The sequence below is a fragment of the Mesorhizobium sp. CNPSo 4684 genome (assembly GCF_057784315.1).
Genome location: NZ_JBWLUX010000051.1, coordinates 1 through 54,901, shown reverse-complemented (window position 1 = coordinate 54,901; position 54,901 = coordinate 1). Strand labels below are relative to the sequence as shown.

55 protein-coding genes and 3 tRNA genes are annotated in these 54,901 nt (G+C 61.9%); 33 read left to right on the top strand and 25 right to left on the bottom strand.

The features are described from left to right. Window positions 1-102: 102 nt before the first annotated feature. The 5 genes from AC04SG_RS31035 to AC04SG_RS31015 form a co-directional block, all read right to left on the bottom strand. A complete protein-coding gene (locus AC04SG_RS31035) occupies window positions 103-711 on the bottom strand; it encodes a transglutaminase-like cysteine peptidase (RefSeq protein ID WP_488554137.1) in 609 nt (202 codons plus the stop codon). Between the two features lie 301 nt (window positions 712-1,012). Beyond that, window positions 1,013-1,630, bottom strand: coding sequence for a PilZ domain-containing protein (locus tag AC04SG_RS31030; protein WP_192251586.1), 618 nt, complete (start codon window positions 1,628-1,630; stop codon window positions 1,013-1,015). Between the two features lie 168 nt (window positions 1,631-1,798). Then, window positions 1,799-2,437 (bottom strand): PAS domain-containing protein, encoded by a 639-nt coding sequence (locus AC04SG_RS31025; protein ID WP_488554136.1) that lies wholly within the window; start codon window positions 2,435-2,437, stop codon window positions 1,799-1,801. 474 nt (window positions 2,438-2,911) lie between these two features. Continuing rightward, window positions 2,912-3,205 (bottom strand): MoaD/ThiS family protein, encoded by a 294-nt coding sequence (locus AC04SG_RS31020; protein ID WP_352560926.1) that lies wholly within the window; start codon window positions 3,203-3,205, stop codon window positions 2,912-2,914. 5 nt (window positions 3,206-3,210) lie between these two features. Then, window positions 3,211-4,293: a WD40/YVTN/BNR-like repeat-containing protein gene (locus tag AC04SG_RS31015; protein ID WP_488554135.1), complete on the bottom strand. Its 1,083-nt coding sequence runs from the start codon at window positions 4,291-4,293 to the stop codon at window positions 3,211-3,213. A gap of 258 nt (window positions 4,294-4,551) precedes the next feature. On the opposite strand from AC04SG_RS31015, the gene AC04SG_RS31010 reads away from it, so the two are divergent. Then, window positions 4,552-5,319: a rhomboid family intramembrane serine protease gene (locus AC04SG_RS31010; protein ID WP_488554134.1), complete on the top strand. Its 768-nt coding sequence runs from the start codon at window positions 4,552-4,554 to the stop codon at window positions 5,317-5,319. A 111-nt stretch (window positions 5,320-5,430) separates the two neighbouring features. Then, window positions 5,431-5,862 carry a CBS domain-containing protein gene (locus AC04SG_RS31005; protein WP_192251597.1) on the top strand — a complete coding sequence of 144 codons (432 nt, stop codon included), beginning with the start codon at window positions 5,431-5,433 and terminating at the stop codon, window positions 5,860-5,862. Between the two features lie 48 nt (window positions 5,863-5,910). Here AC04SG_RS31005 and AC04SG_RS31000 read toward each other — a convergent pair whose 3' ends face one another. Further along, entirely contained in the window at window positions 5,911-6,213 is a 303-nt protein-coding gene (locus AC04SG_RS31000) for a YjhX family toxin (protein ID WP_488554133.1), read from the bottom strand. A gap of 342 nt (window positions 6,214-6,555) precedes the next feature. On the opposite strand from AC04SG_RS31000, the gene gatB reads away from it, so the two are divergent. Both gatB and AC04SG_RS30990 read left to right on the top strand, forming a co-directional pair. Beyond that, window positions 6,556-8,055 carry an Asp-tRNA(Asn)/Glu-tRNA(Gln) amidotransferase subunit GatB gene (gene gatB / locus AC04SG_RS30995; protein ID WP_488554132.1) on the top strand — a complete coding sequence of 500 codons (1,500 nt, stop codon included), beginning with the start codon at window positions 6,556-6,558 and terminating at the stop codon, window positions 8,053-8,055. Window positions 8,056-8,059: 4 nt separating this feature from the next. Then, window positions 8,060-8,548: a GNAT family N-acetyltransferase gene (locus AC04SG_RS30990; protein WP_488554131.1), complete on the top strand. Its 489-nt coding sequence runs from the start codon at window positions 8,060-8,062 to the stop codon at window positions 8,546-8,548. 17 nt (window positions 8,549-8,565) lie between these two features. Here the strand turns inward: AC04SG_RS30990 and AC04SG_RS30985 are convergent, their stop codons facing one another. The 3 genes from AC04SG_RS30985 to panB all read right to left on the bottom strand — a co-directional run bounded on the left by AC04SG_RS30985 (window position 8,566) and on the right by panB (window position 11,630). Beyond that, on the bottom strand, window positions 8,566-9,726 hold the full coding sequence (locus tag AC04SG_RS30985; protein WP_488554130.1) for a helix-turn-helix transcriptional regulator: 1,161 nt from the start codon (window positions 9,724-9,726) through the stop codon (window positions 8,566-8,568). A gap of 219 nt (window positions 9,727-9,945) precedes the next feature. Next, on the bottom strand, window positions 9,946-10,803 hold the full coding sequence (gene panC, locus AC04SG_RS30980) for a pantoate--beta-alanine ligase (protein ID WP_488554129.1): 858 nt from the start codon (window positions 10,801-10,803) through the stop codon (window positions 9,946-9,948). After that, on the bottom strand, window positions 10,800-11,630 hold the full coding sequence (panB, locus tag AC04SG_RS30975) for a 3-methyl-2-oxobutanoate hydroxymethyltransferase (protein WP_488554128.1): 831 nt from the start codon (window positions 11,628-11,630) through the stop codon (window positions 10,800-10,802). The genes panC and panB overlap by 4 nt, the downstream gene beginning before the upstream one ends. A 227-nt stretch (window positions 11,631-11,857) precedes the next feature. Between panB and AC04SG_RS30970 the strand changes: the two genes are divergently transcribed. The 3 genes from AC04SG_RS30970 (at window position 11,858) to AC04SG_RS30960 (ending at window position 13,385) form a co-directional block, all read left to right on the top strand. Further along, window positions 11,858-12,256 carry an NADH:ubiquinone oxidoreductase subunit NDUFA12 gene (locus AC04SG_RS30970; RefSeq protein ID WP_488554127.1) on the top strand — a complete coding sequence of 133 codons (399 nt, stop codon included), beginning with the start codon at window positions 11,858-11,860 and terminating at the stop codon, window positions 12,254-12,256. 115 nt (window positions 12,257-12,371) lie between these two features. Beyond that, window positions 12,372-12,923 carry a DUF2155 domain-containing protein gene (locus tag AC04SG_RS30965; protein ID WP_352585943.1) on the top strand — a complete coding sequence of 184 codons (552 nt, stop codon included), beginning with the start codon at window positions 12,372-12,374 and terminating at the stop codon, window positions 12,921-12,923. Window positions 12,924-12,998: 75 nt separating this feature from the next. Then, window positions 12,999-13,385, top strand: coding sequence for a hypothetical protein (locus AC04SG_RS30960; protein WP_192251617.1), 387 nt, complete (start codon window positions 12,999-13,001; stop codon window positions 13,383-13,385). Between the two features lie 46 nt (window positions 13,386-13,431). Here the strand turns inward: AC04SG_RS30960 and aat are convergent, their stop codons facing one another. The 6 genes from aat to AC04SG_RS30930 all read right to left on the bottom strand — a co-directional run bounded on the left by aat (window position 13,432) and on the right by AC04SG_RS30930 (window position 18,781). Next, window positions 13,432-14,049, bottom strand: coding sequence for a leucyl/phenylalanyl-tRNA--protein transferase (gene aat / locus AC04SG_RS30955; RefSeq protein ID WP_192251621.1), 618 nt, complete (start codon window positions 14,047-14,049; stop codon window positions 13,432-13,434). 27 nt (window positions 14,050-14,076) lie between these two features. Next, window positions 14,077-15,420, bottom strand: coding sequence for an acetyl-CoA carboxylase biotin carboxylase subunit (accC, locus tag AC04SG_RS30950; protein WP_112564333.1), 1,344 nt, complete (start codon window positions 15,418-15,420; stop codon window positions 14,077-14,079). A 10-nt stretch (window positions 15,421-15,430) separates the two neighbouring features. Continuing rightward, the gene (accB, locus tag AC04SG_RS30945; RefSeq protein ID WP_488554126.1) at window positions 15,431-15,895 is read right to left on the bottom strand and encodes an acetyl-CoA carboxylase biotin carboxyl carrier protein; all 465 of its coding nucleotides are present in this window, start codon (window positions 15,893-15,895) and stop codon (window positions 15,431-15,433) included. A gap of 26 nt (window positions 15,896-15,921) precedes the next feature. Beyond that, complete coding sequence (gene aroQ / locus AC04SG_RS30940; RefSeq protein ID WP_112564337.1) at window positions 15,922-16,356, bottom strand: type II 3-dehydroquinate dehydratase; 435 nt, start codon at window positions 16,354-16,356, stop codon at window positions 15,922-15,924. A gap of 151 nt (window positions 16,357-16,507) precedes the next feature. Further along, window positions 16,508-17,311: a DsbA family protein gene (locus tag AC04SG_RS30935; RefSeq protein ID WP_192251637.1), complete on the bottom strand. Its 804-nt coding sequence runs from the start codon at window positions 17,309-17,311 to the stop codon at window positions 16,508-16,510. Between the two features lie 57 nt (window positions 17,312-17,368). After that, the gene (locus AC04SG_RS30930) at window positions 17,369-18,781 is read right to left on the bottom strand and encodes a M48 family metalloprotease (protein WP_488554125.1); all 1,413 of its coding nucleotides are present in this window, start codon (window positions 18,779-18,781) and stop codon (window positions 17,369-17,371) included. 154 nt (window positions 18,782-18,935) lie between these two features. On the opposite strand from AC04SG_RS30930, the gene AC04SG_RS30925 reads away from it, so the two are divergent. Then, window positions 18,936-20,084, top strand: coding sequence for a pyridoxal phosphate-dependent aminotransferase (locus tag AC04SG_RS30925; RefSeq protein WP_488554124.1), 1,149 nt, complete (start codon window positions 18,936-18,938; stop codon window positions 20,082-20,084). Window positions 20,085-20,095: 11 nt separating this feature from the next. After that, entirely contained in the window at window positions 20,096-21,025 is a 930-nt protein-coding gene (locus AC04SG_RS30920) for a glutaminase (protein WP_488554123.1), read from the top strand. Window positions 21,026-21,256: 231 nt separating this feature from the next. On the opposite strand, the gene AC04SG_RS30915 is transcribed toward AC04SG_RS30920, so the two are convergent. Then, window positions 21,257-24,202 (bottom strand): Rne/Rng family ribonuclease, encoded by a 2,946-nt coding sequence (locus AC04SG_RS30915; protein WP_488554122.1) that lies wholly within the window; start codon window positions 24,200-24,202, stop codon window positions 21,257-21,259. A gap of 673 nt (window positions 24,203-24,875) precedes the next feature. Between AC04SG_RS30915 and AC04SG_RS30910 the strand changes: the two genes are divergently transcribed. The 5 genes from AC04SG_RS30910 (at window position 24,876) to AC04SG_RS30890 (ending at window position 31,160) form a co-directional block, all read left to right on the top strand. Then, complete coding sequence (locus AC04SG_RS30910; RefSeq protein ID WP_488554121.1) at window positions 24,876-26,135, top strand: N-acetylmuramoyl-L-alanine amidase; 1,260 nt, start codon at window positions 24,876-24,878, stop codon at window positions 26,133-26,135. A 213-nt stretch (window positions 26,136-26,348) separates the two neighbouring features. Then, window positions 26,349-28,805, top strand: coding sequence for a penicillin-binding protein 1A (locus AC04SG_RS30905; RefSeq protein ID WP_488554120.1), 2,457 nt, complete (start codon window positions 26,349-26,351; stop codon window positions 28,803-28,805). Between the two features lie 130 nt (window positions 28,806-28,935). Continuing rightward, window positions 28,936-30,067, top strand: a protein-coding gene (gene prfB, locus AC04SG_RS30900; protein WP_112564354.1) for a peptide chain release factor 2 whose coding sequence is annotated in 2 segments (ribosomal slippage) — window positions 28,936-29,001 and window positions 29,003-30,067 — 1,131 coding nt in all. Because the reading frame shifts where the segments join, the coding sequence is not laid out codon by codon here. Between the two features lie 41 nt (window positions 30,068-30,108). Next, on the top strand, window positions 30,109-30,516 hold the full coding sequence (locus AC04SG_RS30895; protein ID WP_454588567.1) for a GFA family protein: 408 nt from the start codon (window positions 30,109-30,111) through the stop codon (window positions 30,514-30,516). A gap of 266 nt (window positions 30,517-30,782) precedes the next feature. After that, window positions 30,783-31,160 (top strand): hypothetical protein, encoded by a 378-nt coding sequence (locus tag AC04SG_RS30890; RefSeq protein WP_488554119.1) that lies wholly within the window; start codon window positions 30,783-30,785, stop codon window positions 31,158-31,160. Between the two features lie 132 nt (window positions 31,161-31,292). Here the strand turns inward: AC04SG_RS30890 and AC04SG_RS30885 are convergent, their stop codons facing one another. Then, on the bottom strand, window positions 31,293-32,162 hold the full coding sequence (locus AC04SG_RS30885) for an SDR family oxidoreductase (protein WP_488554118.1): 870 nt from the start codon (window positions 32,160-32,162) through the stop codon (window positions 31,293-31,295). Window positions 32,163-32,266: 104 nt separating this feature from the next. On the opposite strand from AC04SG_RS30885, the gene AC04SG_RS30880 reads away from it, so the two are divergent. The 4 genes from AC04SG_RS30880 to AC04SG_RS30865 all read left to right on the top strand — a co-directional run bounded on the left by AC04SG_RS30880 (window position 32,267) and on the right by AC04SG_RS30865 (window position 35,306). After that, window positions 32,267-33,154, top strand: a complete 888-nt coding sequence (locus tag AC04SG_RS30880) for a LysR family transcriptional regulator (protein WP_488554117.1) — start codon at window positions 32,267-32,269, stop codon at window positions 33,152-33,154. A gap of 128 nt (window positions 33,155-33,282) precedes the next feature. Further along, on the top strand, window positions 33,283-33,651 hold the full coding sequence (locus tag AC04SG_RS30875; RefSeq protein ID WP_142864880.1) for a GFA family protein: 369 nt from the start codon (window positions 33,283-33,285) through the stop codon (window positions 33,649-33,651). Between the two features lie 154 nt (window positions 33,652-33,805). After that, window positions 33,806-34,456, top strand: a complete 651-nt coding sequence (locus tag AC04SG_RS30870) for a YiaD family glycine zipper/OmpA-like lipoprotein (RefSeq protein WP_112564362.1) — start codon at window positions 33,806-33,808, stop codon at window positions 34,454-34,456. 241 nt (window positions 34,457-34,697) lie between these two features. Beyond that, window positions 34,698-35,306 carry a hypothetical protein gene (locus AC04SG_RS30865; protein WP_488554116.1) on the top strand — a complete coding sequence of 203 codons (609 nt, stop codon included), beginning with the start codon at window positions 34,698-34,700 and terminating at the stop codon, window positions 35,304-35,306. Between the two features lie 68 nt (window positions 35,307-35,374). Here AC04SG_RS30865 and AC04SG_RS30860 read toward each other — a convergent pair whose 3' ends face one another. Beyond that, window positions 35,375-36,970, bottom strand: a complete 1,596-nt coding sequence (locus AC04SG_RS30860; RefSeq protein ID WP_488554115.1) for a DEAD/DEAH box helicase — start codon at window positions 36,968-36,970, stop codon at window positions 35,375-35,377. A gap of 191 nt (window positions 36,971-37,161) precedes the next feature. Continuing rightward, complete coding sequence (locus AC04SG_RS30855) at window positions 37,162-37,929, bottom strand: NAD kinase (RefSeq protein WP_352585960.1); 768 nt, start codon at window positions 37,927-37,929, stop codon at window positions 37,162-37,164. Window positions 37,930-38,612: 683 nt separating this feature from the next. Between AC04SG_RS30855 and AC04SG_RS30850 the strand changes: the two genes are divergently transcribed. The 5 genes from AC04SG_RS30850 to AC04SG_RS30830 all read left to right on the top strand — a co-directional run bounded on the left by AC04SG_RS30850 (window position 38,613) and on the right by AC04SG_RS30830 (window position 44,431). Then, window positions 38,613-39,647 carry an extracellular solute-binding protein gene (locus tag AC04SG_RS30850; RefSeq protein WP_488554114.1) on the top strand — a complete coding sequence of 345 codons (1,035 nt, stop codon included), beginning with the start codon at window positions 38,613-38,615 and terminating at the stop codon, window positions 39,645-39,647. 101 nt (window positions 39,648-39,748) lie between these two features. Continuing rightward, a complete protein-coding gene (locus AC04SG_RS30845) occupies window positions 39,749-41,176 on the top strand; it encodes an amidase (RefSeq protein ID WP_488554113.1) in 1,428 nt (475 codons plus the stop codon). Between the two features lie 66 nt (window positions 41,177-41,242). Then, window positions 41,243-41,935, top strand: a complete 693-nt coding sequence (locus AC04SG_RS30840) for a TetR/AcrR family transcriptional regulator (protein WP_488554112.1) — start codon at window positions 41,243-41,245, stop codon at window positions 41,933-41,935. A gap of 972 nt (window positions 41,936-42,907) precedes the next feature. After that, complete coding sequence (locus AC04SG_RS30835) at window positions 42,908-43,663, top strand: hypothetical protein (protein ID WP_488554111.1); 756 nt, start codon at window positions 42,908-42,910, stop codon at window positions 43,661-43,663. A gap of 198 nt (window positions 43,664-43,861) precedes the next feature. Continuing rightward, window positions 43,862-44,431, top strand: coding sequence for a DUF2569 family protein (locus AC04SG_RS30830; RefSeq protein ID WP_488554110.1), 570 nt, complete (start codon window positions 43,862-43,864; stop codon window positions 44,429-44,431). Between the two features lie 107 nt (window positions 44,432-44,538). Here AC04SG_RS30830 and AC04SG_RS30825 read toward each other — a convergent pair. Next, a tRNA-Thr gene (locus AC04SG_RS30825) sits at window positions 44,539-44,614 on the bottom strand. Window positions 44,615-44,772: 158 nt separating this feature from the next. Between AC04SG_RS30825 and AC04SG_RS30820 the strand changes: the two genes are divergently transcribed. Both AC04SG_RS30820 and AC04SG_RS30815 read left to right on the top strand, forming a co-directional pair. Then, entirely contained in the window at window positions 44,773-44,940 is a 168-nt protein-coding gene (locus tag AC04SG_RS30820; protein WP_488554109.1) for a hypothetical protein, read from the top strand. A gap of 280 nt (window positions 44,941-45,220) precedes the next feature. Next, on the top strand, window positions 45,221-45,529 hold the full coding sequence (locus AC04SG_RS30815) for a BA14K family protein (protein ID WP_488554108.1): 309 nt from the start codon (window positions 45,221-45,223) through the stop codon (window positions 45,527-45,529). 55 nt (window positions 45,530-45,584) lie between these two features. On the opposite strand, the gene AC04SG_RS30810 is transcribed toward AC04SG_RS30815, so the two are convergent. Beyond that, on the bottom strand, window positions 45,585-46,019 hold the full coding sequence (locus tag AC04SG_RS30810; protein ID WP_488554107.1) for a hypothetical protein: 435 nt from the start codon (window positions 46,017-46,019) through the stop codon (window positions 45,585-45,587). Window positions 46,020-46,127: 108 nt separating this feature from the next. Between AC04SG_RS30810 and AC04SG_RS30805 the strand changes: the two genes are divergently transcribed. Then, window positions 46,128-46,484 (top strand): hypothetical protein, encoded by a 357-nt coding sequence (locus AC04SG_RS30805; RefSeq protein ID WP_192252385.1) that lies wholly within the window; start codon window positions 46,128-46,130, stop codon window positions 46,482-46,484. On the opposite strand, the gene bhcR is transcribed toward AC04SG_RS30805, so the two are convergent. Then, window positions 46,485-47,306 carry an HTH-type transcriptional regulator BhcR gene (gene bhcR / locus AC04SG_RS30800; RefSeq protein WP_192252388.1) on the bottom strand — a complete coding sequence of 274 codons (822 nt, stop codon included), beginning with the start codon at window positions 47,304-47,306 and terminating at the stop codon, window positions 46,485-46,487. Between the two features lie 204 nt (window positions 47,307-47,510). Between bhcR and gcl the strand changes: the two genes are divergently transcribed. The 3 genes from gcl (at window position 47,511) to AC04SG_RS30785 (ending at window position 51,202) form a co-directional block, all read left to right on the top strand. Then, the gene (gene gcl, locus AC04SG_RS30795) at window positions 47,511-49,292 is read left to right on the top strand and encodes a glyoxylate carboligase (RefSeq protein WP_488554106.1); all 1,782 of its coding nucleotides are present in this window, start codon (window positions 47,511-47,513) and stop codon (window positions 49,290-49,292) included. Between the two features lie 26 nt (window positions 49,293-49,318). Further along, the gene (otnI, locus tag AC04SG_RS30790; RefSeq protein ID WP_488554105.1) at window positions 49,319-50,116 is read left to right on the top strand and encodes a 2-oxo-tetronate isomerase; all 798 of its coding nucleotides are present in this window, start codon (window positions 49,319-49,321) and stop codon (window positions 50,114-50,116) included. Between the two features lie 195 nt (window positions 50,117-50,311). Beyond that, a complete protein-coding gene (locus AC04SG_RS30785) occupies window positions 50,312-51,202 on the top strand; it encodes a 2-hydroxy-3-oxopropionate reductase (protein ID WP_488554104.1) in 891 nt (296 codons plus the stop codon). Between the two features lie 34 nt (window positions 51,203-51,236). On the opposite strand, the gene AC04SG_RS30780 is transcribed toward AC04SG_RS30785, so the two are convergent. After that, the gene (locus AC04SG_RS30780) at window positions 51,237-52,088 is read right to left on the bottom strand and encodes a TrmH family RNA methyltransferase (RefSeq protein WP_488554103.1); all 852 of its coding nucleotides are present in this window, start codon (window positions 52,086-52,088) and stop codon (window positions 51,237-51,239) included. A 210-nt stretch (window positions 52,089-52,298) separates the two neighbouring features. On the opposite strand from AC04SG_RS30780, the gene AC04SG_RS30775 reads away from it, so the two are divergent. Further along, a tRNA-Tyr gene (locus AC04SG_RS30775) sits at window positions 52,299-52,383 on the top strand. Window positions 52,384-52,410: 27 nt separating this feature from the next. Further along, window positions 52,411-52,484: transfer RNA gene (locus tag AC04SG_RS30770), tRNA-Gly, on the top strand. A gap of 187 nt (window positions 52,485-52,671) precedes the next feature. Here AC04SG_RS30770 and AC04SG_RS30765 read toward each other — a convergent pair. Then, a complete protein-coding gene (locus AC04SG_RS30765) occupies window positions 52,672-53,133 on the bottom strand; it encodes a YidB family protein (protein ID WP_488554102.1) in 462 nt (153 codons plus the stop codon). A gap of 131 nt (window positions 53,134-53,264) precedes the next feature. On the opposite strand from AC04SG_RS30765, the gene AC04SG_RS30760 reads away from it, so the two are divergent. Next, window positions 53,265-53,522 carry a GlsB/YeaQ/YmgE family stress response membrane protein gene (locus AC04SG_RS30760; protein WP_142864859.1) on the top strand — a complete coding sequence of 86 codons (258 nt, stop codon included), beginning with the start codon at window positions 53,265-53,267 and terminating at the stop codon, window positions 53,520-53,522. A 48-nt stretch (window positions 53,523-53,570) separates the two neighbouring features. Here AC04SG_RS30760 and AC04SG_RS30755 read toward each other — a convergent pair whose 3' ends face one another. Beyond that, window positions 53,571-54,458: a DMT family transporter gene (locus tag AC04SG_RS30755; RefSeq protein ID WP_488554101.1), complete on the bottom strand. Its 888-nt coding sequence runs from the start codon at window positions 54,456-54,458 to the stop codon at window positions 53,571-53,573. A 294-nt stretch (window positions 54,459-54,752) separates the two neighbouring features. Between AC04SG_RS30755 and AC04SG_RS30750 the strand changes: the two genes are divergently transcribed. Beyond that, the coding region (locus AC04SG_RS30750) for a GTP-binding protein (RefSeq protein ID WP_232375805.1) at window positions 54,753-54,901 on the top strand (149 nt) is incomplete at its 3' end.

Sequence of the window (54,901 nt, the reverse complement as noted above, 5' to 3'; positions counted from 1 at the left end):
GGGAGGGTGGGGACTCGACCGGGTTTTCTCGTTACGCCCTGAGCGGGCGGATCTCTTGTTTGCGCTGCCTTTTTAGCGGACGCGTTTTATCGTTTCCGCGTCCTAGCGGACGCTGGCAACCGCGTCGGCGCGGCCGTCATTGATCGTCACCCATACGCCGGAATTCGTGTCGGACTGGCGCTTCAGATAGGTGTAGTCGGTGTCGGTCCAGGACAGCACCTTGGACTCCAGATTGTCGAGGATGAACTCGCCGAGGCTGGTGCGCACGGTCAGCACCGCATGGCCGTCGCCGTTCGGCTGGCGCGCTACGGTCATCAGCAGGTTGCCGGCCGGAACGCCGAGCGCCATCAATTCGCGGCGCTTCTCCAGCGCATAGTCCTCGCAGTCGCCGAAGCCGCTGTCGGGATAGGACCAGACCTCTTCCTTGCCCCACATTTCCATGTCGGTGCGCGGCACGATCCGGGTGTTGACCGAATTGTTGATGCTGACGATCGACGACCACAGCTTGCGGGTCAGCTCTACCGGCGCCTGCTTGGGCGTCCGCTGCGCGCATTCCTGCGGCAGCTTCTGACAGAATTCGTAATGGCCAACGGGCTGTGTGGTGCGGCCGCCAGTGTGCATGTAGGCCGGTCCCGCTGCTTGCGCCATTCCCCAAGCGGAAAGCTGCATCGCTATTGCCAAGAGCAACAGCTTGCCCCACGTCTTCGCCATTTGGTCAGTCTCCCCGTTTGAGGAGACAATGACACAGGTCGATTTATTTCACGCAAAAACCCGAAGTAGACATTGAGTAAAACCCCAATAGAATAAGCGTAAAATTTGATCTATTTTAATATAAAATCGTTCAGACACGGGCGCAAAAGTCGGAGCTTTTGCAATGCGGTCGCAGGCCGCAGGCGTGGATTTCAGGCGTTGGCGGCGGTCCCGCATGCTTGCGTGCCGAGGCGGGATGCCGGGCAACAAAAAACCGGCCGCGAAGGGCCGGTTCGTTTTTTACTGCGTGTTTGCCGATCGTTCAGGCGCGCGGGGCGTTGAACTCGGAATCGAGAGTTTCCGGGCGCTGGATGACAGCGAATTCTATGGCGACGCCGTCCTCGAAATGACGCACCACCTGGCCGCGCATGGTTCCAAGCATCACCTGGATGCCGATCGCCGGCTTGACGTCGATCTCGACCGCCGCGCCCGACAGGGACAGGTCGATAATGCGGCACTGATACTGGCGCCCGTCGGTGAGCTGCAGCACGCTGGTCGGGTTGCGCGGCGCCACGCGTTCGTGGCGACGATCTTCCGGCAGGTCGAGCTCATGCTTGTTGGCAAGCCAGGTCAGCTGCGCGGCAAGCTTGTCCTTCTTGCGGTCCGAGGCAATGACGGTCATGGCAAAGCCGTCCTGCGAGGTGCGCGTCACCACGCCCTCGATGCGGCCGATATGATCGATATAGGCAATGACTTTTTCGCCCGGCATGCCGACGCGCTCGGTGCGCAGCGCGACATTGCCCGGCGACATGTCGACCACCTGGCATGGGTGTTCGGTGCGGTCTTCCAGCATGAAGCGCCCGTAGATCTTGACCCGGACGCGCTGAAAGTTACGCCTTTCGGCGCGGGACGGCGCATATTCGACCGCCGCTGACCTCATGACTGCCTACACCCCGTTGGCATTCCCGCGTCGTGCGTGGAACTTCACGCCGAAACGCTACAGCAAATCAGGTTAACAAAGGGGAAAAGCGGGCTACCGATACTTAAGGTCGGGGCTTGGATTTGAGCCTAAAGCGCCTCGCGTTTGATCGGATTCAGGCGACATGCACTATTCACCACGCCCTCCCTCGAACACGACGAGGTGGCGGATGCGTCGCGACCGACCGAGCGCCGAGATGGTCTCCGGCGCTTCGAGCTCGGCAGGAGCCAGCGAAGGAACGGATATTTCCGGCCGGTTTTTCAGGAACATCGGTTCCTTGTCGGGATCGATCACACGGATGGCGTCGATCAAGGCGTCGGTGATCGGATCTGCGCCCAGCCAGAACGGCTTTTCGACGGCGCTGACGACGCCGAGGCAGCGCGGGTTCTCGACACCGCCGTCGAGCGGCAGGGCAAGCAGTTCGAAACGGTTCGAACGGCCGTTGCGGCTGAACCCCTCATAGGTGATGAGCACCACGGATTTCTGCTCGAAGACGCCGTGAATGAGCCGCGACACCAGCCGCTGGTCCTTTTCGCGCCACAGCGACGGGAAGGAAAAGCCCTTGAGTTCGCGGCCATAGCCGGCGCAAAGCCTGGTGCCGGCAAGCCGGAACACCGCTTCGCCGCGCGTGTCCCTTTCCAGGATGAATGTATCGGCCAAAAGCGCCTTGATGTCGGCGGGTTCGACTTCCGATCGCTTCGGGGCAGGGCGCCCATCACGCAGCCGGTTCCAATATTGGAACAGCGTGATTGATCCGTTCTGGTTCATGCTATGCGGCTCCGCGCGATCTGTCTTTTGGTGTCCCATCGGTGAACAGAAAGGGCGCTCTCCGATGACCTACATGCGGTGCCTCGCAGGATGCGTGCCAGCGTCGTTAACACTTGTTCACGGGTCGGGGACGTTAAGGTTAACAAGTGGTTTACGTTGCGCGCGCGAGGCCGCCATGGCACAGCAAAACCACTCCAGAAGCGGTCGTTTCGCGACGATCGGCAGCACTTCAGTCAAGAGTTTTAGGGGGAGCAGGGGCTCGACCGGCCGTTCAAGGGAAACCTTGGACGGCTTCTTTTTGATTCGCGCCCGGTGATTCGCGCGCTTCGAAAACCGTCGAGGGTCTCGACGCCAAGCTTCCTGCCGTCGGCGAGCGATGAACGCGCCGCCACCAACTGGATCCTCCAACTGATCCCTTCTCCCTCGCTTGCGGCCGGGGATATCGTCGGGAGGGTGGGCTACCTGTTCCCTGGCCTAACCGCCGCTGATTGCCGTTAGGATAAAAACCTCGGTGCCGGGCGCGAGCCGGGTTTCCAGGGTTGCCTTCTCGCCATCGACGAAAACGTTCATATGGCGGCGGATGGCAGGGCGGGAATCGCACATCCGGTCGCGCATGCCGGGCCAGAGCGCGTCCAACCCGTCGATCATTTCCTTCACAGTCGAGGCCGGCAGTTCGACCCGGCGCGGCGCGCCAGGAAACAGGTCGATGAGCACGCCCGGGAGCCGCGCGATGACATGGTGCACACTGCGGGCGGAGTTGTTCGACATTTGTCCTACTCGCCCACCACCATCGTCTCGACGGACAGAATCGTTGGCAGATGCTGAGCGATCTCCGACCAGTTTTCGCCTTCGTTGGCACTCGCAAAGAGCGAGCCGCCGCTGGTGCCGAAATAGACTCCGGCCGGCTCGAGGCTGTCGGTCGCCATAGCCTGCCGCAACACGCCCGTATAGCAGTTCTCCTGCGGCAGACCCTTGCGCTCGTCGAGCCATGTGGCTCCCGCATCCTCCGTCTTCCAGACCGCCGCCTTCGCGTCCGGCACGTAGCGGCCGGCGCTGTCGCCGTTGAGCGGCAGAAGGAAGAGCGTGTCGGCGTCGCGCGGATGCGTGGCCGCGGGAAAACCGAAGGTCGAGGGAAGGCCCTTCTCGATGCTCTGCCAGTTCTTGCCGCCATCGTCGGAGCGGTACATGCCGCAATGGTTCTGCTGGTAGAGCCGGTCGGGCTTGCCGGGCGCCATCACCAGACAGTGTACGCACTGGCCGAATTCTGGATAGTTTTGTCCTTCGGGCAGGAAGTCGGCGCGGGTGCCACGGTTGCGCGGCTCCCACGTCTTGCCGCCGTCCCAAGTGTAGAACACGCCTGCGGACGAGATGCCTACCCAGATCTGCTCCTCGTCTGCGGGGTGCGTGACGATGGAATGGAGGATGAGGCCCGCGCCACCTGGGTTCCAGTCCTTGCGGCTCGGGTGATGCTGCAGGCCCTCGATGTGGCTCCACGTGGCCCCTCCGTCGTCGGAGCGAAACAGGCCGGCCGGCTGCACGCCGGCATAGAGGCTGCCGTTGCGCTTGGCGAGGCTCCATACCGCCTTGATCGGTTCGTCGCCAGCCGCATAGGCCAAGCCCTCGCTGGAATGCGTCCAGGTCTGGCCAAGGTCGTCCGACTTCCAGACCGCCGGACCGAACCATTCGTTGCCGCCGGCGCCGTAGATCGCGCCGGTCTCGGGGTCGCCGACGACATGGTTCATCGGCCAGTGCTCGCAGAACGGACCGCGCAGCTTCCACGACCCGCGCTTGCCATCGCTCTCGGCGATGAAGGCGCCTTTTTTCGTGCCGATGAGCACGAGGATTTTTTCTGGCATTTTCTCCTCCCGATTGCGTCGCTTTCATCAAGGACGGCGGAGCGCGGGCCCAGCCGACAGGGCCAACGATTTTTTTCAGTCTAAACCCGTCGAGGCCAAGGTGAGAAGATCTGCCGCCTCCCTGGCATCGGGGACAGCGCGATCTGTGCTGTCATCACCTGACGGAAAGCGTCATGCGAGGTGTCAGAGGATGCAGGGCAGTTTCAACCGAAGCATCCTTGCTCTAAAGCTCGCGGAACAAATCCCGGACCCAAGTGAATGAGCGAACCGACAAGCCCCGCCGAGACCGAACAGACCGAAGAGCCGCCGCCGCCGCGCCGCGAGCCGGTGTTCAACCTGCCGCCGGTGGTGCAGGCGATAATCGGCATCTGCGTGGCCGTCTTCCTGCTGCAGCAATATGTGCTGACCGAGGACCAGCAGATAACATTGCTCACCGACGGGGCCTTCATTCCCGTCCTCTACACCGGCCAATACGGCTTCGACGGGTTCCTCTTCAGCCGTCCTTTCACCTATGCCTTCATGCATGGCGGCCTTGCCCACATTGCCATCAACATGGTTGCGCTGGCCGCCTTCGGCTCGCCGCTGGCCAACCGTCTCGGCTGGCTTTGGTTCGCGTTGTTTTTCGCCGTTACCGGCTTGGCCGCGGTGGTGCTGTTCTGGGCGGTCCATCCATATGGCGAAGCGCCACTGGTCGGCGCTTCCGGAGCGATATCGGGCATGATGGGTGCTGCGGCGCGTTTCGGGTTCCGTACCGACCGCTCGTCCGGCAGGGCTGCCTTTGCCGGTCCCGTGCTGCCGATCGCAATCGTTCTGCGGATGCGCGGCGTCGTCAATTTTCTCGGCGCCTGGATGATCATCAATCTCGTCACCGGCCTCTATGGTCTCGGGCTCGGCGTGCCCGGCCAGATCGCCTGGGAGGCGCATATTGGCGGGCTTGTCGCCGGTTTCTTCGGACTGCGCTGGTTCGACCGGCGCTGGCAGGCGCCTGAATGGGAAATCCCCGAGGACCAGAGCACTCCCGACTAAGCACCCCACTGGCGCACTTGAAAAGGAACCGATCACGGCGCACGATGTTCACTCTTATGTGAAGCCGGCCAGGGCGGGAGCTGGCTAGGCAAGCAGCAGGAGGAGGACGCCATGACGGTTAAGGCAATTCTCGAGAAAAAAGGCCATGACGTGTTCACGCTCGGGCCGAATGAAAAGCTGAGCGAAGCCATTCGAATCCTGGTCGACCACAAGATCGGTGCACTGGTCATCACCAATGGCGATCGCAAGATCGTCGGTATCCTTTCCGAGCGCGACATCGTGCGGGTGCTTGCCAAGGAAGGCGCTGCCGCACTTGACATCGCAGTGCGCTCGGCGATGACGCCGAAAGTGAAGATCTGCAACGAGAACCACACGGTCAACGAGGTGATGGAGATCATGACCAAAGGCCGGTTCCGCCATCTGCCGGTGGAAAAGGACGGGATGCTCGACGGCATCGTGTCGATCGGCGACGTGGTCAAGCGCCGCATCGAGGATGTCGAGCGCGAGGCTGAAGAGATCCGGGCCTATATCGCAACGGCTTGACTCGACGAAGAATCCGCCGACCGGAAGACCGGCCGGCGGTATTTTACTCTATCGGTTGTCGAGTTCGGAGCGGACGAGTTGCAGTCCGCGCCTTGTGATGCGGTAGGGGCCGCCATTGCAAGACGAAACCGCCTTCCTTCGCCTCAGTTTTCGAAACAGATCGAGATCGACGCCTGGATAGTGCCAGCCGTCGCGCGTCATGCATTTGACGTTGGCAATGCGTTTCTTGTCGTTCTTTTCGACTTCGATGCGCCCGCCCTGTGCGAGCAGGTGCAGGATGCGCTGTCCCCACAGCGCCGCGCGTCCTCGTGGACGCGCAAAGGACGCTGTGGCACTTATCACTTGGCGCATGATCCCTTTCCGAAAATCGACTCCGATTTTCGGGGTCATGCGCTGCGCGAAATATCCATTGGAGAAATTCCCGGGAAAACGAAAAATTCCGCCGCCGCGAAGCTTCACGGCACGGGGTTTCAGGTCTTCTTGCCCTGCCTCGCTACGAGGTCAGGGCCTTACCGGGACTGAGCGTAAGTGGACATCCACTCTCCATTGGGATGGGCGTCCTGTAGGCGAAAGTGGCGGAAAAGGCCAGACTGCGGCTTTGGCCTTGTCTCTTTTGGCGGTTTGCACTAGCGAAGTTTCACATCCAAATATGCGTCTCATGCATATCCGAGAATTCTAGGTACGCAGGCCACCATGACCCTCATCGACACCCGCACGCCCGACGCCAAGCGCCTGATCCCCGGCGCCACCGGCGATTGGGAAATCATCATTGGTCTCGAAGTGCACGCGCAGGTCATCTCCGAAGCAAAATTGTTTTCCGGCGCTTCGACCGCTTTCGGTGCGGCCCCCAACGGCAATGTCAGCCTGGTCGATGCGGCCATGCCGGGCATGCTGCCGGTGATCAACGAGGAATGCGTCAAGCAGGCGATCCGCACCGGTCTCGGGCTGAAGGCGCAGATCAACCACAAGTCGGTTTTCGACCGGAAGAACTATTTCTATCCGGATCTGCCGCAGGGCTATCAGATCTCGCAGTTCAAGCAGCCTATCGTCGGCGAGGGCACGGTGATCGTTTCTGTCGGCCCCGACCGCCAGGGCGAATTCGAGGATATCGAGGTCGGCATCGAGCGCCTGCACCTCGAGCAGGATGCCGGCAAGTCGATGCACGACCAGCATGCGACCATGTCCTATGTCGACCTCAACCGTTCGGGCGTGGCGCTGATGGAGATCGTCTCCAAGCCTGACCTGCGTTCCGGTGACGAGGCCAAGGCCTATGTCACCAAGTTGCGCACCATCATGCGCTATCTCGGCACCTGCGACGGCAACATGGACGAAGGCTCTATGCGCGCCGACGTCAACGTCTCGGTACGCCGGCCCGGTGGCGAGTTCGGAACGCGCTGCGAGATCAAGAACATGAACTCGATCCGCTTCATCGGCCAGGCCATCGACTATGAGGCGCGCCGCCAGATCGCTATCCTGGAGGACGGCGGCAAGATCGAGCAGGAAACGCGGCTGTACGATGCGGCCAAGGGCGAGACGCGCTCCATGCGTTCGAAGGAAGAGGCGCATGACTACCGCTATTTCCCCGACCCCGATCTTTTGCCGCTGGAATTCGACCAGGCCTATGTCGATGCTTTGGCCAAAGGACTGCCGGAACTGCCCGACGACAAGAAGGCACGGCTGGTCTCTTCGCTCGGGCTATCGACCTACGACGCCTCGATCCTGGTGTCGGAAAAGCCGATCGCCGATTATTTCGAGCAGGTGGCCAGCGGCCGCGACGGCAAGCTTGCCGCCAACTGGGTCATCAACGATCTGCTCGGCCAGCTCAACAAAGCCGGCAAGGACATTGAAAATGCTCCTGTCACACCGGAGCAGCTCGGTGCCGTCATCGACCTGATCAAGGAAGGCACCATCTCCGGCAAGATCGCCAAGGATCTGTTCGAGATCGTCTGGAACGAGGGCGGCGATCCGCGCCAGCTGGTCGAAAGCCGCGGCATGAAGCAGGTTACCGATACCGGCGCCATCGAGAAGGCGGTCGACGAGGTCATCGCCGCCAACCCAGACAAGGCCGAACAGGCGCGCGCCAAGCCGACCATGGCCGGCTGGTTCGTCGGCCAGGTGATGAAGGCCACCGGCGGCAAGGCCAACCCGCAGGCGGTCAACGATCTGGTCAAGGCCAAGCTCGGCATCGAATAGGGCCATGTTCGTCCGCACCGCCAGCGAGCGCGACCTTGCCGCCATCCGCGCGCTGCTGGTCGAAACCTGGCATGCGACCTACGACGCTATCTACGGCACTGAGCGGGTGAGAGAAATCACCGACGACTGGCATTCAATCGCCTCGCTCAAGGCGCGGCTGATAAGGCCGAATTCAGAATTCCTGGTCGCCGACGACGGCAAGCGCATCGGCGGCATGGCTTTCGCCGCCGCTACGACGGATGCGAAGACCGTGCTGTTGAACCAGCTCTATGTCCTGCCCGCCTGCCAGCGGCAAGGTATCGGCCAGGCCTTGCTGGACGAGGTGGAGGCCAGCTTTCCCGAGGCAAATACCTTGCGCGTCGAGGTGGAAGAGGCCAACAAGCCGGCCATTGCCTTTTATCGGGCGAAAGGGTTTGTGCCAGCCGGCAGCACTGCCGATTGCGGCGGCGGCTCAGGATTGCCAGCGCTGATCTTTGAGAAGCCACTGAGATAGATAGCTGACGGCGCGTGTCAGGCCGGGCGCAGCGGCGGCGTCAATTCCCGCATCAGGAGCTGCAATTCTCGCTGGTCGCCGGTGGCGGTCTTGTCGAAGATCGTCGCCAGCTGTGATTTGATGGTGCCGTCAGAGACGCCGCTGGCAGCCGCGATTTCGCGCCGGGTCCGGCCGGCGAAGACATGGCCGGCAACGCGCTTTTCCGCCGCGGTCAATCCGAACAGCGCTGCGATCGCTTCCAGCGCCGGCACGGGTGCTGCGCCGGCGGCGGCGATGAAGATGGCGGCGGCGGCGCGTTGCGACATGCGGGCCGAAATGTCGCGTCGCGCCAGCGGCATGACATGCGCCACCGCCGGAACCATGGACCGGACCAGGGGAATGTTGATGCCTGACGGCCCGAGCGCGAATTCGTCGCGGGTGCCGAGTTGGACGGCGCGGCCGATGGCGGCGTTGGCATTGCCATAGGCGAACGACAGCTGGCCGCGCACCGAGGACACGGAGGTGTTCTGCGCGAGCAGCGCTTCGGCTACCGGATTGGCGAAGATGATCTGCATGTCGTCGGCGACGATCAGCACCGGATGGTCGAGGCTCTCGATGATCGAGCGAAAGATGTCAGCCTTGCGCCGCTCGGCCTCGAACAGGTCGCCGATGGTCACCGCACGCCGGACATGGGGTGCGAGTGTGGAAATCAGGTCGAGATCCCTGGCTGAAATCTGCGGTCTGTCCTTGTCGGTCACCACCATCAGCATGCCGGTGCGCGCTGGCTGCTTCATCAGCGCCACCCAGAAGAAATCGTCGAGCCGGTTGGGTTCAACCCACTCGCGCACGATGCGGCTTTCGATCCATTTCTGCCGCGCGTCGGGGCCCTGCAGCGCATAGACGCTATCGACAGTGAACGGCATGTCGATGTCCATCTTCGGCAGCGCCTTGGAAAACGGGACTTCGCAGGCGTAGTCGCGCTGCAGCGGCTCGAGCAGGGCGGGATCGCCGCAGGATATCGAAAACCGCGCCGAATTGCTTGATGTGTCGACGACCGCCAGCATGGCAAGCCGGCCAAGTGCCAATTTGCAGATTGATTCAAGCGTCGACTGCCAACGGCCGACATCGGCAATCGAATCGTAAATTGCCTCGACAATCTGCGGCAGAGCGCGACCGTTGATGTTGGGCTGGATAGACATAGAGCCTCGTTTGCATCGCAGCGTAGTGGCAGGTCACACATTGTCTCTGCCTGAGGTAACACAACATTGCCGGGTACGCCGCGTCTGTGAAACATCTCACAGCGACGTTTTGGTGTGTTATCGCTATCAGACCAGTCGATATGACCCTGAAAGACCGCTGTTTACGGGCACTCGAGCCAAGCTGCGATACAAATCAAATTGAACGGATTTGGAATTTTTTCAGGGAATAGATGAGGAAACCTCCACATTGTCGATCAGCCTGGTCCTGCCAAGCCAGGCCGCAGCGAGAAGGCGGCCGTCGCTGGCGCGCCGCCAGGGGGCAAGGGTCAGGCTCTCGCGCGCGGCGACATAATCGACGCGGTCGAAGCCTGCCTCGATAAGCGCGGCGGCAGCCTTGGCGGTCACGCTGCTTTCGTCGGTGCCCGCTGCAAGCGCTGCCGCCGCCTGGCGCAGGATGACATTGAGCTGGCGTGCGACACCGAGCTCGGCGGCGCCGAGATAGGCATTGCGCGACGACATTGCGAGGCCATGCGCGTCGCGTACGGTCGGCGCCCCGACAATGTCCACCGGCAGGTCGAGATCGCGGCAGAGTTTTCGGACGACGCAAAGCTGCTGATAGTCCTTTTCGCCGAAGATGGCGCGGTCGGGCAAGGCTTGGAGAAACAACTTGGCCACGACGGTGGCGACGCCCTCGAAGAAGGTCGGCCTGAAATCCGATTCCAGCCCCGAAGACGGGCCGCCGACCGAAATCCTGGTCGCGAAACCCTCCGGGTACATTTCGGAAACCGCCGGCGTGAAGGCAAGATGGGCGCCGGCCTGTGTCAGCCGGTCGAGATCGCGGGCCAGCTGGCGCGGATACTTGTCGAGGTCTTCGGTGGGCGCGAACTGGGCAGGATTGACGAAGATCGAGACGATGCAGCGATCGGCCGTCGAAAGCGCGGCCCTGACCAGCGAGATATGGCCGTCATGCAGCGCGCCCATGGTCGTCACCATGGCAATGCTGAGGCCGTCGCGCCGCCAGTCGCGGATTGCGGCGCGAAGGGCAAGCACAGTGTCGACAACGACAGGCTGGTTCATGCGTTATCCTTGCCCGTTTTGGCTGAAAAGACGTGGCCTGGTCCGGGAAAGGCGCGACTGCGCACCTCTGCCGCATAGCGCGCGGCGGCATCGGCGACCACGCTGCGCAAATCGGCATATTCCTTGACGAATTTCGGCACCCGGTCGACGGTCAGGCCGATCATGTCGTCGATGACCAGGATCTGGCCGTCGCAATCGCTGCTGGCGCCGATGCCGATGGTCGGAATGGCGATGCGCCGGGTCAGGTCGGCGGCAACAGTCTCGACGGTACCTTCGATAACCAGCGAAAACGCGCCGGCCTTTTCGACCGCATCGGCGTCGCGCATGAGGGCAGCGACATTCTCCGGCGTGCGGCCCTTGATCTTGTAGCCGCCGTCCTTTTCCACCGATTGCGGCTGCAGGCCGATATGGCCCATCACCGGAATGCCGGATGCGACGATGGCCGCGATCTGACCGGCCACGTCGACGCCGCCTTCCAGCTTCACCGCCTGGCAGCCGGTTTCCTCAACGATGCAGCGCGCCGAGGCAACGGCTTGAGCGGCCGATTTCTCATAGCTGCCGGCCGGCATGTCGACCACCACGCAAGCCTTTGCCGAGCCGCGCATCACGGCCTGGCCATGGGCGATCATCATCTCCAATGAGGCGCCGAGCGTGGTCTTGTGGCCGTGCAGCACCATGGCAACGCTGTCGCCGACCAAGAGAAGGTCGACATGATCGTCAAGCAGGCGGGCGACGGGATAGGTGTAGGCGGTCAGACAGACGATCGGCACGCCGCCCTTGCGGGCGCGTATGGTCTCCGCGCTGATCCTGACGACAGCTGTGGCCATTCCTCACCTCCCGCGGCCGGCGTTGACCAGCGCCGGGCGATAAGAGCTTTAGGAAGACGCAGCCTGCTTGGCAAGCGTGGTGCTCGCAGTTGCGAAATGGATCGACCGACGCTTATGCTTTCGGTGTGCCGTCAGTGCCGCAGTCGCCGCAAAACCCTTGCCTTCGCGATGACCTGACGCCATAAGCAGGGAAGCAGGCACCGCCGCGCGCGCCGCGAGGATTTTTGATGAAAACCTTCCTTACGCAGTTTTTCACCTGGTGGAACAGCCAGACGCTGGGAACGCGTTTCCACACCTGGCGCCACGGCACCAAGGTCGGCCAGGATGCAACCGGCAATGTCTACTACGAAGGCGGTGTCGATTCGGAAGGCCGCACCCGCCGCTGGGTCATCTACGCCAACTATTCGGAAGCCTCGGCGATTCCCCCGGGCTGGCACGGCTGGATCCATCATCGCGTCGATGTCGCGCCGCAGAGCGACGATTATCGCCCGCGCGAATGGGAAAAGGCGCATGAGCCGAACCTCACGGGAACGCCGGCCGCCTATCGCCCGAAGGGTTCCGTGCTCACCAATCAGCACCGTCCGCAGGTGACGGGCGACTATGATGCGTGGACGCCTGGTTCTTGACCACCGGCCGGTCTTTTGTCGCCACAATTGGCGTTTAGCTGCTTGTTGGTATGACAACGGCGAATAGCCTTGGGCGTGACAGAATCACCCAGGCCCAAACCACCGGTATATCAGCATGAACATTTTCAGCCTGACATCGATGGCCGGACTGACGGCAGTTGCCGCTGTTGCCATGTGCCCGACAGCGTTTGCGGCAGCCCAGGAGCCCGCCGCGGCGCCGGCAATCTCGGAACGCATCACCAACCCGGTCGCCGAATTCGCCGGCATCGACAAGATCACCGGCCGCATCATCACCTTCGATGTCTATATCGACGAAACGGTGCAGTTCGGCGCTTTGCAGGTGACGCCGCGCATCTGCTATTCGCGGCCGGAGAACGAGGAACCGAAGACCGATTCCTTCGTCGAGGTCGACGAGATCACGCTCGACCGCAAGATCCGCCGTATCTTCACCGGCTGGATGTTCGCCGAAAGCCCCGGCCTCAATGCCGTCGAGCATGCCGTCTATGACGTCTGGCTGAAGGGCTGCAAGCAGAAGTCGGATGTGCCGCCGCCGGACGCGGCCAAGGCCGAAACGCCCAAAGTCGATACCTCCAAGCCGAAGCCCGCCGCTGCTCCGGCTGTGGAACAGCCAGATCCCGCAGAACCTGACGCGACGGACACCAACTGATCCTCCGGAACCGTCATGGCCACCACGCGTTTGGCCATGAACGACCGCGCATTTATGCGCTTGGAGGATTTTGCGATGTCAGACAGCAAGCGGATCACGGCCAGCAAGAAAGAACTGCTCGACCTTGAAAAGGGGTTCTGGACGGGCGACTCGGCCTATTACGCGGCCAACGCCGACACAGAATGCCTGGTGGCATTTCCTGAGATGGCGAAGGCGATGGACAATGCCGACCTCGCCAAGACCGCGACCAAACCCAACCGCTGGCGCGATCTGCAGATCGACCTCAAGGGCATCATCGAGCCCGGCAGCGACATTATCATGCTGACTTATGAGGCTCATGCGACACGGGAAAACGGCGAGCCCTACGCGGCGCTTGTCAGCACCGGCTATGTCCACCGCGTCAACGGCTGGAAGATGATGTTCCACTCGCAGACGCCGATGGAGACCGCAGCGAAAAGCTGATCACTCAAGCCGTCGATGAGTGGGCCGGGCACGTCCGGTCTCCCGCTCAGGGATAGAAAACGGCTTCGCCCTTCAGCGCGTCGGCCAGCATCTTCTCGTATTTGCCACGCGGCACGTCGACCGCGCCGAAACGCTTGAGGTGTTCGGTGGTGAACTGCGTGTCGAGCAGCGCGAAGCCGCGCGCCTTCAACCGCTCGACGAGATAATAAAGGCAGGTCTTGGACGCATCGGTCTCCCTGGCGAACATGCTTTCGCCGAAGAACACCCGTCCCAGCGACACGCCATAGAGGCCGCCAACCAGCCGTTCTTCGCGCCATGCTTCGACCGAATGGCAATGCCCGAGACGGTGTAGCTCGACATAAGCTTCGCGGATCGGCGCGTTGATCCAGGTCGAGCGGCGCTCCTCGCGCTTTTCGGCGCAGCCATCGATGGTCGCCTCGAAATCGAAGTCGAAGCGGATGTCGAACGGGTGCTTGCGGATCGTCTTCTTCAAGCTCTTCGGCGTGTGGAACGCCTCGAGCGGGATGATGCCGCGCGTCTCCGGCCGTACCCAGAACACTTCCGGGTCCGAAGCGCTCTCGGCCATCGGGAAGACGCCCGAGGCATAGGCCTTGAGCAAAAGGTCGGTCGGAATGCGATAGCCGGGCGCGTAGGGGCGGGTCATCGCTGCATCATAGCGGCAATTTGGGCGCTATTCCTCTTTGGCCAGATACTTTTCCAGCCAGTGGATGTCGTAGTCACCATTGGCGATGTCGGCATTGCCGACAAGGTCGCGAAACAGCGGCAGCGTCGTCTTGATGCCGTCGACGACGAACTCGTCGAGCGCCCGGCGCAGCCGCATCATGCATTCGACGCGGTTGCGTCCGTGCACGATCAGCTTGCCGATCAGGCTGTCGTAATAGGGAGGGATCTTGTAGCCGGAATAGACACCGGAATCGACGCGGATGCCGAGGCCGCCAGGCGTGTGGAAATGGGTGATCGTGCCGGGCGATGGCGTGAAGGTGCGCGGATCCTCGGCGTTGATGCGGCATTCGATGGCGTGGCCATTGAACTTGATGTCCTCCTGGCGCACCGAAAGACCGCCGCCTGAGGCGACGCGGATCTGCTCGTGCACGAGATCGATGCCGGTGATGGCTTCCGTCACCGGATGCTCGACCTGCAGGCGCGTGTTCATCTCGATGAAGTAGAACTCGCCGTTCTCGTAGAGGAATTCGATGGTACCGGCGCCGGAATAGCCGAGGTCGGCGATGGCCTTGGCGCAGATACCGCCGATGCGGGCGCGCTCCTCGGCGTTGAGGGCCGGCGAGGGCGCCTCTTCCCAGACTTTCTGGTGACGGCGCTGCAGCGAACAGTCGCGCTCGCCGAAATGCACGCCGCGGCCGGCGCCGTCGCCGAACACCTGCACCTCGATGTGGCGCGGCTTTTGCAGGTATTTTTCGATGTAGACGGCGTCGTCGCCGAAGGCCGCACCCGCCTCCGTGGAGGCTGTCTGCAAGGCGATCTCAAGGTCGGCCTCGGTGAGAGCGACTTTCATGCCGCGCCCGCCACCGCCCGCCGATGCCTTGATGATCACGGGATAGCCGATCTCGGCGGCAATGCGCTTGGCTTCCTTCTGATCGGTGACGGCGCCGTCCGAGCCGGGCACGACCGGGATGCCGAGGCGTTTTGCGGTGCGCTTGGCCTCGATCTTGTCGCCCATGATGCGGATATGGTCGCCGGACGGGCCGATGAAGGTGATGTTGTGGGCGGCCAGGATGTCGGCGAACTTGGCGTTCTCCGACAGGAAGCCGTAGCCCGGATGCACGGCGTCGGCGCCGGTGATCTCGCAGGCGGCGACGATCTGGTGGATGTTGAGATAGCTGTCGCGCGACGGCGGCGGGCCGATGCACACGCTCTCGTCGGCCAGCCTGACATGCATGGCGTCCGCATCGGCGGTCGAATGCACCACCACGGTCTGGATACCGAGTTCCTTGCAGGCGCGCAGCACCCGAAGCGCGATTTCGCCGCGATTGGCGATGAGGATCTTCTGGAACATCCGGCCCGCTCTACTCGATCACGACGAGCGGCATGCCGTATTCGACCGGCTGGCCGTCCTCGAACAGGATCGCCGTCACCATGCCGGCGCGGGGCGACGGGATCTGGTTCATTGTCTTCATCGCCTCGATGATCAGCAGCGTCTGGCCTTCCTTGACGTTCTGGCCGATCTCGATGAAGGCCTTGGCGTCGGGCGAGGGGGCGAGATAGGCGGTGCCGACCATCGGCGAGGGGACCGCGTTCTTGGACGGATCGGCTGCCGCTGGTGCGGCAGCTGCGCTCACCGCGGGCTGCGCTGCTGGTGCATAGCCTGCTTGAGGTGCTGCAATGGCGTGGACGGCGGCCGGCGCCTGGCGCGACACGCGCACCTTCAGGTCGCCGAGCTCGACCTCGATCTCGGTGAGGTTGGTGTCGTTCAGTATGCCCGCCAGATCGCGGATCAGTTGCTGGTCAACACCGGTCTTCTTTATCGACATTTTCGAGCCTTCTGTTTGTTGGCCGGTCATAGGCGTGCCGCCAGCGCCTGCAGCGCCAGCGAGTAGCCAAGCGGCCCGAACCCGCAGATCATGCCGACAGCGACCGGCGCAACCATGGAGACGTGGCGGAATGGTTCCCGCGCGTGGATGTTGGAGAGGTGAACTTCGGCGACGGGCAGCGGCGCAATAGCGCGGATGGCGTCGTGAATGGCGATCGAGGTGTGGCTGTAGGCACCCGGATTGATGACGATGCCGGCGGCCTTGTCGCCGGCCTCCTGGATCCAGTCGACGAGGTCGCCCTCATGGTTCGACTGGCGAAAATCGATCTCGAGGCCAAGTGCGGCGCCTGCCTGCTTGCAATCGTCGGCGATCGCGGCAAGCGTCTTGCCACCATAGATGCCGGGCTCGCGCTTGCCGAGCGCGTTCAGGTTGGGACCGTTCAGGACGAAAATCGTTTTCAAAAATGCCGACCTTTTCCCAGCACCTGCCTCAAGCCGGCGCGCAGGGCCTTCTATAATGGGCATAGTCGCCCGCGGAAAGAGCGCAAGTGCGATCTTTCCCTGTCCACAACAGGCCGAAATGTGCCCGTGAGAAATAGGCTCGCGCGCAAGATCAGAGAGCGGCTTTCGCCGCCTCGATCTTTTCGGCCAGCACTTCCTGGCCAAGCGCGCCGAACACCACCTCGTTGCCCACCACGTAGGACGGCGTTCCGGTGATGGCCAGCTTGTTGGCGAGGTCGAAAGTCTTGGAGAAAGCCTCGGTGATGGTCGGATCCTTCATCTTCTCGCGCAACTCCGCCTCATCGGCGCCGAGCGACAGCGCCACCTTGATGGCCGCCGCCTCTGTGGCGCGGCCCTGGCCGCCCAGCAGCGCATTGTGGAACTCGCCATACTTTTCCGGCTTCATCAGGTGGAAGGCCATCGAGACGACGCTGGCCTTCTGCGAATCCGGGCCGAGGATCGGGAATTCCTTGAGCACGAAGCGCAGGTCCGGATCGGACTTGGTCAGCGCCCGCATGTCCTCGATGGCGCGTTTGCAGAAGCCGCAATTGTAATCGTAGAACTCGACGATGGTGACCTTGCCCTTGGGATTGCCGACGACGCCGTCGAAGGTCGAGTTGAAGATCTCATCCTTGGCGTTCTTGATGACGCCGAGTGCGGCAATGCGCTGCTCTTCCTTCTGCTTGGCCTCCAGCGCGTCCTGCACTTCGAGGAGCACTTCCGGGTTCTTCAACAGATAGTCGCGGATGATGCCCTCGACCTCGGCGCGGTCGATCTTGGTGTCCGAGGACGCTACCTGCACGATCTGCGCCGTATCGGCCTTGGCCACCTGCGGACTGCCGGCGACGAACCCGAAAGCCAGCATGGCAAGAGCAGCCGCCACTCCCGTCGTGCCTAGCAATATTGCCTTGTTCATCGTCTGATCCTCTTACCGGTTCCGGTCTATCTTAGTCGCTACGAGCGACCGGAAGGTTCATTTCTTGAGTTTGCCTGAAGGGTTGTAGTTTATGATGTCCTGCGCGCGAATCCAGCCGGGCTCACCGCGCTTCAAGTCCTTTTGCGCGCGCATGGCAAAGATTTTCGCATTCTTGTAGTCGCCGGAATAGAAATGACCCTCGGCGGTGGCGAGCTCCGCGGCCGGGATGTTGCCGAGTTCGCCATAGGCCTGGGCCAGATAGCGGTACCCGGCGGTGTTTTCCTTGTCGCGCCCGAGACCGTTGTTGATCTGCACCACCGCCTTCTTCAGTGAATCGGGCGTGCCGATGGCCATCAGCGCCTGGCCGAGGGACACGGGCAACAGGCCCGACTTCACCGGATCGAGGCTGACCGCCTTGGCATAGGCATCCGCCGCGTCCTTCGGCTTGTTGGCCTTCATCAGGATGTCGCCGCGCAATTCCTGGAAATAGGGGTTCTTCGGCTGTTCCTTGATCAAGGCGTTGGTCTTGGTGAGTGCCGCACCCAGATTGCCGTAGAGATAGGCCATCTGCGCCTCGCCATAGCGCGATGGGAGGCTGCCCGGGGCCTTGCGCATCAGCCGCGTCGCGGCGGCCTGGCCGCCCATATAGGCGGCGATCTTGATGCGCATCATGTCGTGCCGCTGCTGAAGCGCGGGCGGATCGACCTTGTCGACATTGGGGCTTTGCTTGACCAGCACTTCGAGATTGGCGATGCGCTCCTGCGGCATGGGATGGCTGATCCGGTAGGGATCGACCTGCGTGCCGGACAGAGACAGCGCGTTCTGGAAGCGGGCGAAGGTCTTCAGCATGCCCATGCCGGACTGGCCGGTGGCGTTGAGATAGGTGATGGCCGAGCGGTCGGCGGTCGACTCTTCGGTGCGCTGGTAGGCGAGAATGCTGCGCTGCGCCATCTCGCCGCCGCCGGCGGCGACACCCATGCCGGCACCGGCAAGGCCGCGGCTGTTGGTGGTGGCGCCGGCAACGATGGCGCCGGCGCCAAGCAGCGTGGCGATGATGGCCATCGTCTTGGCGCGCTCGAGCTGGTCGCGCAATTTCTGCTGATGGCCGCCGGCGATGTGGCCGGCTTCGTGGGCGATGACGCCGATGATCTCATTGGGCGTTTCGGCCTGCATAAGCGCGCCGGTGTTGATGAACAGCCGGCGCCCGGTGACGAAGGCGTTAAAACTCTGATCGTTGACCAGGACGATATCGACGCCGTCATTGGCGAGACCAGCCGCCTTGAAGATCGGCCGCGCATAGTCGCGCACCAGCGCCTCGATCTCGGCATCGCGCACCACCGGCACCGCCTGTGCGAAAGCAGTCACCGAGCCGGTAACAGCGACGGCGGCGGCAAGCAAAAGCGTCGCGAAGCCGCGCGCTGTCTTCCCGATGGAATATTTTGAAATCGTCGATTTGGGTCGGCTCAGCATGAGGTCCACTGGTAAACGAGCGGGCGAACGATGAAAAGAGTCGGCACCGAACTAGGCTAACTTGTGATCCTCACATCAATCGGGCATTTGTGCGGCGCTGCCATCGGGGTTGCTGGCCTGGAGCGGCAGGATTGGGCGGAAGAGGTGAGGTCAAATGGTTGTTTCGCTGTCGCGCCGCGGTGAAGTCGAGCCGTTTCACGCCATGGACATCCTGGCCGAAGCCAACCGGCTGAAGGCGACAGGCGTGCCTGTCGTGTCCATGGCCGTCGGGCAGCCATCCGATCCGGCGCCGGTGGGGGTCAGGGAAGCCGCCGTAAATGCGCTGAAGATCGGCCGCATCGGCTACACCGATGCGCTCGGCATGGCGGATCTACGCAAGGCGATCGCCGCGCATTATGGCGATCACTACGGAATCGATGTCGCGCCGAACCGCATCGCCGTGACGACGGGATCGTCGGCAGCCTTCAATCTGGCCTTCGTGGCGATGTTCGATCCGGGCGACCGCGTCGCCATCGCGGCACCCGGCTATCCCGCCTATCGCAACATCATGGCCGCGCTCGGCATCGAGATCGTCGAGATCGAGCTCGGCCTGGACGCTTATCTGCATGCCGACCATTTGAAGGTGGCGCATCGGGAAAACCCGTTGAAGGGCGTGCTGTTCGCCAGCCCGGCCAATCCGACCGGCGCCGTCATTCCCGCCGATGAGCTCTCGGCGCTGGTGAGGACAGCCGAAGAACTCGGCATCGCGGTCATATCGGATGAGATCTATCACCGGCTGGCCTATGCCGCGCCCGACACTACGGCGCTGGCCTATGGCTCGGGCGTAACGGTGATCAATTCCTTCTCAAAATACTATTGCATGACCGGCTGGCGTATCGGCTGGATGGTGCTGCCGGACGCCCTGGTGCGGCCCATCGAGCGCATTGCCCAAAGCCTCTACATCTCGCCGCCGGAACTGTCGCAGATCGCGGCGATCGAAGCCTTCAAGGCGACGGAAGAGCTGGAAGCGGTGAAGGCGCGCTACGCCCGGAACCGCGAGCTGTTGATGCAGCGCCTGCCGGAGATCGGATTTCCGCTGGCAGCCCCCATGGACGGCGCCTTCTATGCCTTCTGCGATGTCACCCGGCATACCAATGACAGCATGGCCTTTGCGCGCAAAATGCTGGCCGAGGCGCATGTGGCGGCGACGCCCGGCCGTGATTTCGATCCGCTGGCCGGACACCGAACGATGCGTTTTTCCTATGCCGGCAGCCATGACGACATGGTCGAGGCGATGGCGCGCATCGAGCGCTGGCTGAAATAGCGGGGACGACAATGCCGGAACTCGAACAAGCGCTGGCCGATGTCGCCGCCGAGATGGCGGAACGCCCCGATCGTGGCGACGTCGCCACCTACATCCCGCAGCTCGGCAAAGTCGATCCGAAGAAATTCGGCATTGCGGCGGTGACCAATGACGGCCACGTGCTTGTCGTCGGCGACGCCGACCAGGCATTCTCGATCCAGAGCATTTCCAAGGTGTTCACCCTGACGCTGGCGCTTGGCAATGTCGGCGATGCGCTGTGGCAGCGGGTTGGGCGCGAGCCCTCAGGCAATCCGTTCAACTCGATCGTCCAGCTCGAGCATGAGAACGGCATTCCGCGCAATCCGTTCATCAATGCCGGCGCCATCGTCGTCTCCGACATATTGCTCGCCGGCCACCAGCCGCGCGAGGCGATCGGAGAGATCCTGCGCTTCATCCAGTTCCTCGCCGACGATGAGACGATCATCATCGACCGCGAGGTCGCGGCCTCCGAACGCGCCACCGGCTACCGCAACTTTGCGCTTGCCAACTACATGAAATCCTTCGGCAATCTTCACCATGCGCCGGAGCTGGCGCTGGGCGTCTACTTCCACCATTGCGCCATCGCCATGAGCTGCCGGCAACTGGCGCTGGCCGGCCGCTTCCTCGCCAATGGCGGCAAGAATCCAGCGACCGGCCATTCCGTGGTGTCGGCCGAGCGCGCACGCCGCATCGGCGCCATGATGCTGACCTGCGGCCACTATGACGGCTCCGGCGATTTTGCTTTCCGCGTCGGCATTCCCGGCAAAAGCGGCGTCGGCGGCGGCATATTGGGGATCGTGCCGGGCGTCGCCTCGCTCGCCGTGTGGTCGCCAGGTCTGAACGCCAACGGCAATTCGAAGCTGGGGTCGATCGCGCTGGAAAAGCTGGCGAGGGTGATGAACTGGTCGATCTTCGCACCCTAGGACTTACCGATATTCAGGTGAGGCCGGCCTGCGCAGGGCAGCTTCCTGCGCTTCCGGTGTCACGTACTTTAAGTACGCTCCGCTCCGGTTCTCGGAAGCCACCATTCTCGACTCGGCCTGACCTTAATCTCGGCAAGTCCTGACGTCGCGCCACATAACAAAAAGTCCCGCGTCGTGGTTTGAACGACGCGAGACTTTTTGTTAGAAATCTATCTTAATTAGCTGAAAAGCTTAGAAAAAGCCCTTCCGCTGCCACCAGCCGGCACGCTTCGGCTTTTCCTCGGCCTTGGCCTCATCGGCGACCGTCGAGGAGACCACCGGCACGACAGGAGCATCGATCGCCACAGGCTTGCGCCGGGTCGGGCGGACATTGGCGGGTGCTTCTTCCTCAGTCTGCGCCTCGACCGGTGCAATGTCCTCGACAGCGGCGGCGGCCGGCGCTTCGGCCACCGTCTCGGCGTGGATTTCGGCCGCGGCCTTCTTCGCCCTCGAGGCGCGCTTCTTCTTCGGCTTTTCGGCTGGCGCGTCGTCGTTCGCCGCGGCGGGAGCCGCGGCTTCTTCAGCCGCTACCGCCGCGACCGGCTCGCTTGCGGCCGTTTCGGCTTCAGCGGCATCGGCCACCGAGACGTCAGCGGCTTCGCCAGCCTCGGCCTCAGTGCCTTCGCCGTCCTCGCGGCGATTGCGCTTGCCACCGCGCTTGCCGCGCCGGCGCTTCTTGCCCTGGGTGTCATCAGACGCTTCCACCGTTTCGACGGCACCAACCGGGGCTCCGTCTTGCGGTGCAGCATCGCCGCCGCCCGGTTCAGAGGCAAAGTCGGCGCTTGCCGCAGGGGCCGAAGCGCCTTCGGCGGTCTGGCCATGCTCGCGCTCGCCATGCTCGCGGTCGCGATCCTTGCCGCCGCGCCGCCTGCGGCGCTTGCGGCGCTTGCGGTCGCGGCCTTCGCCGTCCTCAGCCGATCTCGGCTGCTGCTGCGACTGCGGCTGCGCCTGGCGCGGCTGCTCGACCTGCACCACAACCTCGTCGTCTTCCTCCTCGATGACGATTTCGTCCTCGGGCTCTTCCGGCTCGACATAGGCGGGCAGGCTGCGCTGCTCGACAAAGCCTTCCGGCTTTTCGGCAATAGCGCCGCGGAAGATGGCATAGTGCTGCACACCGACCGTGTCATCAGCCTCGATGGTGATGGTCAGGCCAAAGCGGCTTTCGAGTTCCACCAAGGTGCCGCGCTTGTGGTTGAGCACATAGAGCGCGGTTGCCGCCGGCGTCCGCACCGTGATGTGGCTGCGCGAATCCTTGAGCAGGAATTCCTCGATCGCCCGCACCACCATCAGCGCCACCGACGAGTCGGAGCGGACATGGCCGGTGCCGCCGCAATGCGGGCAGGGCTTCATGGTCGATTCCAGCACGCTGGCGCGGATGCGCTGGCGTGACATCTCCATCAGGCCGAAATGCGAGATGCGGCCGACCTGGATGCGTGCCCGGTCGTTCTTGAGGTGATCCTTCAGCCGCTTCTCGACGGAGCGGTTGTTGCGGTTCTCCTCCATGTCGATGAAGTCGATGACGATCAGGCCGGCGAGATCGCGCAGCCTCAACTGCCGGGCGACTTCTTCCGCCGCTTCAAGGTTGGTGTGGAGCGCGGTGTCCTCGATCGAGTGCTCCTTGGTGGAGCGGCCCGAATTGACGTCGATGGCGACCAACGCTTCGGTCTGGTTGATGATGATGTAGCCGCCACTCTTCAGCGTCACCTGCGGCTGCAGCATGCGGTCGAGCTGCGCCTCGATGCCGTTGCGCACGAAGATCGGCGTCGTGTCGCGGAACGGCTGAACCACCTTGGCGTGGCTCGGCATCAGCATGCGCATGAAGTCCTTGGCCTCGCGATAGCCTTCCTCGCCGGAGACAAGAATCTCGTCGATATCCTTGTTGTAGAGGTCGCGCACCGAGCGCTTGATCAGGCTGCCTTCCTCGTAGACGAGGGCAGGGGCGGTGGATTGCAGCGTCAGATTGCGGACGTTTTCCCAAAGCCGCATCAGATATTCGTAGTCGCGCTTGATCTCGGCCTTGGTGCGGCTTTCACCGGCGGTGCGCAGGATCACGCCCATGCCCTGCGGCACTTCGAGATCGGCAACGACTTCCTTGAGGCGCTTGCGGTCGACCGCGCTGGTGATCTTGCGCGAAATGCCGCCGCCGCGCGCCGTGTTGGGCATCAGCACCGAATAGCGGCCGGCAAGCGACAGATAGGTAGTCAGAGCCGCGCCCTTGTTGCCGCGCTCTTCTTTGACCACCTGCACCAAAAGGATCTGCCGCCGCTTGATGACTTCCTGGATCTTGTACTGGCGGCGCACCGGCTTGCGGCGGTTGCGTACCTCTTCCAACGCATCCTCGGCGCCGACCGATTCAATCTCGTGGTCGTCGAGATGCGAGGACTGCACCTCTTCCAGCATGCCGCGATCATTGTCGCTGGAGGTGGATTCGCCGCTGTGATCGGCCGAAACAGTTTCGCCGCTAGCCTCGCTGGAGGCCGCGTCGTCGCCGGCCTCAGCCGGCGGGACGGCTTCGGAGATCACATCCGCTTCGACGCTTGCCGCGATCGATGTCGGGCCGCCTTCTGACGGTTCGGTCTCGGATGTCTCGGTCTCGGAGGTTTCGCTATCGCTATGCCCGGCGTGATCTTCATGCCCGGCGGTATCAGCCGCGGCATGCTCGGAAGCAGGCTCTTCGGTCACGGCATCGCTGCCGGTGTCGCCAATTTCGCCGCTTTCATCATCGGTGCCGGCGTCGCGCTTGTGTTCGCCACGCTCGCGGCCTTTGCCGCCGCGCCGGCGGCCGCGCCGTCCGCGATCACGGCTCTGGCGGTCGTCGCCGTCATTGTCCTCGTTCTCCTCGTCCTCGGCTTCCTGCGCTTCAGCGCGCAGCAGAGCCTGACGATCGGCGACCGGGATCTGGTAATAGTCGGGGTGTATTTCACTGAAGGCGAGGAAACCGTGACGGTTGCCGCCATATTCGACAAAGGCTGCCTGAAGGGAAGGTTCGACGCGCGTTACGCGGGCGAGATAGATGTTTCCTTTGAGCTGCTTCTTGTCCTGGGATTCAAAGTCGAATTCTTCAATACGGTTACCGCGGATAACGACAACGCGTGTTTCCTCCGGGTGGGAGGCGTCTATCAGCATTTTGTTGGGCATTATTACGTTTCCTCCCGGCAGCCATCAGCCGCAGCTTGCGAGGCAAAGCCCGCCGCTGCGTGTCTGTCATGTGGGTGCCGGATGTCTGGATGGTTGCTGGCCGCCGCTTGAGCGCCATGGCGGTGCCGCCCGCAGCCATAATGGCGCGGTTTGATGCGGACCTTTCCATGATTGCGCTTGAAGCCATCGTCACCAGCAGAACCTTTTGAACCAAAGCCCGGACGAACCGGACCAGCTTGTTTGCTCATACAGAGCCGGCACGGGAACAAACCCGGCCGTTTTCCTCACGCAGGCGATTCCCCCGCCACGGGCGCACACCTGCGAAATTCGTCGCGATCACCTGAAGCCTTTTCGCTGGAAGCGAAAGGAGCCGCCTTTCATCTGACCTGTAGCAGGAAGCTGCGGGAGAAGCGGTTCCAGGATTGCAGTGATCCACCATCGCTTTTATGATTTGACGGGGTGGAAGGCAACCCCGATTTCGGATGCCGGCAAAAAGCAGTGCCGTAACGGAAGCACAGGCCTTAATGCTCAAAAGAAAAGGCTTGGTTAACCTTCTCTGGATACCAATCGTTAATTGAGCTGGATACCAATCGTTAATCGAGTCTGCGGCCTGACCGGCATTTCGACCAACCACGCGGGCGCGAGGCGCCAAACCGGGAGCAACTGCAAAGAGATGGGACTGGCGGGCACCACAGACAAGGGCCATGGCCGTGCAGGCCTTTTGCTGCGCCCCGCGATTGTGCTTTTGCTGCTGGCGCTCTGCTTCGGTTTTGCGCCGGGTTCACGCGCGGCTGATGTGCCGCTCGGCGCCACCGCCTACAAGATGGCGGGCGACGCCACCAAGATGCGCATCGTCATCGATTTCGACCGCGAACCCGATATCAAATGGTTCCTGTTGCGCGGCCCCAACCGGCTGGTCGTCGACCTGCCGCGCACACGATTCGCCATCAGCGCGAAGGACGCCAAGGCGCGCGGCCTGGTCAAGGCGGTGCGCTATGGCGATCAAGGCGAGGGATCGCGGCTGATCCTGACCGGCAAGGGGCCGTTCTCGGTCGACAAGCTCGACGTGCTCAAGAATGATGACGGAACCGGCTACCGCATCGCCATCGACATGTCGGCGGCCTCGGATCGCGAGTTCGACGAAGCCCTTGCCAACCAGGCGCTGACCACCGGCTCGACCGTCTCCACCGACAAGGGCGCTAGGGTCGGCACCGGGCCGATCTCCAATCCGGGGCACCGCTTCACCGTCGTCATCGATCCCGGCCATGGCGGCATCGACGGCGGCGCCGAAGGCCTCAACGGCACCATCGAGAAGAACGTCACGCTGGCCTTCGCCACCGAATTGCGCGACAAGCTCGCCGCCGTCGGCAACTACGACGTGTTCATGACGCGCGAGACCGACGAATTCCTGCGGCTCGACGACCGCGTGCGCATCGCCCGCCAGCACGAGGCGGACCTGTTGATCTCGATCCATGCCGATACGATCAGCGTCAAGGGCATCAGAGGTGCCACCGTCTACACCGTCTCCGACAAGGCATCCGACCCGGAAGCGCAGGCGCTGGCCGATCGCGAAAACCTTTCCGACCAGTTCGCCGGCATGGTGATCAAGGACGACAACAAGGAAGTCACCGACATACTGATCGACCTGATCCGCCGCGAGACGCACAATTTCTCGATGAGTTTCGCCCACACCCTGGTCGGCCAGCTGTCCACCAGCGTCGGCCTGATCAACAATCCGCAGCGCTCGGCAGGCTTCAAGGTGCTGAAGGCGCCCGATGTGCCTTCGGTGCTGGTCGAACTCGGCTATCTCTCCAACGCCAAGGACGAGGCGCAGCTGCTCGACGCCGACTGGCGCGGCAAGGCGGCGCAGAGCATCACCAACGCCGTCGCTTTGTTTGCCTCCGCCAAGATGGAAACGGGAACCGGAGGCTGAGATGGCCGACGCCGCCTGCAACCAGAGGCAGCGTTGCACGACGACAACACCGGGCGCTTTTATTTCCGGTGGGGGATGCAGAAATCGGGCGCTGCCCCATTTTGTCCACATGGTGGCGACATGGGTTTTCCATCACGGATCGGGACCGTTGCGAAGGCTTGCGCGAAAGGCGGCTTCGTCTAGGAAATTCCCGAACCTCGGACTGGAGCGGGCATGATTCGTCTCATCGGCTATTTCTTTGGTATCGGCACGACGCTGGCGCTTCTGGTTGCCGCGGGCGTGGCGATATACATCAGCCATCTGGCGAAGGACCTGCCCGACTACGAAGTGCTGGCCAAATACGAGCCGCCGGTGACGACCCGCATCCATGCCTCCGACGGCTCGCTGATGGCGGAATATGCGCGCGAACGGCGGCTCTATCTGCCGATCCAGGCGGTTCCGGACCGGGTCAAGGCGGCGTTCCTGTCGGCCGAGGACAAGAATTTCTACAACCACCCCGGCATCGACATCACCGGGCTTGGCCGCGCCATCTACGTCAACCTGCAGAATGTGGGCTCGGGCAGGCGCCAGGTCGGCGCCTCGACCATCACCCAGCAGGTGGCAAAGAACTTCCTGCTGTCCTCGGACCAGACCTATGAGCGCAAGATCAAGGAGATGATCCTGGCCTTCCGCATCGAGCAGGCCTATTCGAAGGACCGCATCCTCGAGCTCTACCTCAACGAGATCTTCTTCGGCTTCGGCGCCTATGGCGTCGCGGGCGCGGCACTGACCTATTTCGACAAGTCGGTCAACGAACTGACCGTCGCGGAAGCCGCCTATCTGGCGTCGCTGCCGAAAGGTCCCAACAACTACCATCCCTTCAAGCATGCCGACCGCGCCATCGAGCGCCGCAACTGGGTCATCGACCAGATGGTCGAGAACGGCTACGTGACGCGTGAGGAAGGCGACAAGGCCAAGGCCGAGCCGCTGGGCGTGACGCCGCGCCGCAACGGCTCCTATCTGTTCGCGGGCGAATACTTCACCGAGGAAGTGCGCCGCCAGATCATCTCCCGCTATGGCGAGAACGCGCTCTATGAGGGCGGCCTGTCGGTGCGCACGACGCTCGATCCGAAGATCCAGCTCATCGCCCGCAAATCGATGCAGAACGGCTTGCTCAAATACGATACGCTGCGCGGCTATCGCGGACCGGTGACGCATATCGATGCTTCCGGCGACTGGGGCGTGGCGCTGGGCGCCGTCAAGGGCCTGGAAGACGTGCCGGAATGGTCGCTTGCCGTCGTGCTCGACAGCTCGGATACCGGCCTTTCCATCGGCCTGCAGCCGACGCGGCAGATTTCAGGAGATATCGTCAAGGAACGCGTCGAAGGCACCGTCAGCAAGGAAGACATGAGCTTTGCCATGCGCCATGTGGTCGATGGCAAGACGGTCAAGGCCAAGTCGCCGGCCGACGTGCTGCAGCCGGGCGACGTCATCTTCGTGCAGAAAAACGAAGGTTCGGAAGGCGCCTACACGCTGCGACAGGTGCCGGAAGTGGAGGGCGGCCTGATCGCCATGGATCCGCATACCGGCCGCGTGCTGGCCATGGTCGGCGGCTTCTCCTATGCGCAGTCGGAGTTCAACCGCGCCACGCAGGCGATGCGCCAGCCGGGCTCGTCATTCAAGCCGATCGTCTATTCGGCCGCGCTCGACAATGGCTATACGCCGGCCTCGGTGATCATGGACGGGCCGATTACCATCCAGAGCGGCAACACGACCTGGACGCCGAAGAACTATGACGGCACGGTCGCCGGCCCGGCGACCTTGCGCTCCGGCATCGAAAAGTCGCGCAATTTGATGACGGTGCGGCTCGCCAACGACATGGGCATGAAGCTGGTGGTGGAATATGCCGAGCGTTTCGGCGTCTACGACCATCTGGCGCCGTATCTGCCGATGGCGCTGGGCTCCGGCGAGACGACCGTGATGCGCATGGTGTCGGCCTATTCGATCATGGCCAACGGCGGCAAGTCGATCAAACCCTCGCTCATCGACCGCATCCAGGACCGCTACGGCAAGACGGTGTTCAAGCAGGACGAGCGCGGCTGCGAAGGCTGCAATGCGTCCGAATGGAACAACCAACCCGAACCGGATCTGGTCGACAATTCCGAGCAGGTGCTCGATCCGATGACCGCCTACCAGATCACCTCGATGATGGAAGGTGTCGTCCAGCGCGGCACCGGCGCCACGATCGCCGAGCTTGGCCGCCATATTGCCGGCAAGACCGGCACGACCAATGACGAGAAGGATGCCTGGTTCATCGGCTATACGCCGAACCTCGTCGTCGGCCTTTACATGGGCTACGATACCCCGCGCGGCCTTGGCCATGGCGCCACCGGTGGTGGTCTGGCGGCGCCTATCTTCAAGGACTTCATGCGCGTGGCGCTGGACGGCACGCCCAATGTCGACTTCAAGGTGCCGGAAGGCATGAACCTGGTCGCCATCAACCGCAAGACCGGCATGCGTGCCGCGGCGGGCGATGCCGGCACCATCATCGAAGCCTTCAAGCCGGGCACCGGCCCTGCCGACAGCTATTGGGTGATCGGCATGGGGGCCGACGGCTCCAATGGCGCAGGCGGACCGCTGTCGCCGCAGGCGACGGAAGCCATCCAGGCGCCCGGCGGTGGGCTTTACTGACGATCTGATTTCTTATGTTGAATGGGCTGGCTTGTTAAGCCGGCCCATTTCGCTTTACAGGCAGCAATGCCGTCCCTATGTATCGCGCCGACCCAAGCGCCACTTCAAAAACAGGACAGAACAACCAGCCATGCGCGCGGAAACGCAGAACATTGTCGATGAGATCAGGCAGGCGATAACCCTGCTGAGGAGGCATCTTTGACTGGGATCAGGCCATAAAGCGGCTTGAATACCTGAATGTGCGGGCTGAGGACGCCAGCCTCTGGAACGAACCGCTGGAAGCGCAAAAGCTGATGCGCGAGCGTCAGGGCCTCGAAGAGGGCATCGCCGCGGTCAAGGGCCTGACGCAGGCGCTGGAAGACAATATCGGTCTGATCGAGCTTGGCGAGGAAGAGGGCGACGAGGGCGTCGTCGCCGAGGCCGAAGCCGCCATCCGCTCGATGCAAGGCGAAGCCAAGGCCCGCCAGGTCGAGACGCTGCTGTCGGGCGAAGCCGACGCCAACGACACCTATCTCGAAGTCCATGCCGGCGCCGGCGGCACCGAGAGCCAGGATTGGGCCTCGATGCTTCTGCGCATGTATACGCGCTGGGCCGAGCGGCGCCGCTTCAAGGTCGAGGTGCTGGAAGTGCATGACGGCGAAGAGGCCGGCATCAAGTCCGCCACGCTGCTGATCAAGGGCCACAACGCCTATGGCTGGCTGAAGACCGAATCCGGCGTCCATCGCCTGGTGCGCATTTCGCCCTATGACAGCAATGCGCGCCGCCATACGTCCTTCTCCAGCATCTGGGTCTATCCGGTCGTCGATGACAGGATCGAGATCGACGTCTCTGAATCCGACGTGCGCATCGACACCTACCGCTCGTCCGGTTCGGGCGGCCAGCACGTCAACACGACGGATTCGGCGGTCCGCATCACCCATATAGCGACGGGCATCGCGGTCGCCTGCCAGGCCGAACGCTCGCAGCACAAGAACAAGGCCAAGGCCTGGGAAATGCTGCGCTCGCGGCTCTACGAGGAAGAGCTGAAGAAGCGTGAAGCAGTGGCCAATGCCACCGAGGCGTCGAAGAGCGACATTGGCTGGGGCCACCAGATCCGTTCCTATGTGCTGCAGCCCTACCAGCTGGTGAAGGACCTGCGTACCGGTGTCGAAAGCACCAGCCCGTCGAGCGTGCTCGACGGCGATCTCGACGACTTCATGGAAGCCTCGCTGTCGCAGCGCATTGAAGGCGGGGCTGGTGAAGCGGTTGCCGATCTAGACTAGGGTACGTCCATATCCTCAGGCGTCGGGCAAAGGAGAAGCCGGTGACACGCAAGCTCAGCGGAAAGTGCTTTTGCGGCGCGGTCCACTATGAGGTGGCGGACGAATTCGTTTATGCCGCGAATTGCCATTGTTCGAACTGCCGGCGCACCACAGGTTCGGCTTTCAAGCCGTTCGCCGGCATCGAACGCGACAAGTTTGCCCTTGCCGAAGGGCATCACGGGCTCATCCATTTCGGCGACGACAGCGGCCACGATGCGCATTGCAGCCGCTGCGGCTCGTTGCTCTATTCGCTTGTCCGCGATGGCGCCTATGTCCATGTCGCCATGGGCACGCTGGTCGACGATCCCACCATACGGCCGACCGCGCATATCTTCGTTGGCTCCAAGGCGCCGTGGTTCACCATCGCCGACGACCTGCCGCAATATGAGGGGCACGCCTCCGGCGGCTAACGCCTCTTGGGCGCCGCGTCGTTAACCTCTCGTTAACCAAGCCGGCGCACCCTTTGGATGGCAGATGTCGGCGCTCGGGGTGCGGCACTGTAGTTATGCACTTCTTGCGCCGACCAAGGAATCAGCCCAGCATCACGGGCTGAGGGGTGAAAAAGCATTTATGGCCGGACGCGGCATATCTGCGACCTGACGATTCGGCCACTGGGAAGACACGTTCCAAGAACGGGCAAGCTAACGCTTTATGCTCGCTTGAAAGGAACGTTTCCATGTCTGCTGCCATAATCCGATCGGCCAGAGCCGTTCAACCGGCTGGCCGACTTCTGTTTTCCCTGTTCGTGATCGGCGCGATCGCGGTGCTGACCGCACCCGGCTTCGCCCATGACGCCAAGCCGACGGCGGCGAAGCCGCAAGGCTGGAGTTATCCCTTCGCCTGCTGCGCCAACTATGACTGCCGCACCACCCATACGGGCGAGGTGCTGGAAAAGCCCGAGGGCTATGTCATCGCCGGAACGGGGGAGGTCGTTCCGATGAGCGACAAGCGGGTCAAGGACTCACCCGACGGCGATTTCCACTGGTGCGCGCACCAGGCTGGTCTCGACGCCGGCAAGACGATCTGCCTGTTCGTACCGCCGCGTTCCTACTGACGGCTGTTGACAAAGTTCATCGGAAGGCAGGCCGTAGTTCCAGAACACTTTTGCTGAGAAGGCTGGCATGTGACGTGAGGCCATCCATGGCACTGGCAAGCGCTTCTCAGCCTTAGGTGTTTTGTGCTTCCGTCACACGGAAGGAGCGACTGCTGAGGCGAAGTCGCGATATGGGCGCAGTGGGCGGCCCAGAAGCGCCGTCAGGCGCTCGACGTCGCCGGCCTCAGGCAGCATCCCGTCGGTGAAGAAGCGCTCGCCCATCAGGCGCATGTCGTAGGCCATCCAGGCGGGCAAGAACTGCCTGAGATTTTGCTCAAAGCCCTCTGTATTGTCGCCGCTGTAGCTGATCGGGCGGGCAAGCACGTCTGACCAGATTGCGGCAATATCCGTCCCGGTCAGTGTCTGCGGACCGACGAGGTTGATCCGGTCGAGCGCAAGCGGCTTCTCGGATTGTTCGCGACGCAGCAGCTCAAGAGCGGCGATCTCGGCGATATCACGGGCGTCGATCATGGCGAGACCCTTGGCGCCGATCGGCATTGGGTAGGTGCCATAGCCGGTGATGATGTCTTCGATCGTCAGATCATTCTGGATGAAGTAAGCCGGACGCAAGATCGTAGCCTTGAAATCCATCTGCTCGATCATCCGCTCGACGCCGAACTTGCCCGCGAAATGCGGCACGTTCACATAGGCGTCAGCGTGGATCACCGAAAGATAGACGATCCGCTCGATGCCGGCCGATCGGGCCACGTTCAACGCGATCAAGGCCTGGGTGAATTCATCCGGTACCACGGCGTTCAAGAGGAACAGCGTGGAAATCCCAGACATGGCTTTGCGCAGCGAGTCGACGTCGAGAAAGTCGCCTTGCACGACGGATACGCCTGCCGGGAAGCTTGCCTTCGACGGATCGCGGACGAGAGCACGGACATCGGCGTCGCGCTTGACGAGGTGTTCGACGACTTGGCGGCCAATATTGCCCGTGGCGCCGGTAACGAGAATGGTCATGAAATTTCTCCAGTGGGGTTGGTTGACAGGGCCAATATGTGTGGCTCATAAAGAGTCCAGTAGACGGAAATTTTAGACACATCGTCTCACTGGTGGGACACTTCATGGATCTTCTTGCCCTCACCGATTTCAATCTCGTTGCCCGCCATGGTGGCTTCGGCAAAGCGGCAAGGGCCACCGGCCGGCCCAAGGCAACGTTGTCCCGGCGCGTTGGAGAATTGGAGAGCAGTCTTGATCTGCGCCTGTTCGAACGGGGCGCGCGTAACCTGAAGCTGACCGAAGAAGGACGGGCGCTCTTCGAGCGGACCGGAACATTGCTTGCCGAACTGGACGAGACGGCTGCAGCGATCGCCTCGGGTGGTCAAAAACCCAAGGGGAGACTGCGGATCAGCGCACCTATGCTTTTTTCTCAGACGGCAATGGGGAGGATCGCGGCGGGTTTTGCCCTTAAATATCCGGAGGTGAGGCTTGAGGTGACGACAGAGGACCGCCATGTCGACATGATCGAGGAAGGCTACGATCTCGTAATCCGGGTCAATCCAGATCCCGACGAAAGCCTAGTCGGACGGGCGTTTCTCCGCGACCGCCTGGTCGTCGTGGCGAGCCCTCACCTTTCTCGCACGACCGGCGGCCCCGCTCCTGGCGTTGCGCGCGGGACAGGCGAACGGCAAACATGGCACTTGAAGACCCAAGGTGACCGGTCGACAATTAAAATCGAGCCGGTCCTTGCTTTGTCGACGCTCATCATGGTCCGGGATGCGGTGCGAGCCGGGGTCGGTGCAGCACGTCTTCCCATTTCGTTGGTGGCCCACGACTTGGCCGACGGCACACTGGTGAATTGGGGGGATATTGACGGCCCCGACATCTCTCTATGGACGCTCTACCCATCTCGGCGGCTGCTCAGCGCGCGAGTGTCGGCGTTCCTGGATTTTCTAAGACAGGCTTTCCCAAATGGGACGCCGGACGAACTAGCTGCCTATATTGGCAGGTGACGACGGACCTGCTTCAGCCAGAGCGCCGCTCGGCTCTATCGATCAGAGCCTGCTGACAGACAGTTGTCAGGAGCCTTCCTTTATGGTGCCTTTGCCGCATGGCGGCGGGCAACGGAGGAGAGCTTTTCATGACCATCAAGGCCAGCTGTCACTGCAGGGCGACGACATTCGAGGTTTCGCAAGCGCCCGAGACAGTAACGCAATGCACCTGCTCGTTCTGCTCCAAGCGCGGCTCGCTGTGGGCCTACTACGTTCCGTCGCAATTCAAGCTCACCAGCCCGGCAAAGAACGTCTCCGTCTATCAATGGGGATCGAAGACCGTCAAACACGGGTTTTGCGCCATTTGCGGCTGCGGCACCTTCACCGAGACGCCGGACTGGTCGACCGGCAAACCCGACTTCGACAACCCCAAGATCTCGGTCAATTCGCGGCTGTTCGACGATTTCGACCTCGACAAGGTCGAGGTGGTCGTCATCGACGGCAAGAATCTCTGGTAGGCCGTCAATAGCGGCAGAGGCACAAGGGTGGCGCAAGCGGGGGAAAAGCCGCTTTCGCCGTTCCGCTTTTCGCCGTATTTCATGGTACAAGACCCGTGGAAGGGCTGATATGCGCGGGCCGCAAAGGCCGCGGTTTGGAGAGGGACGTTATCTCATGAAAAAGACTGTGCTCGTCGCCGTTGCGACGGCTGTGCTGGTGAGCGCCTGCACGACCACTGATCCATATACCGGCGATCAGAAGATTTCCAACACCGCCGCGGGTGCAGGCCTTGGTGCCCTGGCCGGCGCCAGCCTTGGTCTGCTTGCCGGCGGCAATGACCGCCGCAATGCGCTGATCGGGGCCGGTATCGGCGCGCTGGCCGGCGGCGCCATCGGCGCCACGATGGACCAGAACGAGGCTGAATTGCGCCGCCAGCTGCAAGGCACTGGCGTCAGCGTCACCCGCACCGGTGACCAGATCATCCTCAACATGCCGTCCGACATCACCTTCAACGTCGACCAGGATGCGGTGAAGCCCGGCTTCTACCAGGTGCTGAATTCGGTGGCGCTGGTGCTGAACAAGTTCCGCCAGACCACGGTCGACGTGTTCGGCCACACCGATTCGACCGGTGGCGACGAGCACAATTTCGATCTGTCGCAGCGCCGTGCTTTGGCGGTCGCCAACTATCTGTCGGGACAGGGCGTCGATTCGCGCCGCTTCGCCGTCACCGGCTTCGGCAAGACCCGTCCGATTGCGTCCAACGCAACGTCGGCCGGCCGCGCGCAGAACCGGCGCGTCGAGATCCAGCTTTCGCCACTCACCTGATCAGGTCGGCATTGAAGTGCGAAGGCGGCCCCGCAAGGGGTCGTTTTCATTTTGGCTCCTGTGGTCCGCAAAGGGATCTAAAGCATTAGAGTTTTCTAATAATCTCTTTCCGGAGACCTTGGAAAGGATTAGCATTGGCACCGTTCCAGAGAGGGGATGGGGCGGGTACAAACGGCCGCGCAATCATCATCTATTCGGCCCCGGTCTTGCACGGCCAGATCATGAAATCTGGGAGGAATGCATGACAAGAACAACTCGCCTTGGGCGTTGCGGCGTCCTCGTTTTGACAGGTCTAGTCTCTGCGTGGTGCGCAGCCGCCACGGCTCGAGCCGAGGACGCCAACAAGGCCGATATCGAAGCCTTGAAGAAATCGCTCGCCAAATATGAGGACTACACGACCGCCGTCCGCGACCTTTATCTGTCGACCGTCGGGTGCGTCTACTACTCCGGGGAAAAGATCGCCGGCGCGATGGACTATCCGAAGGGCGCCATGGGCATCCATTTCGTCAATGTCCCGAGTGTCGGTCAGAAACTCGATCCGATGCGCCCCAATGTGCTGATTTACGAGCCGACCAAGAAAGGCTTGAAGTTGGTTGGCGTGGAATGGCTGGTGCCCCTGACGCCAGACACCAAGGAAGCTCCAAAACTCTTTGGACAGACCTTCATGGGACCGATGGAAGGGCACTATCCGCTCATTCCGAGGGAGTTCGTCCACTACGACCTTCATGCCTGGCTGTTCAAGGACAACCCGAACGGCATGTTCAGCCCGACGAACCCGAACGTGAAATGCAGCAAGGCCGAGTTTCCGATGCTGGAAAAACCGACCAAGATGATGCCCGGCCCGATGTGACGGGACAGATGTGATCGCGGCAGGCAAGCCGGGTGATCGGCTTGCCTTGCGAAAACGAAAACCAGAAATCAGACCTTGGCGACGATCTTCATGAAGGCCGGCATGTCATCGCCGAAGCCGACGGTGCCGTCATTGTCGTCGCCGCCGCGGTTGTTGCGGGCAGGGCGGCTGTTGTTGGCACGCTGTGGCCTCGTGTCGCCGCGTTCCGGAGCACGGTTCTCGTTGTTGCGATCAGAGACCTTGCGCTCGCCATTTTCGGAGCGGATCGCTTCCTTGCGCTGACGCCGTTCGCCAATGTCGGCAACCGCGGCTTCGGCAACGACCGGCTGTTCCTCGCGCGCGGCATTCGCCGGGGCTTCGTCGCTGGGCTTGGCATGGCGCTCGCGCGGCTTGCGCTCGCCGCGATCTTTGCGGTCTTCGTCCTTGCGGCCGGCGCGACGCGGCGCGCCACGGCCACGGCGGGGCGCTTCGTCCTCGCTGCTTTCGCTTGCGACCACCGTCGACAGATCGCCGTCATGCCACTCGATCTTGTTGCCGATCAGCCGCTCGATAGCGTCGATGTATTTGGTGTCCGACTTGGTGGCGATGGTGAAGGATTTGCCGGAACGTCCGGCGCGGCCGGTGCGGCCAATGCGGTGGACATAGTCTTCTGCGTGTATCGGCACGTCATAGTTGAAGACGTGGCTGACATCGGGGATGTCGAGGCCACGCGCGGCGACGTCGGAAGCGACGAGGTAGCGCAGCTTGCCATCGCGGAAATTGGCCAGCATCTGCATGCGCGCACGCTGGTCCATGTCGCCATGCAGCGCGCCGGCGTCGAAATCATACTTCAAGAGCGAGCGGAACAGTTCCGACACTTCGATCTTGCGGTTGCAGAAGATGATGGCGTTCTTCAGTTCGGCGTCTTCTGCCTTCATCAGATTGCGCAGTGTCTCGCGCTTGTCCCACGGCTTTGAGCCCGACTTGACCAGCCGCTGGATGATGTTGGTGGCAGCGGACGCGGCCTTCGAAACCTCGACACGCACCGGTGCATGCAGGAACTTTTCGGTGAGCTTGGTGATCTCCGGCGGCATCGTCGCCGAGAAGAACAGCGTCTGCCTGGTAAACGGGATCATCTCGCAGATGCGCTCTATGTCGGGGATGAAGCCCATGTCGAGCATGCGGTCGGCTTCATCGATGACGAGGATCTCGACGCCGTTGAGCAACAGCTTGCCGCGTTCGCGGTGGTCGAGCAGGCGGCCGGGCGTGGCGATCAGCACGTCGGCGCCGCGCTCGAGCTTCTTGTCCTGCTCGTCGAAGGAGACGCCGCCGATCAGCAGCGCGATGTTGAGCTTGTGGTTCTTGCCGTATCGGATGAAATTCTCTTCGACCTGTGCGGCGAGCTCGCGCGTCGGCTCGAGGATCAGCGTGCGCGGCATACGGGCGCGGGCCCGGCCTTTTTCGAGGCGGGTGAGCATCGGCAGCACGAAGGAGGCGGTTTTGCCGGTGCCGGTCTGGGCGATGCCCAGAATATCCTTGCCGAGCAGCGCATGCGGGATGGCGCCGGCCTGGATCGGCGTCGGCTGGGTATAGCCGGCATCGGTGACTGCGGAAAGGACCTTGGGCGACAGGCCGAGGTCTGAAAAGGTCAACGCTTCTGGAGCGGTCGTGGTGTCTGAGGACAAGTGTTGTTGTCTTTGGCTGGTTCGGGGAAGCGCAACGGCATTCGTCGCGGCAAGCACAGCGTGCCTGCAAGATTGGTATTGCGATTAGGCGCAAGCCCGCGATTTGTCAACAGAAACGGGCGGGATTGGTGCGATTGTGAAACGTAACCTTAATCGCGATGCTTAATCAGGTAGTGTCTTTTTGCGCCGGCTCAATAGCGAAACTGCTCGGCGAGAATGCGTTCGTTCCACGAATGGTTGGGGTCAAACAGCAGCGTCGCCGTCGCGCTCAGTGATTCCCGAACCGTGACGGAAGTCACCGCCTTGACCTCGGTGTGGTCGGCGGCGGCGTTCACCGGCCGCTTTTCCGGCTCCAGAATATCGAAGCGAACGGTCGCCTTGTTGGACAACAGGGCACCCCGCCAACGGCGCGGCCGGAACGGGCTGACCGGGGTCAAAGCGAGCAGCGGCGCGTCGAGCGGCAGGATCGGCCCGTGCGCCGACAGATTGTAGGCGGTGGAGCCGGCCGGCGTCGCGATCATCACGCCGTCGCAGTTCAGTTCCTCGATCCGGACCTGTTCATCGACGGTGATGCGGATTTTTGCGGTCTGATAGGATTGGCGCCACAGCGCCACTTCGTTGATGGCAAGTGCTGAAACCGTCTCGCCCTCATGCGTCACCGCCAGCATCTCCAGCGGCCGGATCGTTTCGGCGACGGCAGCGGCGATGCGTTCGGTGAGGCCGCCGACGCGGTATTCGTTCATCAGGAAACCGATGGTGCCACGGTTCATGCCGTAGACCTTCTTTCCCGTGCTCATCGTGTCACGCAAGGTCTGCAGCAGGAAGCCGTCGCCGCCCAGCGCCACCACCACCTCGGCGTCCTCGAACGAGGCCTGGCCATAGCGGGCCGACAGGCTTTCCATCGCCGCCCTGGCATCGGCGGTGTCGGACGAGACGAAGGCGAGACTGGCGTTGCTCATGACTTCCCGATGGCGGCCGGCGGCGGTTGCGTGGGGTAGCATGGGCAGGCGCATCTGCAAAGGGAGGCCGCGTCCGGTCCCACCGCGGCTGCGCCGGATCGAAAACCGGTGGCTCGCGCTTCATGTCGCCGGAGAGGCGAATGTGATGGTTAAGAGCAAGCTTAAACACTCGTAAAGCCCGATCGATCATGTTAGCCGGCAGAGGATGGGTGGCTGGGGGGCTAGCCAGTTGAGACCTGTCTATTGCCGGTGACACGCCTGATTATCGTCTTCCTCGTGATGGGAAGTTTCGCCCTTCTCTTCGCCGAACTTGTGCGGCAGTCCGAGGACATGAGTTCCAGGCCGAGGCCGACGGCCTCACGCTGCGGCGACGCCAGCATGCCATGCCCGCAGAACGCATTGTAGGCTGAAGCCGCAAGCGACCGCCGACGGCGCGGCGGCAATCCATCACCCATTGCCTGACAATCTTCGGTTTGACGGCATCGACCACGCGTCGTCGACGTCTGGGCCATACCGTCGCCATGCCAGCAAAAAGATATTGACTGTATGTTTAGTAATTAATACCGTTGTGGACATATCGAGTTGGTCAGCCGGCATCCGCCGGTGAATGACCACCAGGACGAAGGGAACATGCGGACTCGAGGCGGCAATCCCGCCGGTCCCGACAATGGGAGACAATAAGCATGCAGCTGAAATCCACCGCGACGGTGCTCGGCCTGTCGCTGCTGGCAATGACCGGCATTGCCCGCGCCGACGGCGAACTCCAAATCTACAATTGGGGCAACTACACCAGCCCGGACCTGATCAAGAAGTTCGAGGAGACCTACAAGGTCAAGGTCACCGTCACCGACTACGATTCCAACGACACCGCCTTGGCGAAGGTCCGCCAGGGTGCTTCCGGCTATGACATCGTCGTGCCCTCGGCCAGTGTCATGCCGATCTGGATCAGCGAAGGCCTGCTGCTGGAAACCGATCCCAATCAGATGGAAAACTTTAGAAATGTCGATCCGAGATGGGTCGATGTGCCTTTCGATCCCGGCCGCAAATACTCAGTGCCCTGGCAATGGGGCACGACCGGCATCTCGGTCAACAAATCGGTCTATGCGGGTGACCCGAACACGTCCGCGATTTTCCTCGATCCGCCGCCGGAACTCGTCGGCAAGATCAACGTCGTGCCCGAAATGGGGGACATCATGTTCCTGGCCATTGCCTATGAGGGCGGCAAGTACTGCACCGACGACAAGGCGCTGCTGAAGAAGGTGCATGACAAGCTTGTCGAGGCGAAGGGCAAATGGCTATCGCTCGATTACGCTGCCGTTGATGGCCTGGGCCGAGGCGACATTGCCGCCGGCGTCAACTGGAACGGCATATCGCTGCGCGAGCGGCTTGAGAACGACAAGATCGTCTACGGCTATCCCAAAGAAGGCTTTCCGATCTGGATGGACAATGTCGCGGTGCTCAAGGACGCCAAGAACGTCGAGAACGCCAAGCTCTTCCAGAATTTCATCATGGACCCGAAGAATGCCGCGCTGATCTCGGCCTTCGCGCACTACGCCAACGGCATCAAGGGCTCCGAGCCCTTCCTGCCGGACGACATGAAGGGAGCGCCCGAAGTGGATGTTCCGGCCGAATTTGCCGACAAGGGCCAGTTCATGCCGGCCTGCCCGACCGACGTCCAGGCGCTCTACACCAGGATCTGGACCGATCTGCAGAAATAGCAGCGCCGTCAACCGAAGCTGACCAACATCCTTCGGGCCGCACCCTGCGGCCCGGCCATTCTTCATGCCAGATGCGGTCCAGCCGCCGCGGGAGATTTGTGATGTCCGATCTCGACCTTTGCTACATGCCCGCCAGCGAGGCGTTACGGCTGTTCAAGGCGAAGAAACTGTCGCCTGTCGACCTGATGCAGGCCACCATCCGCCGCGCCGAAGCGACCAAGGCGACAATCAACTGCTTCACCTTCACCCATTTCGACGAGGCGATGAATCTCGCCAGAAAAGCCGAAGCGAAATACGCCAAGGGCGCCAGGACCGGTGCACTCGAGGGCCTGCCGATCGGCATCAAGGATGAGAGCTACATCAAGGGCAAGCCGACCTCGCATGGCTCGCTGCTTTCGAAGGACGCCATTGGCGGCCACACGTCGACGATGAACGAGCGTGTCATGAAGGCCGGCGGCATAGTGCATGCCCGCACGGCGACGCCCGAATTCAGCTGCGCCGGTTACACCTGGTCGAAGCGCTGGGGCGTGACGCGCAACCCCTGGAATCCGAATTATACGCCGGGCGGTTCGTCGGGCGGTTCAGCGGCGACGCTGGCCTCGGGTACATCGTCGATCGCCACCGGCTCGGACATTGCCGGCTCGATCCGTATCCCGGCCTCGGCCTGCGGCCTGGTCGGCTTCAAGCCGCCTTACGGCCGCAACCCCGACGAGCCGCCCTTCAACCTCGACTTCTATTGCCACACCGGGCCGCTGGCCCGAAATGTCGGGGATGCGATCCTGCTGCAGAATGTCATGGCCGGACCGAGCCCACTCGACATCGCCACGCTGCGCCCGAAACTGCGCCTGCCGCTCGACTACAAGCCGATCAAAGGCTGGAAGATTGCTTTCTCGATGAATCTCGGGTCATTCGAGGTTCATCCTGACGTGCGCAAGAACACGCTCGCTGCCTGCGACGTGTTCCGCTCGCTCGGCGCTACCGTCGAGGAGGTCGACCTTGGCTGGGGCGACGAGGTGCTCAAGGCCGGCATGGCCTATCTGGAGCATCTCTTCGGCGCCTCGCTGGCGCCCCTGCTCGCCAAGCACGGCAAGGACATGACGAGCTATGCCAGGCAGTTTGCGCAGGATGGGCAGAAGTCGAAGGCGACGGATTTTGTCGCGACCCTGGAGGTGGCGGCCAGGATGTACCAGACGCTGGGGCCGTTGCTGGAAAAATACGACGTGCTGATCTGCCCGACAAACGCGCTTCCGGCGGTGCCGGCGGAATTCGATCAGACCAAAGGCAAGGTCGAGATCAACGGCGAGCACGTAAACCCGTCGCTGGGTTGGGTGATGACGACGCCTTTCAACATGCTGAGCCGCTGCCCGGTTCTGTCCGTGCCGTCGGGCCGTGCCGCCAATGGCGTGCCGACCGGCATCCAGATTGTCGGCCGCACCTATAGCGACGCCGATGTTTTCCGGGCGGCGATGGCCTATGAGACGGCTCAGGGTCAATGGTACACGAATGCCGGGACACGCCCGTCGCTCTGAGTCCGCGAAGAGCCGGCGTGCCAAAGCAGCGGCGGGATGTTTTCGCCGGGGAAAGGCCTGACGACAATGGCGCAACGCAAAGCCACCGCTGAGGCGGGAAAAAGCAAGGCGACCAAAGGTGCGGCGAACGACGCTGCCCCTAAGGACCGCCGGCGCGAACGCGGCGAAGCGAGCATCCAGCGCATCATCGATGCCACCATCGAGCTCATCGCCGAGGAGGGACTGGCGAGCGTCACCATGCAGCGCATCGCCGAGCATGTCGGCTCGTCCAACGCGCTGGTGGTCTTTCATTTTCGCAGCAAGGAGAACCTGTTCCGGGCCGTGCTGCAGTATCTCAGCGATCAGTATGATGCGCTGTGGGTGACGCTGGTGCGGGCGCCCGGCCTGTCGCCGGTAGAACGAGTGTTGGGCGCGGTCGATTGCGCGCAGCGTTTTGCCCGTCTGCATCCGAAATGGGTTTCGGTCTTCGTCGTGTTTTCCAGCGACCGCAAGAGCATGCAGATCTACAATGAAATCGGCCTGCCCAGCGATCTCGCCTACACCGCCGAAGCCCGCGATCTGCTGATCGAAATCGCCCGTGACGGCGGCTACACCGGCGTCGACATCGACACGTTATCGGAGAGCCTGAACTATCTGGTTCACGGTGCCTGGTATTGGGATCATCTCAACCCGTCCAGCCGCGACACCAACGTGCTGCGCAAGACGATGCTCCTCCTGCTGCACCAGGCATTTCCACGGCACTTTGAGTTGATGCGCTAGGCTCGCCGTCCGGACGTTCCGAGCATCAAGCATGCGCTCAAACGTACCCTCGCCATTTGTTATTTCGAGGCGCCCGAGCGCTCAATCTCATGAAAATTAGCAACTGCTAAAATTGTCGCTTTGCATTTTTGTTTTTTCCGGTGACCATGCAATGCCATGATAATCTGAGCGTCTTGCTCCGGTTTGGCCGAATTGCTGGGGCCACCCTCAGTTGGGGAAATCGTCAATAAGGGCTTTTTTGAGCAACCCCTAATATATACGATTTGATCAGCCGGCCTGGCTCCCAAGCCCTCGGGCCGGTCAGGCCCGACAGTTCACGGATTCACCCCAATGATCTGTCGGGCCGCTTGGAAGTTTCCCTCGCTCAGACACGTTGGATTATGATAGGCGCATGCTCTGCATTTTTTGATCGAAAAGCGCGAGCTTGGTCATGTAGCCGATCCTGATCCTCGCGTCGCAGTGATCGCAATTGAAGGCAGATATAACCTTCACCCACGAGCCCCTTTTCACGATTACGTGGGAACAGTTGGGGCATTCAAATTTTAAGTACTCGTCCATCATTTTTTCTGAAATGGGCATGGTGCCACTCCCCCAGCAACTGAACGGTGGCGGTCTTCAGCTGAACCACCAAGTGTGACTTGAACTTCCATGCTAAGCAATGGTTCCTGCCAGGGCCTTCGGACTTACGGTGCAACGGACCAAAGTCGGAAGTCGAAAAGCGCTTTGCCATCGGAAGGTATTGATCCCCACCCCATTTCTTCGTCCCGCACGCCCTGAGGGACCAAAGTCCGACTCGCACACGCATTGGGCCTAGACGGGCAACGGACGCTTTCTTGGCGGCCGCTTTGGAGGGTAAAAAGAACCCACCAATGCAGACGCATGTGTGAATGCCGTTATTGCCCTTCCGAACATCCAGGAAGGGCTCCTGGTTTACAGTGGTTGCCAGTTTCAAGCGCCTTCGGGGGCCGAAAAGTGATCATCGAGCTATTTGGCCCGGCCGGCTCAGGTAAGACCACTTTCGCACATGCGCTTCAACGTCATCTGCAGGCACAAGGCTACGTCGCCAAGGTAGTGCTTTCATATGAACCCGGTGTCGATCGTTCACCGCTAGACCCTAGTGGGTTCCGCTATGCACTACACCGTATTGCCATATCAACGATCAGGACTGCCGCCTTTGCTTGTCACCCTATAGACAACGCCGAAGGGTTCAGACTCACCGGCAAGCTGATAAGGATTCTGGCGCCGAGAAATCCGATCTGGCTGATCAGGTTCAGTCAGTATCTCATGGCTCTCTCCCACGTTTGGCATCAACCGTACGACGCATGTCAGATTGTGATCTTCGACCAAGGTTTTATCCAGCTTGTCTCTTCATTAGCCGTGTTCAGCGGCGTTTCGGACGTAGAGAAACTTAAATCTGCTTTGGAACTGATCCCATCATCGCATCTTGCCATAGCTACCAGCGCGGCCGAGCCATTGTTGTCACAGCGCCTGAGTGCTCGGCTCCTTCGGCAGACCTATTTGGAGCGCATGTTCGAGGCGGATTGCAGAACCAACCTGCAATCGATCCCAATAATCGACCACGTAAAAAGCATCCTTCTCGGCAGCGGCAGGTTCGTATTAAGCATCGATACGTCGGATGAAGGCGGTCTGCAGGAAAGTGTAGCTCGAGTTGCAAGGGAGATTGGCGCGATGGGCTCTGATGGACAGTGCAAAGCTGCGGAAGCCTAACGCCCAATGCCGTCGATATCGTGGCTGAGGATATTCTTCAGGTCGCCGGCAGGCGTCTCGGTGTTCGTCGGCGCATCTGCACCAGATCCTCGTCGATCGGCTTGCCCTGGGTGTCGTACAATCGATTTCCTGAGGACCCTATTGAGTTGTATGATAAAACAATATACAACTTAAAAGAGCATTGGCGGGAGGGTATGGATGCAGTTTTCAATTTGGCATTGGGCGATCTTGCTGCTGTTGATCGGAGCGCCCGTATTCTTCGCTGTCTGGTCAGCACGCAAACCATCACAGGGTTCGACTGATTTGGTGGGGTTTGGAGGGTGGCTTCTACTGCTCGCAATCGGTCAGACCTTGTCGCCATTGCGCACGCTTGCCGAATTCGGCTCATCGATCGAAGGCTATCAGCAACTGATGACGGTTCCCAACGGTACCTTGGCGACCTATGGCGAGATCGCGCTGTTGCTGGCTTTTCTGGTGCTTGAGTTGGTTGTTGTCATTGCCATGTTTCGGCGCAGTCCTCGTTTCAAGAAGCTGTTTCTCCTTCAGTGGATTGCCATACCGGTCGTGTTCGTAGTCGACATTATTTGGATCTCCGCTCTTATTAAGGTTCCAGTGAGCCAGATTCTTGCCGGAGATACGCTGGTTAAGCCTTTGGTTTCCTTCGTGGTGACTGGAATTTGGGTCGCCTATGTCTACAACTCCGTCCGGGTCAGAAACACGTTCGACAGGGTGGCGGCAAGCGCTGACATTGCGACTGCGTTTCAGTAAGGTGGGAGGGGTTTTCGCACGGCCGTCAGCACTGCCCTCCCGACGAGATTTCGGAGGAGACTGTTTCGTCCAAGGAGCTTCGGCTGGGCTGCTTGCAAAGCGAAGGCTGGTGCCCCCGGACGGAATCGAACCGCCGACCTTCGGTTTACAAAACCGCTGCTCTACCAGCTGAGCTACAAGGGCACGGCGCTCCGGTTAGCATATTTGGTGCGCCAGTAAAGACAAAACTCCGTTTTCGATTGCTAATGGACCCGCCGGGCCGGCTGGCGCCGCCATGCTGAAAACCGCCAATTCCTTTCCTACATATTGTTGAGGTGCAATCGCCTGGTTAGGGGGCTCGCATGATCAGACTTGTCATCATTCTCCCGCTCGTCGTCATCACCTGGTTTCTCGCGGTGAAGCTCATCAGGGACGTGAAGAGCGCCAATATCGACTGGACCGGAATTGCAACGATCGTCGGCTTTATCGCGATGGCGTTCTGGCTGCGGCATGTCACGGGGATGGGGTGACAGAGAGTGGGTAGGGAATAGTCAGTAGTGAGTAGGGGCTTAAGGAGCTAGGGCAGGATCCAACCTAATCTCTACTGCCTACTCACTACTACTAATCGCAAAACCCCTCGAACCTTTCGCTGTGGCGCTAAGATCCGCCGAGCGACGAGATCCTTGCCTCAGCAGGTTTTTGCCGGCTCGAGAAAAAAATCAAAAACCCGTCGAACCTTTTTCCTCACCGCAACGACAGATGATCAAGAGGCGGATGGATCGCCTCTAGCAACGAAACAAGGAGATCATCATGTTCACGCGCAAAATCGCTTCTGCCCTCGTCGCCAGCACCGTCGCCGCCACGTCGCTGGTCGGCACCGTCCAGCCCTCGGCCGCCCACAGCCATCACCACAACCGCGAAATCGGCATCGGCATCGCCGCCGGCGTTGGCGGCTTCGTGCTCGGCAGCCTGCTCAACCAGCAGCCGCGTACCGTCTATGTCGACGACGAGGGTGGTTCCTGGCACGTCCGCCGCTGCGCCAACCGCTACGCCAGCTACGATCCGTATTCGGACACCTATGTCGGCTATGACGGCTACCGCCACTATTGCCGCCTTTAACAGGTCGGTTTCAGGCAATGAAGAAGGGGCTCCACGGCCCCTTTTTTCATTCACGCTAGGATTTCTGCGTGTCGATCGGCAACCCTGCCGCGCGGCAGGCATCCGCGATCGCCCCTTGCTGCGTGTTGCCCATCGCGGTGAGTTCGAAGCCGTTGTCGGCATCCGGGTAAATCCTGCCAAGGAAAGGCTCGTAGTCAGCAGAGCCGCCGGCAGCGTTCTTGTCATCGACAGAGCCGCATATCACGATCTCTTTGCGGCCGTTCATCGTGCGCTCGCCGGCAAGTATGGGTCCGAACCTCGCTGCCACCGGGTTTTTCAAGTGCTGGCGCACGCCAATGGTGATGGTCTCCTCCAGGGCGAGCGAGACCGCAATCGGATCGGCGCGCTGGCTCGCGGCGGGTTCAGGTCGCGGCGGTGTTGTCGCCACGCAACCGCAGAGCGAAGCGATGAGCAAAGCTGGACCGTTTTCCACATGCTCGCTCTTTTGCATGCCTGCGAAAGCCGCGGCAAGACTGGCAATGTCCATGTGGCCGGCGATGTACAGCGATTTTGGGAAAGTCTAGTCTGCCACCTGAGCGCCAATTGAGGGGAGGGTGGTTTGGACGAGCAGAACCCGAAGGAAGACCTGATCGAGCCGGTTTTTCGCAATGGCACGGTCACCACCGTCGGCATCCTGCTGGCGTTCTCACTGGGCTTCGTCACCCATTGGGCGGCCAACCCGATACCGTGGCAACTCCATCATTTGCTTGCCGTGGTGCCGATCCTGGTTGGCATCGCCCTGCAGATGCGGGCGCTGTCGTTGCTGCTCGACCTGGATTCGCTCCGCCGGCCAATCTACGAACGCGCCAACCGCATCTTCATGGCCGGCATCATCCTGACCGCCTGCGGCGTCGGGCTGGCGATTCTGCTCGATGTCTTCGAGGTATCGGCGAGGAGCGCGCTGGTCGGGGCTTAGTCAGGTCAGCCTGACGCCGCCGATCATCTTCGTCACCTCCGCGGCCGCGTCGCGCACCAGCGGCCCGATCTCGCCCAGCCGCTCCGGCGTCACCCGCACTGTCGGGCCGGAGACCGAAACACCGCCGATCGGCTCGCCGAATTCGTTGAAGATGGCGGCGGCCACGCAGCGCATGCCGGGATGGCGCTCCTCGTCGTCGACCGACCAGCCGCGATGCTTGATGACAGCCAGATCATGGGCGAGCGCCGAGATATCCGACAGCGTCTTGTCGGTGAAGCGCTGCAGGCCCGACTTGCGCAGGATGGTCGCGACGCGTTCCGGCTCGAGCTGCGCCAGCACCGCCTTGCCGATGCCCGAGGCATGGAAGGAGCTGCGCGTGCCCGGCCGGAAGAAAGCGCGGATCGCCTGATGGGTCTCGACCTGGCTGACGAAAACGACGCAATCGTCCTCGGCGACGCCGAGATTGGCGGTTTCACCGGTCTTTTCCATCAATTCCTGCATGACGACGCGGGCGCGGTCGACCAGCTTGCGGCGGCGCAGGAAGGCCGCGCCCATGCGGTAGGTCTCGACGCCAATCGACCATAGCTGATCCGATGTATCGAACTCGACCATGCCGTGGTTCTGCAACGTCGTCAGCATGCGGTAGGCGGTGGAGGCGGCGAGCTCACTGCGCGCCGATATTTCGCTCAGTGACAGGCCGCTGCCTTCTGCAACAATGGCCAGGATGCGCAAGGCGCGGTCGAGCGACTGCACCGAACCGGCCTCGGAGGGTCCGTGAAAGGCGCGGGGACGGCCGCGTTGGCGTTTTTCGCTGGTTTCCATGGCGGCATTGTCGCCGATTTCCCTAAAAGCACAATGAAAAAGTTTTTCACCGATTTTTCGATCTGGATTCATGAAAAACGAGAAATCCAGCAAAATCAGTCAATAGGTGCTGTTTTCTAGAAATGAAAAATTATTTTGAAAAAATTGAAAAATGAACGAAGCGCTGGCATTGTCAGCCAACCAACAATCTTGCGGAGGCTGGACATGGCCAGGATGCGTGCTGTCGATGCAGCGGTTCTCGTTCTCGAAAAGGAAGGCATTTCCTGCGGCTTCGGCGTGCCGGGCGCGGCGATCAATCCGTTCTATTCGGCGCTGAAGGCAAGGGGCTCGATCCGTCACATACTGGCGCGCCATGTCGAGGCCGCCTCGCATATGGCCGAAGGCTACACCCGGGCCAAGGCTGGCAATATCGGTCTGTGCATCGGCACATCCGGCCCGGCCGGCACCGATATGATCACCGGGCTCTATTCGGCGGCGGCGGATTCGATCCCGATCCTGTGCATCACCGGCCAGGCGCCGCGGGCACGGCTGAACAAGGAGGATTTTCAGGCCGTCGACATCGCCGCCATCGCCGCACCGGTCGCCAAATGGGCGGTTACGGTCATGGAGCCCTATCTGGTGCCGATGGCGTTGCAGAAGGCGTTTCATCTGATGCGCTCGTCGCGGCCGGGTCCGGTGCTGATCGACCTGCCGGTCGACGTGCAACTGGCCGAGATCGAGTTCGACATCGACGCCTATGAGCCGCTCGTCCCGTTCAAGCCGGCCATGTCGCGCGCCCAGGCCGAAAAGGCGCTGGCGATGCTCAACGCGGCGGAAAAGCCGCTGATCGTCGCTGGCGGCGGCATCATCAATGCCGATGCGTCGGATCTGTTGATCGAGTTTGCCGAGATTACCGGCGTTCCGGTCATCCCGACGCTGATGGGCTGGGGCGCGATCCCCGACGATCACCGGCTGATGGCCGGCATGTGCGGACTGCAGACCTCGCACCGCTACGGCAATGCGACAATGCTGGAAGCCGATTTTGTCTTCGGCATCGGCAACCGCTGGGCCAACCGCCACACCGGTTCGGTCGATGTCTACACCAAGGGCAAGAAATTCATCCATGTCGATATCGAGCCGACGCAGATCGGACGCGTCTTCGCGCCGGATCTCGGCGTCGTCTCGGATGCCGGTGCGGCGCTGAAGATGCTGCTCGACGTCGCCACCGAATGGAAGACGGCGAGAAAACTGCGCGACTGGTCAAGCTGGGCGAAGGAGTGCCAGGGCCGCAAGAAGACGATGAAGCGCAAGACGCATTTCGAGCAGGTGCCGCTGAAGCCGCAGCGCGTCTATGAGGAGATGAACAAGGCGTTCGGCCGCGACACCACCTATGTCACCACGATCGGCCTGTCGCAGATTGCCGGCGCGCAGTTCCTGCATGTCTACAAGCCGCGCAACTGGATCAATTGCGGCCAGGCCGGCCCGCTCGGCTGGACGCTGCCGGCCGCCCTTGGCGTGCGCGCCGCCGATCCGGACCGCACCATCGTGGCGCTGTCGGGCGACTACGACTTCCAGTTCATGATCGAGGAACTGGCGGCCGGCGCGCAGCACAAATTGCCCTACCTCCATGTCGTCGTGAACAATGCCTATCTCGGCCTGATCCGCCAGGCGCAGCGCGGTTTTTCGATGGATTTCGAGGTCAGCCTCGCCTTCGAAAACGTCAACCGCACAGACGATCCCGAGGCCGGCTATGGCGTCGACCATGTCGCGGTCGCCGAAGCGATGGGCTGCAAGGCGGTGCGGGTGCGCAAGCCGGAAGAGTTCGCCGGCGCGTTCAAGGAAGCGCAGCGGCTGATGAAGGAACATCAGGTGCCGGTGGTGCTCGAATTCATCCTCGAACGCGTCACCAACATTTCCATGGGTACGGAAATCGACAAGATCACCGAATTCGAAGACCTTGCCGAAAGCCATGAGGATGCGCCGACGGCCATCGTCCTCCTGGATTAAGCTTTGGCGGGAAGAAGGAGAAAAGAATGCCGCGTTTTTCAGCCAATCTGTCGATGCTGTTTGGCGAGCACGAATTCCTCGACCGCTTCGACGCCGCCGCCTGCGCCGGCTTCAAGGGCGTCGAATATATCGGCCCGTATGATCACGCGCCTGACGTGGTCGCGGCGCGGCTGAAGAAGAACGGGCTCAGCCAGGTGCTGTTCAACCTGCCGGTCGGCGACTGGGGCAAGGGCGAGCGGGGCATTGCCGTTTTGCCCGACCGCGTACCGGAGTTCCGGCAAGGCATCGCCAAGGCGATCTCTTACGCCCACGCACTAGGCTGCGAGCAGGTCAATTGCCTCGCCGGTATCGCGCCGCAAGGGGCGGATAGTTCGGTGCTGGAAAACACCTTCGCCGAGAACCTGGCGTTCGCGGCGGAGAAACTGGAGCAGGCCGGCATCCGGCTGCTGATCGAGCCGATAAACACCCGCGATATCCCGGGGTTCTTCCTCAACTATTCGGACCAGGCGCTGGCGTTGATCGACCGCGTCGGCTCGAAGAACCTGTTCCTGCAATACGACATCTATCACATGCAGATCATGGAGGGGGATCTCGCCCGTACCATCGAGGCTAACCTTGGCCGCATCGCGCATATCCAGCTTGCGGACAATCCCGGCCGTCACGAGCCGGGGACGGGCGAGATCAATTATCCCTTCCTCTACGAGCACATCGACAGGATTGGCTATTCCGGCTGGGTTGGGGCGGAATACAAGCCGAAGGCGGGCACGGAGGCTGGGCTGGGGTGGTTCCGGGAGCTCAACGGGCAGGGGAGTGCCGCGGCTTAAGCGTTACATATACTCACCGTCAGCGCTGCCCCTCACCCTTACCCTCTCCCCGTGGAGAACGGGGAGAGGGGGATCGCCAGCGTTGGAGCTAGACCCTTCTCCCCGTCACTATACGGGGAGAAGGTGCCGGCAGGCGGATGAGGGGCAGCGCCGGCCACTCGAAGATATTCGAACAAGATCTCAGGAGAGAAAACAATGGAAACCATCGGCTTCATCGGCCTCGGCATCATGGGCGCACCGATGGCGGGGCATCTGCTCGATGCCGGCTACACTGTCATTGCCAGCGACCATCGCTCGAAGGCGCCGGCCGATCTCGTCGCCAAGGGTCTGAAGACTGTCAGCGGCCATGCCGCCGTGGCGAAGGCCGCAGACATCGTCATCACCATGGTCCCCGACACGCCGCAAGTGGCCGACGTGCTGTTCGGCGACAATGGCGTCGCATCCGGCCTCAGCAAAGGCAAGCTCGTCATCGATATGAGTTCGATCTCGCCGATCGAGACCAAGACCTTTGCCAAAAAGATCAACGATCTCGGCTGCGACTATCTCGATGCGCCGGTGTCGGGCGGCGAGGTCGGCGCCAAAGCGGCGTCGCTGACCATCATGGTCGGCGGTGAGGACAGGGCGTTCGAGCGCGCAAAGCCTGTCTTCGAGAAGATGGGCAAGAACATCACGCTTGTCGGTCCGAACGGCGTCGGCCAGACCACCAAGGTCGCCAACCAGATCGTCGTTGCGCTGACCATTGAAGCCGTCGCCGAAGCGCTTGTTTTTGTTTCAAAAGCCGGCGCCGACCCGGCCAAAGTCCGGCAGGCGCTGATGGGCGGTCTGGCGGCCTCGCGCATCCTGGAAGTGCATGGCGAGCGCATGGTCAAGCGCACCTTCGCGCCGGGCTTCCGCATCGAACTTCACCAGAAGGACCTTAATCTGGCGCTGGAAGGCGCCAAGGCGCTCGGTGTTTCGTTGCCCAATACCTCGACCACGCAGCAGCTGTTCAACTCATGTGCGGCCAATGGCGGGGCGAAGGAGGATCACTCGGCATTGGTTCGCGCGCTGGAGCGGATGGCAGGACATGAAGTGGGTGAATATTGAATGGCAAGCCACTCAACCATTCACCATTGACTATTCACTTTCCCAGGAATTTCCGCGCTGCATACAAACTCACCGCCGCGGCGTTCGACACATTGAGCGATCTGATGGCGCCGGGCATGTCGAGGCGGGCGAGTGTCGTCACCGTCTCGCGCGTCTTCTGGCGCAGGCCCTTGCCCTCGGCGCCGAGCACCAGCGCGATCTTGTCGCCTGAAAAACTCGTTTCGAGCTCCGCCGGGCCGTCCGAATCGAGGCCGATGGTCTGGAAGCCGGCCTCATGCAGTTGTCCCAGCGCGTCGGCCAGGTTCTTCACCTCGACCTGATCGATATGCTCAAGCGCGCCGGAGGCCGATTTGGCCAGCACGCCGGATTCCTGCGGGCTGTGACGCGCCGTGGTGATCAGCGCGCCCGCGCCGAAGGCGACCGAGGAACGCAGTATGGCGCCGACATTGTGCGGGTCGGTGACCTGGTCGAGCACCAGCACCAGTTTTGTATCGCCGAGCGCGTCGAGGCGTTTCGGCTTCAGCGGCTCGGCCTCGATCAGCACGCCCTGGTGGACGGCGTCCGAACCGGTGACCTTGTCGATCTCCTTCGGCTCGACCAGCTCCGCCTTGAACGGCAGCGCGGCGAGGTCGGCAATCGCAAGCCGCTCGGCGGCGTTGCGAGTCACCAGCATTTTTTTGATCTTGCGCCGCGGATTGTCGAGCGCGGCCCGCACCGTGTGCAGGCCATAGAGTCGCACCAGCCCGTCGGCGGCGTTTTCGCCCGGCGGCACCGGCTGGCGCGGCCGAAAGGCGGGCGCGCCGCCTGCCTTCTCGTCGCGGTGGGCGCGGCGCAGCTTGGCGTAGTGGGTGTCTTTGGCGGTCTTGGGGATGTTGTCATTGCTCATGGCCGGCTTCTATAGCCGTGTCGCAACGGCATGGATACAGGCAGAAAGCCGGCTTGCCGGGCGGGCTGTCAAAATCAGCGCATTTTGCCGAGACGTGCGGTTGACACCCACTGACCTTGCCGCCATAAGGCGCTTCGCTGATTTCGGACAAAACGTTGGTTTCGACCGGATCGGCGAGAATGCCTCGTTGCAAGGCTTCGACGGCAGGCTGGAGAGGTGCCCGAGTGGTTAAAGGGGACGGACTGTAAATCCGTTGGCTTAGCCTACGTTGGTTCGAATCCAACCCTCTCCACCACTGCCAGCCCGTCAGCCCTGAAGCGAAGCGGGTATAGCTCAGTGGTAGAGCAGCAGCCTTCCAAGCTGAATATGCGGGTTCGATTCCCGCTACCCGCTCCAAACTTTCCTCAATCCGCATCAGATCTCAGCGAATATCTCGACGACGTTGCCGTCAGGACTTTTCGGTTTCCGTTTACACGCCGGTCGATCCAGCGACCGCCAGGGAGTTCGCAACGCTGGTTGAAGCGACGCCCGACAGCCGCAAGGCGATGCCGGGCGTCTTGGCTGAAAATGCTGGAGCGGCGCCCTAGCTGTTGAAAGCTGATGCGACCTGGTGCTGCTGCGGCACCTGGCCGTTCGGCGTCAGCTTGTCGACAATGCCGGGCAGGGCGGTGGACAGCTGCTTGAGCAGTTCCTGCTCGTCGAGCCCGGTCCTTTGCGCGATCTCGCGGATGACCTGCGGACCGATCGCCTTGCCAAGATCATTGGCGTTGATCGGCTGGTTCTGTCCGGTGCCGACCCAGGAATCGGCAACATTGCCGTGGCCGGCATCCTTCAACTTGTCGAGCAGCCCGCCCAGTCCGCCGAGCAGGCCGCCGTCGCCGGAGGCTGTGGTTCCGGTGGGGGCGGGCGCTTGAGGCTGTGCGGGTTCGTCCGGCTGTTCGGCACTTCTGCCGCTCAGCATCTTTCCGACCAGCAGCGCGCCGAGCGCAATCATCAGCGGTTTGGTGATGTTGCCACCGGGCACGGCGTTGTCAAAAAGTCCCATAGGTCAATCCTCCATAACGACCAAGCCCCGTCCCATCGCTAGAATGGAGCACGCGGGCCGAATTTCAAGTTGGCTTGAGCTTTTGACAATCATGTGACCATGATCGGCCAGCGGGGGGAATGGAGAGGAAAATGGGCATCATCAGCTGGATCATCCTCGGCGTCATCGCCGGCTTCATCGGCAGCAAGATCGTCAACAAGACTGGCCAGGGCCTGATCATGGATATCGTGCTCGGCATTGTCGGCGCCATTGTCGGCGGCGTGATCTTCAGCGCCTTCGGCGCTTCGGGTGTGACCGGCCTCAACATCTGGAGCCTGATCGTCGCCGTGATCGGCGCGGTGGTCGTGCTGTGGGCCTATCATCAGATCAGCGGCAGGCGGGCGCTTTAAGCGCCAGTTCTGTCGATCTGACTGGCTGCCGAGACGTTGCCATAAGGGTCAGGCGACGACCGTCAGTCTGCGCTTGCGTTCATCCAGCGAGACGATCGTGAGCCCGCTCGCCACCACCAGCAGGATGCCGCACACGGCCAAGGCATTCGGGAACTGCCCGAACACCAGCACGCCTGAAATGACCGCCCAGACGGTAAAGCAGTAGTAGAACGGCGCCACGACGCCGGTCGGCCCGACGCGATAGGCCATGAAGATGAAGAAATGGCCGAAGATCAGGAAGAACCCGGCGCCGGCCATCAACAGCAGGTGACGGGCTTCCGGCATCACCCAGCGCTCGGATACCAGATGCGCGGCACCCGCGCCGATCAGCACCACCACGACGGCGGAAATGGCGACGATCATGCCCGGCACCTCGGCCGGGACCCGCCTGCCAGCGAGATCGCGCGCGGCCGACAGGGCGGCGTTGCCGAGCGCCAGCAAGGCATAGACCGAGATGCCCTCCAAGGTCGGCTGCGCCACCATGACCGCGCCGACGAAGCCGAGCCCGATCAGCGCCATGCGCACGCCGCCGATCCGCTCGCCGAACAGGATGGAGGAGCCGACCAGCATCAAAAGCGGGGTGATCTGCCCGAGCGCGGTTGAATCGGCGATCTGCATGTTGGCCAGCGCCACCACGTAGCAAAGGATCGCCGCCAGCTCGAGCAGGTTGCGGCGCAGCACGCGCTTGTCGAAGATCAGCGGGATCTGCCTGCCATAGCCGAGCAGGAATAGCAGCGGCACGCCCCACAGCGTGGCCGCGACCCCGCGCAGGAACAGCACCTCATAGGACGGCAAGCCTGCGGTGGCGAGCTTCATCATCGTGTCGTTGACGAGATAGGACCCCGTCGAAACGATCATGAACAGCGGGCCGCGTATGGATATGGGGATGAAATGCATCGGGCGACCAAATCAGACCGGCGCCGCAGCGGCAATGGGCCAGGCGCGGGCTGCCAATCCAGCAAGGAAGAGCCAGGACATAGCCGGGAGTTGCAGACACGCGCTGAAGCCGGCGCCATTTCATTTCCCGTCGCGCGTTCCTATATCAGCGCCATATCCCCCGCAATCGGATCATCGGTTCGGACCGAGTGGACAGCGCACCCGGCCACAAGGCACTTGTGTTTTTCGGCCGTAGTCGCTAATCGCCCCGCATTCGACTGAACTGAAGGTCAAGGCCGTCCAAGGAAAGAGACTATGGCAAAAGGTAAATTCGAGCGCACTAAGCCTCATGTGAACATCGGCACGATTGGTCACGTTGACCATGGCAAGACGTCGCTGACGGCGGCGATCACGAAGTATTTTGGCGAATACAAGCGCTACGACCAGATCGATGCGGCGCCCGA

Excerpts from the sequence above, each read along its gene's own strand:
- AC04SG_RS30920 (WP_488554123.1), top strand. The coding sequence starts at position 20,096 with ATGCCGGAACTCGAACAAGCGCTGGCCGATGTCGCCGCCGAGATGGCG.
- panB (WP_488554128.1), bottom strand. The coding sequence starts at position 11,630 with ATGGCCACAGCTGTCGTCAGGATCAGCGCGGAGACCATACGCGCCCGC.
- AC04SG_RS30970 (WP_488554127.1), top strand. The coding sequence starts at position 11,858 with ATGAAAACCTTCCTTACGCAGTTTTTCACCTGGTGGAACAGCCAGACG.
- AC04SG_RS31025 (WP_488554136.1), bottom strand. The coding sequence starts at position 2,437 with ATGAACCAGAACGGATCAATCACGCTGTTCCAATATTGGAACCGGCTG.
- AC04SG_RS30990 (WP_488554131.1), top strand. The coding sequence starts at position 8,060 with ATGTTCGTCCGCACCGCCAGCGAGCGCGACCTTGCCGCCATCCGCGCG.
- AC04SG_RS30845 (WP_488554113.1), top strand. The coding sequence starts at position 39,749 with ATGTCCGATCTCGACCTTTGCTACATGCCCGCCAGCGAGGCGTTACGG.
- AC04SG_RS31035 (WP_488554137.1), bottom strand. The coding sequence starts at position 711 with ATGGCGAAGACGTGGGGCAAGCTGTTGCTCTTGGCAATAGCGATGCAG.
- AC04SG_RS31015 (WP_488554135.1), bottom strand. The coding sequence starts at position 4,293 with ATGCCAGAAAAAATCCTCGTGCTCATCGGCACGAAAAAAGGCGCCTTC.
- gatB (WP_488554132.1), top strand. The coding sequence starts at position 6,556 with ATGACCCTCATCGACACCCGCACGCCCGACGCCAAGCGCCTGATCCCC.
- AC04SG_RS30780 (WP_488554103.1), bottom strand. The coding sequence starts at position 52,088 with ATGAGCAATGACAACATCCCCAAGACCGCCAAAGACACCCACTACGCC.
- AC04SG_RS30785 (WP_488554104.1), top strand. The coding sequence starts at position 50,312 with ATGGAAACCATCGGCTTCATCGGCCTCGGCATCATGGGCGCACCGATG.
- AC04SG_RS30965 (WP_352585943.1), top strand. The coding sequence starts at position 12,372 with ATGAACATTTTCAGCCTGACATCGATGGCCGGACTGACGGCAGTTGCC.
- AC04SG_RS30910 (WP_488554121.1), top strand. The coding sequence starts at position 24,876 with ATGGGACTGGCGGGCACCACAGACAAGGGCCATGGCCGTGCAGGCCTT.
- AC04SG_RS30840 (WP_488554112.1), top strand. The coding sequence starts at position 41,243 with ATGGCGCAACGCAAAGCCACCGCTGAGGCGGGAAAAAGCAAGGCGACC.
- AC04SG_RS31020 (WP_352560926.1), bottom strand. The coding sequence starts at position 3,205 with ATGTCGAACAACTCCGCCCGCAGTGTGCACCATGTCATCGCGCGGCTC.
- AC04SG_RS30820 (WP_488554109.1), top strand. The coding sequence starts at position 44,773 with ATGATCAGACTTGTCATCATTCTCCCGCTCGTCGTCATCACCTGGTTT.
- AC04SG_RS30815 (WP_488554108.1), top strand. The coding sequence starts at position 45,221 with ATGTTCACGCGCAAAATCGCTTCTGCCCTCGTCGCCAGCACCGTCGCC.
- AC04SG_RS30925 (WP_488554124.1), top strand. The coding sequence starts at position 18,936 with ATGGTTGTTTCGCTGTCGCGCCGCGGTGAAGTCGAGCCGTTTCACGCC.
- bhcR (WP_192252388.1), bottom strand. The coding sequence starts at position 47,306 with ATGGAAACCAGCGAAAAACGCCAACGCGGCCGTCCCCGCGCCTTTCAC.
- AC04SG_RS30885 (WP_488554118.1), bottom strand. The coding sequence starts at position 32,162 with ATGACCATTCTCGTTACCGGCGCCACGGGCAATATTGGCCGCCAAGTC.
- accB (WP_488554126.1), bottom strand. The coding sequence starts at position 15,895 with ATGTCGATAAAGAAGACCGGTGTTGACCAGCAACTGATCCGCGATCTG.
- AC04SG_RS30935 (WP_192251637.1), bottom strand. The coding sequence starts at position 17,311 with ATGAACAAGGCAATATTGCTAGGCACGACGGGAGTGGCGGCTGCTCTT.
- AC04SG_RS30765 (WP_488554102.1), bottom strand. The coding sequence starts at position 53,133 with ATGGGACTTTTTGACAACGCCGTGCCCGGTGGCAACATCACCAAACCG.
- AC04SG_RS30880 (WP_488554117.1), top strand. The coding sequence starts at position 32,267 with ATGGATCTTCTTGCCCTCACCGATTTCAATCTCGTTGCCCGCCATGGT.
- AC04SG_RS30985 (WP_488554130.1), bottom strand. The coding sequence starts at position 9,726 with ATGTCTATCCAGCCCAACATCAACGGTCGCGCTCTGCCGCAGATTGTC.
- AC04SG_RS30875 (WP_142864880.1), top strand. The coding sequence starts at position 33,283 with ATGACCATCAAGGCCAGCTGTCACTGCAGGGCGACGACATTCGAGGTT.
- AC04SG_RS30855 (WP_352585960.1), bottom strand. The coding sequence starts at position 37,929 with ATGAGCAACGCCAGTCTCGCCTTCGTCTCGTCCGACACCGCCGATGCC.
- AC04SG_RS31005 (WP_192251597.1), top strand. The coding sequence starts at position 5,431 with ATGACGGTTAAGGCAATTCTCGAGAAAAAAGGCCATGACGTGTTCACG.
- AC04SG_RS30960 (WP_192251617.1), top strand. The coding sequence starts at position 12,999 with ATGTCAGACAGCAAGCGGATCACGGCCAGCAAGAAAGAACTGCTCGAC.
- AC04SG_RS30930 (WP_488554125.1), bottom strand. The coding sequence starts at position 18,781 with ATGCTGAGCCGACCCAAATCGACGATTTCAAAATATTCCATCGGGAAG.
- accC (WP_112564333.1), bottom strand. The coding sequence starts at position 15,420 with ATGTTCCAGAAGATCCTCATCGCCAATCGCGGCGAAATCGCGCTTCGG.
- AC04SG_RS31000 (WP_488554133.1), bottom strand. The coding sequence starts at position 6,213 with ATGCGCCAAGTGATAAGTGCCACAGCGTCCTTTGCGCGTCCACGAGGA.
- aat (WP_192251621.1), bottom strand. The coding sequence starts at position 14,049 with ATGACCCGCCCCTACGCGCCCGGCTATCGCATTCCGACCGACCTTTTG.
- AC04SG_RS31030 (WP_192251586.1), bottom strand. The coding sequence starts at position 1,630 with ATGAGGTCAGCGGCGGTCGAATATGCGCCGTCCCGCGCCGAAAGGCGT.
- otnI (WP_488554105.1), top strand. The coding sequence starts at position 49,319 with ATGCCGCGTTTTTCAGCCAATCTGTCGATGCTGTTTGGCGAGCACGAA.
- AC04SG_RS30830 (WP_488554110.1), top strand. The coding sequence starts at position 43,862 with ATGCAGTTTTCAATTTGGCATTGGGCGATCTTGCTGCTGTTGATCGGA.
- panC (WP_488554129.1), bottom strand. The coding sequence starts at position 10,803 with ATGAACCAGCCTGTCGTTGTCGACACTGTGCTTGCCCTTCGCGCCGCA.
- AC04SG_RS30865 (WP_488554116.1), top strand. The coding sequence starts at position 34,698 with ATGACAAGAACAACTCGCCTTGGGCGTTGCGGCGTCCTCGTTTTGACA.
- AC04SG_RS30810 (WP_488554107.1), bottom strand. The coding sequence starts at position 46,019 with ATGCAAAAGAGCGAGCATGTGGAAAACGGTCCAGCTTTGCTCATCGCT.
- AC04SG_RS30850 (WP_488554114.1), top strand. The coding sequence starts at position 38,613 with ATGCAGCTGAAATCCACCGCGACGGTGCTCGGCCTGTCGCTGCTGGCA.
- AC04SG_RS30915 (WP_488554122.1), bottom strand. The coding sequence starts at position 24,202 with ATGCCCAACAAAATGCTGATAGACGCCTCCCACCCGGAGGAAACACGC.
- AC04SG_RS30755 (WP_488554101.1), bottom strand. The coding sequence starts at position 54,458 with ATGCATTTCATCCCCATATCCATACGCGGCCCGCTGTTCATGATCGTT.
- AC04SG_RS30760 (WP_142864859.1), top strand. The coding sequence starts at position 53,265 with ATGGGCATCATCAGCTGGATCATCCTCGGCGTCATCGCCGGCTTCATC.
- AC04SG_RS30905 (WP_488554120.1), top strand. The coding sequence starts at position 26,349 with ATGATTCGTCTCATCGGCTATTTCTTTGGTATCGGCACGACGCTGGCG.
- AC04SG_RS31010 (WP_488554134.1), top strand. The coding sequence starts at position 4,552 with ATGAGCGAACCGACAAGCCCCGCCGAGACCGAACAGACCGAAGAGCCG.
- AC04SG_RS30870 (WP_112564362.1), top strand. The coding sequence starts at position 33,806 with ATGAAAAAGACTGTGCTCGTCGCCGTTGCGACGGCTGTGCTGGTGAGC.
- gcl (WP_488554106.1), top strand. The coding sequence starts at position 47,511 with ATGGCCAGGATGCGTGCTGTCGATGCAGCGGTTCTCGTTCTCGAAAAG.
- AC04SG_RS30890 (WP_488554119.1), top strand. The coding sequence starts at position 30,783 with ATGTCTGCTGCCATAATCCGATCGGCCAGAGCCGTTCAACCGGCTGGC.